General features: G+C 60.5%; 79 protein-coding genes, 1 tRNA gene and 1 pseudogene (1 of these 81 cut by a window edge). 54 read left to right on the top strand and 27 right to left on the bottom strand.

Features of this window, described 5'->3' with window-relative positions; translation table 11 throughout:
* The first annotated feature begins 66 nt into the window (after positions 1–66).
* From FB009_RS17700 to FB009_RS17670, 7 genes are all read left to right on the top strand, one after another.
* Positions 67–504: a DUF6163 family protein gene (locus FB009_RS17700; RefSeq protein ID WP_024311674.1), complete on the top strand. Its 438-nt coding sequence runs from the start codon at positions 67–69 to the stop codon at positions 502–504.
* Positions 505–634: 130 nt separating this feature from the next.
* Positions 635–1,147 (top strand): transcriptional regulator LdtR, encoded by a 513-nt coding sequence (gene ldtR / locus FB009_RS17695; protein ID WP_011975011.1) that lies wholly within the window; start codon positions 635–637, stop codon positions 1,145–1,147.
* 427 nt (positions 1,148–1,574) lie between these two features.
* Positions 1,575–2,906: a L,D-transpeptidase family protein gene (locus FB009_RS17690; protein ID WP_011975012.1), complete on the top strand. Its 1,332-nt coding sequence runs from the start codon at positions 1,575–1,577 to the stop codon at positions 2,904–2,906.
* Between the two features lie 181 nt (positions 2,907–3,087).
* Positions 3,088–4,383: a serine hydroxymethyltransferase gene (glyA, locus tag FB009_RS17685; protein ID WP_011975013.1), complete on the top strand. Its 1,296-nt coding sequence runs from the start codon at positions 3,088–3,090 to the stop codon at positions 4,381–4,383.
* A gap of 12 nt (positions 4,384–4,395) precedes the next feature.
* Positions 4,396–4,869 (top strand): transcriptional regulator NrdR, encoded by a 474-nt coding sequence (gene nrdR / locus FB009_RS17680; protein ID WP_003529310.1) that lies wholly within the window; start codon positions 4,396–4,398, stop codon positions 4,867–4,869.
* A gap of 16 nt (positions 4,870–4,885) precedes the next feature.
* Positions 4,886–6,082: a bifunctional diaminohydroxyphosphoribosylaminopyrimidine deaminase/5-amino-6-(5-phosphoribosylamino)uracil reductase RibD gene (gene ribD, locus FB009_RS17675; protein WP_011975014.1), complete on the top strand. Its 1,197-nt coding sequence runs from the start codon at positions 4,886–4,888 to the stop codon at positions 6,080–6,082.
* Positions 6,082–6,702 carry a riboflavin synthase gene (locus FB009_RS17670; protein ID WP_011975015.1) on the top strand — a complete coding sequence of 207 codons (621 nt, stop codon included), beginning with the start codon at positions 6,082–6,084 and terminating at the stop codon, positions 6,700–6,702. The genes ribD and FB009_RS17670 overlap by 1 nt, the downstream gene beginning before the upstream one ends.
* 122 nt (positions 6,703–6,824) lie before the next feature.
* On the opposite strand, the gene FB009_RS17665 is transcribed toward FB009_RS17670, so the two are convergent.
* Positions 6,825–7,367, bottom strand: coding sequence for a GNAT family N-acetyltransferase (locus FB009_RS17665; RefSeq protein WP_011975016.1), 543 nt, complete (start codon positions 7,365–7,367; stop codon positions 6,825–6,827).
* 227 nt (positions 7,368–7,594) lie between these two features.
* Here FB009_RS17665 and ribH point away from each other — a divergent pair, with 227 nt between their 5' ends.
* From ribH to FB009_RS17645, 4 genes are all read left to right on the top strand, one after another.
* Positions 7,595–8,056 carry a 6,7-dimethyl-8-ribityllumazine synthase gene (ribH, locus tag FB009_RS17660; protein WP_011975017.1) on the top strand — a complete coding sequence of 154 codons (462 nt, stop codon included), beginning with the start codon at positions 7,595–7,597 and terminating at the stop codon, positions 8,054–8,056.
* Positions 8,053–8,535, top strand: a complete 483-nt coding sequence (nusB, locus tag FB009_RS17655; RefSeq protein ID WP_011975018.1) for a transcription antitermination factor NusB — start codon at positions 8,053–8,055, stop codon at positions 8,533–8,535. Before ribH ends, nusB begins: the two co-directional genes overlap by 4 nt.
* 6 nt (positions 8,536–8,541) lie before the next feature.
* Positions 8,542–9,768, top strand: a complete 1,227-nt coding sequence (locus FB009_RS17650; RefSeq protein WP_011975019.1) for an MFS transporter — start codon at positions 8,542–8,544, stop codon at positions 9,766–9,768.
* A 198-nt stretch (positions 9,769–9,966) separates the two neighbouring features.
* Complete coding sequence (locus tag FB009_RS17645) at positions 9,967–12,102, top strand: sodium-translocating pyrophosphatase (RefSeq protein ID WP_011975020.1); 2,136 nt, start codon at positions 9,967–9,969, stop codon at positions 12,100–12,102.
* Positions 12,103–12,226: 124 nt separating this feature from the next.
* Here the strand turns inward: FB009_RS17645 and FB009_RS17640 are convergent, their stop codons facing one another.
* On the bottom strand, positions 12,227–12,733 hold the full coding sequence (locus FB009_RS17640; RefSeq protein ID WP_011975021.1) for an outer membrane protein assembly factor BamE: 507 nt from the start codon (positions 12,731–12,733) through the stop codon (positions 12,227–12,229).
* Between the two features lie 157 nt (positions 12,734–12,890).
* On the opposite strand from FB009_RS17640, the gene FB009_RS17635 reads away from it, so the two are divergent.
* From FB009_RS17635 to FB009_RS17610, 6 genes are all read left to right on the top strand, one after another.
* A complete protein-coding gene (locus FB009_RS17635) occupies positions 12,891–13,427 on the top strand; it encodes a ubiquinol-cytochrome C chaperone family protein (protein ID WP_011975022.1) in 537 nt (178 codons plus the stop codon).
* Positions 13,428–13,510: 83 nt separating this feature from the next.
* Positions 13,511–14,062 carry a YceD family protein gene (locus FB009_RS17630; RefSeq protein WP_011975023.1) on the top strand — a complete coding sequence of 184 codons (552 nt, stop codon included), beginning with the start codon at positions 13,511–13,513 and terminating at the stop codon, positions 14,060–14,062.
* 195 nt (positions 14,063–14,257) lie between these two features.
* Positions 14,258–15,301, top strand: coding sequence for a phosphate acyltransferase PlsX (plsX, locus tag FB009_RS17625; protein WP_011975024.1), 1,044 nt, complete (start codon positions 14,258–14,260; stop codon positions 15,299–15,301).
* A gap of 18 nt (positions 15,302–15,319) precedes the next feature.
* A complete protein-coding gene (locus FB009_RS17620) occupies positions 15,320–16,291 on the top strand; it encodes a beta-ketoacyl-ACP synthase III (protein WP_011975025.1) in 972 nt (323 codons plus the stop codon).
* A 93-nt stretch (positions 16,292–16,384) separates the two neighbouring features.
* On the top strand, positions 16,385–16,723 hold the full coding sequence (locus FB009_RS17615; RefSeq protein WP_003529278.1) for an integration host factor subunit alpha: 339 nt from the start codon (positions 16,385–16,387) through the stop codon (positions 16,721–16,723).
* A 129-nt stretch (positions 16,724–16,852) separates the two neighbouring features.
* A complete protein-coding gene (locus FB009_RS17610; RefSeq protein ID WP_011975026.1) occupies positions 16,853–17,386 on the top strand; it encodes a MerR family transcriptional regulator in 534 nt (177 codons plus the stop codon).
* A gap of 67 nt (positions 17,387–17,453) precedes the next feature.
* On the opposite strand, the gene FB009_RS32770 is transcribed toward FB009_RS17610, so the two are convergent.
* The gene (locus FB009_RS32770; protein ID WP_018010623.1) at positions 17,454–17,669 is read right to left on the bottom strand and encodes a hypothetical protein; all 216 of its coding nucleotides are present in this window, start codon (positions 17,667–17,669) and stop codon (positions 17,454–17,456) included.
* Between the two features lie 192 nt (positions 17,670–17,861).
* Here FB009_RS32770 and FB009_RS17600 point away from each other — a divergent pair.
* A tRNA-Pro gene (locus FB009_RS17600) sits at positions 17,862–17,938 on the top strand.
* A 129-nt stretch (positions 17,939–18,067) separates the two neighbouring features.
* Here FB009_RS17600 and FB009_RS17595 read toward each other — a convergent pair.
* From FB009_RS17595 to FB009_RS17515, 17 genes and pseudogenes are all read right to left on the bottom strand, one after another.
* Complete coding sequence (locus FB009_RS17595; protein ID WP_145161854.1) at positions 18,068–19,210, bottom strand: tyrosine-type recombinase/integrase; 1,143 nt, start codon at positions 19,208–19,210, stop codon at positions 18,068–18,070.
* Positions 19,211–19,233: 23 nt separating this feature from the next.
* Positions 19,234–19,407, bottom strand: a pseudogene (locus FB009_RS33925) (helix-turn-helix domain-containing protein); the annotation flags it as partial.
* A complete protein-coding gene (locus tag FB009_RS17585; protein ID WP_145161847.1) occupies positions 19,404–19,604 on the bottom strand; it encodes a hypothetical protein in 201 nt (66 codons plus the stop codon). The pseudogene FB009_RS33925 and the gene FB009_RS17585, both read right to left, overlap by 4 nt.
* Positions 19,601–19,834: a hypothetical protein gene (locus FB009_RS17580; RefSeq protein ID WP_234888282.1), complete on the bottom strand. Its 234-nt coding sequence runs from the start codon at positions 19,832–19,834 to the stop codon at positions 19,601–19,603. Before FB009_RS17580 ends, FB009_RS17585 begins: the two co-directional genes overlap by 4 nt.
* Positions 19,831–20,094, bottom strand: coding sequence for a hypothetical protein (locus FB009_RS17575; protein WP_145161844.1), 264 nt, complete (start codon positions 20,092–20,094; stop codon positions 19,831–19,833). The genes FB009_RS17580 and FB009_RS17575 overlap by 4 nt, the downstream gene beginning before the upstream one ends.
* Entirely contained in the window at positions 20,091–20,510 is a 420-nt protein-coding gene (locus FB009_RS17570) for a DUF968 domain-containing protein (RefSeq protein WP_145161841.1), read from the bottom strand. The genes FB009_RS17575 and FB009_RS17570 overlap by 4 nt, the downstream gene beginning before the upstream one ends.
* Positions 20,510–20,719, bottom strand: coding sequence for a hypothetical protein (locus tag FB009_RS17565; protein ID WP_145161866.1), 210 nt, complete (start codon positions 20,717–20,719; stop codon positions 20,510–20,512). The genes FB009_RS17570 and FB009_RS17565 overlap by 1 nt, the downstream gene beginning before the upstream one ends.
* Positions 20,719–21,462 carry a hypothetical protein gene (locus FB009_RS17560; RefSeq protein ID WP_145161838.1) on the bottom strand — a complete coding sequence of 248 codons (744 nt, stop codon included), beginning with the start codon at positions 21,460–21,462 and terminating at the stop codon, positions 20,719–20,721. Before FB009_RS17560 ends, FB009_RS17565 begins: the two co-directional genes overlap by 1 nt.
* A complete protein-coding gene (locus tag FB009_RS17555; protein WP_145161835.1) occupies positions 21,459–21,665 on the bottom strand; it encodes a hypothetical protein in 207 nt (68 codons plus the stop codon). The genes FB009_RS17560 and FB009_RS17555 overlap by 4 nt, the downstream gene beginning before the upstream one ends.
* Positions 21,662–22,015, bottom strand: a complete 354-nt coding sequence (locus FB009_RS17550; protein ID WP_145161832.1) for a hypothetical protein — start codon at positions 22,013–22,015, stop codon at positions 21,662–21,664. Before FB009_RS17550 ends, FB009_RS17555 begins: the two co-directional genes overlap by 4 nt.
* Positions 22,012–22,191 (bottom strand): hypothetical protein, encoded by a 180-nt coding sequence (locus FB009_RS17545; protein ID WP_145161829.1) that lies wholly within the window; start codon positions 22,189–22,191, stop codon positions 22,012–22,014. Before FB009_RS17545 ends, FB009_RS17550 begins: the two co-directional genes overlap by 4 nt.
* Positions 22,188–22,709, bottom strand: coding sequence for a hypothetical protein (locus FB009_RS17540; protein ID WP_145161826.1), 522 nt, complete (start codon positions 22,707–22,709; stop codon positions 22,188–22,190). Before FB009_RS17540 ends, FB009_RS17545 begins: the two co-directional genes overlap by 4 nt.
* 1 nt (position 22,710) lies before the next feature.
* Positions 22,711–23,718 (bottom strand): phage recombination protein Bet, encoded by a 1,008-nt coding sequence (gene bet / locus FB009_RS17535; RefSeq protein WP_145161822.1) that lies wholly within the window; start codon positions 23,716–23,718, stop codon positions 22,711–22,713.
* 3 nt (positions 23,719–23,721) lie between these two features.
* Positions 23,722–24,249 (bottom strand): siphovirus Gp157 family protein, encoded by a 528-nt coding sequence (locus FB009_RS17530; protein WP_011976057.1) that lies wholly within the window; start codon positions 24,247–24,249, stop codon positions 23,722–23,724.
* A complete protein-coding gene (locus FB009_RS17525; RefSeq protein WP_145161819.1) occupies positions 24,249–24,485 on the bottom strand; it encodes a hypothetical protein in 237 nt (78 codons plus the stop codon). The genes FB009_RS17530 and FB009_RS17525 overlap by 1 nt, the downstream gene beginning before the upstream one ends.
* Entirely contained in the window at positions 24,482–24,850 is a 369-nt protein-coding gene (locus tag FB009_RS17520) for a VVA0879 family protein (RefSeq protein ID WP_145161816.1), read from the bottom strand. The genes FB009_RS17525 and FB009_RS17520 overlap by 4 nt, the downstream gene beginning before the upstream one ends.
* Entirely contained in the window at positions 24,850–25,194 is a 345-nt protein-coding gene (locus tag FB009_RS17515) for a hypothetical protein (protein WP_234888281.1), read from the bottom strand. Before FB009_RS17515 ends, FB009_RS17520 begins: the two co-directional genes overlap by 1 nt.
* A 514-nt stretch (positions 25,195–25,708) precedes the next feature.
* On the opposite strand from FB009_RS17515, the gene FB009_RS17510 reads away from it, so the two are divergent.
* Positions 25,709–26,068: a hypothetical protein gene (locus tag FB009_RS17510; RefSeq protein ID WP_101799115.1), complete on the top strand. Its 360-nt coding sequence runs from the start codon at positions 25,709–25,711 to the stop codon at positions 26,066–26,068.
* A 7-nt stretch (positions 26,069–26,075) separates the two neighbouring features.
* On the opposite strand, the gene FB009_RS17505 is transcribed toward FB009_RS17510, so the two are convergent.
* Entirely contained in the window at positions 26,076–26,759 is a 684-nt protein-coding gene (locus FB009_RS17505) for a S24 family peptidase (RefSeq protein ID WP_145161810.1), read from the bottom strand.
* Positions 26,760–26,845: 86 nt separating this feature from the next.
* Between FB009_RS17505 and FB009_RS17500 the strand changes: the two genes are divergently transcribed.
* Positions 26,846–27,043, top strand: a complete 198-nt coding sequence (locus tag FB009_RS17500; protein WP_134953032.1) for a hypothetical protein — start codon at positions 26,846–26,848, stop codon at positions 27,041–27,043.
* A gap of 5 nt (positions 27,044–27,048) precedes the next feature.
* Here FB009_RS17500 and FB009_RS17495 read toward each other — a convergent pair whose 3' ends face one another.
* Entirely contained in the window at positions 27,049–27,297 is a 249-nt protein-coding gene (locus tag FB009_RS17495; RefSeq protein ID WP_145161807.1) for a hypothetical protein, read from the bottom strand.
* Positions 27,298–27,371: 74 nt separating this feature from the next.
* Between FB009_RS17495 and FB009_RS17490 the strand changes: the two genes are divergently transcribed.
* From FB009_RS17490 to FB009_RS33680, 3 genes are all read left to right on the top strand, one after another.
* The gene (locus FB009_RS17490) at positions 27,372–27,692 is read left to right on the top strand and encodes a hypothetical protein (protein ID WP_145161804.1); all 321 of its coding nucleotides are present in this window, start codon (positions 27,372–27,374) and stop codon (positions 27,690–27,692) included.
* 9 nt (positions 27,693–27,701) lie between these two features.
* Positions 27,702–28,565, top strand: coding sequence for a DUF2312 domain-containing protein (locus FB009_RS17485; RefSeq protein ID WP_145161801.1), 864 nt, complete (start codon positions 27,702–27,704; stop codon positions 28,563–28,565).
* Positions 28,566–28,749: 184 nt separating this feature from the next.
* Complete coding sequence (locus tag FB009_RS33680; RefSeq protein ID WP_269150160.1) at positions 28,750–28,878, top strand: hypothetical protein; 129 nt, start codon at positions 28,750–28,752, stop codon at positions 28,876–28,878.
* Between the two features lie 16 nt (positions 28,879–28,894).
* On the opposite strand, the gene FB009_RS33195 is transcribed toward FB009_RS33680, so the two are convergent.
* Positions 28,895–29,146 carry a hypothetical protein gene (locus FB009_RS33195; RefSeq protein WP_145161798.1) on the bottom strand — a complete coding sequence of 84 codons (252 nt, stop codon included), beginning with the start codon at positions 29,144–29,146 and terminating at the stop codon, positions 28,895–28,897.
* Positions 29,147–29,191: 45 nt separating this feature from the next.
* Between FB009_RS33195 and FB009_RS17475 the strand changes: the two genes are divergently transcribed.
* The 3 genes from FB009_RS17475 to FB009_RS17465 are packed head-to-tail and all read left to right on the top strand — an operon-like array spanning position 29,192 to position 30,887.
* A complete protein-coding gene (locus FB009_RS17475; RefSeq protein WP_145161795.1) occupies positions 29,192–29,569 on the top strand; it encodes a hypothetical protein in 378 nt (125 codons plus the stop codon).
* Positions 29,566–29,769 carry a hypothetical protein gene (locus FB009_RS17470; RefSeq protein ID WP_015007770.1) on the top strand — a complete coding sequence of 68 codons (204 nt, stop codon included), beginning with the start codon at positions 29,566–29,568 and terminating at the stop codon, positions 29,767–29,769. The genes FB009_RS17475 and FB009_RS17470 overlap by 4 nt, the downstream gene beginning before the upstream one ends.
* Entirely contained in the window at positions 29,766–30,887 is a 1,122-nt protein-coding gene (locus FB009_RS17465; protein ID WP_145161792.1) for a DNA-methyltransferase, read from the top strand. The genes FB009_RS17470 and FB009_RS17465 overlap by 4 nt, the downstream gene beginning before the upstream one ends.
* Positions 30,888–30,892: 5 nt before the next feature.
* Here the strand turns inward: FB009_RS17465 and FB009_RS32765 are convergent, their stop codons facing one another.
* On the bottom strand, positions 30,893–31,057 hold the full coding sequence (locus FB009_RS32765) for a hypothetical protein (protein ID WP_186447669.1): 165 nt from the start codon (positions 31,055–31,057) through the stop codon (positions 30,893–30,895).
* Between the two features lie 68 nt (positions 31,058–31,125).
* On the opposite strand from FB009_RS32765, the gene FB009_RS17460 reads away from it, so the two are divergent.
* Genes FB009_RS17460 through FB009_RS17435 form a run of 6 tightly spaced genes read left to right on the top strand, consistent with a single transcriptional unit; the run spans position 31,126 to position 34,083 of the window.
* Positions 31,126–31,326, top strand: a complete 201-nt coding sequence (locus FB009_RS17460; RefSeq protein WP_145161790.1) for a hypothetical protein — start codon at positions 31,126–31,128, stop codon at positions 31,324–31,326.
* Positions 31,323–31,703 (top strand): DUF1064 domain-containing protein, encoded by a 381-nt coding sequence (locus tag FB009_RS17455; protein WP_145161787.1) that lies wholly within the window; start codon positions 31,323–31,325, stop codon positions 31,701–31,703. The genes FB009_RS17460 and FB009_RS17455 overlap by 4 nt, the downstream gene beginning before the upstream one ends.
* Entirely contained in the window at positions 31,703–32,473 is a 771-nt protein-coding gene (locus FB009_RS17450; RefSeq protein ID WP_145161784.1) for a DNA replication protein, read from the top strand. Before FB009_RS17455 ends, FB009_RS17450 begins: the two co-directional genes overlap by 1 nt.
* On the top strand, positions 32,391–33,035 hold the full coding sequence (locus tag FB009_RS17445) for a hypothetical protein (protein ID WP_234820833.1): 645 nt from the start codon (positions 32,391–32,393) through the stop codon (positions 33,033–33,035). The genes FB009_RS17450 and FB009_RS17445 overlap by 83 nt, the downstream gene beginning before the upstream one ends.
* Positions 33,032–33,466: a GcrA family cell cycle regulator gene (locus tag FB009_RS17440; RefSeq protein ID WP_145161781.1), complete on the top strand. Its 435-nt coding sequence runs from the start codon at positions 33,032–33,034 to the stop codon at positions 33,464–33,466. The genes FB009_RS17445 and FB009_RS17440 overlap by 4 nt, the downstream gene beginning before the upstream one ends.
* The gene (locus FB009_RS17435) at positions 33,463–34,083 is read left to right on the top strand and encodes a transcription termination/antitermination NusG family protein (RefSeq protein ID WP_145161778.1); all 621 of its coding nucleotides are present in this window, start codon (positions 33,463–33,465) and stop codon (positions 34,081–34,083) included. Before FB009_RS17440 ends, FB009_RS17435 begins: the two co-directional genes overlap by 4 nt.
* 139 nt (positions 34,084–34,222) lie before the next feature.
* Here the strand turns inward: FB009_RS17435 and FB009_RS17430 are convergent, their stop codons facing one another.
* Positions 34,223–34,474: an acyl carrier protein gene (locus FB009_RS17430; RefSeq protein WP_145161775.1), complete on the bottom strand. Its 252-nt coding sequence runs from the start codon at positions 34,472–34,474 to the stop codon at positions 34,223–34,225.
* 308 nt (positions 34,475–34,782) lie between these two features.
* Here FB009_RS17430 and FB009_RS32760 point away from each other — a divergent pair, with 308 nt between their 5' ends.
* A complete protein-coding gene (locus FB009_RS32760) occupies positions 34,783–35,169 on the top strand; it encodes a hypothetical protein (protein WP_186447668.1) in 387 nt (128 codons plus the stop codon).
* Positions 35,166–35,465 (top strand): hypothetical protein, encoded by a 300-nt coding sequence (locus FB009_RS32755; RefSeq protein WP_186447671.1) that lies wholly within the window; start codon positions 35,166–35,168, stop codon positions 35,463–35,465. Before FB009_RS32760 ends, FB009_RS32755 begins: the two co-directional genes overlap by 4 nt.
* Before the next feature lie 92 nt (positions 35,466–35,557).
* Here FB009_RS32755 and FB009_RS17420 read toward each other — a convergent pair whose 3' ends face one another.
* The gene (locus tag FB009_RS17420) at positions 35,558–35,839 is read right to left on the bottom strand and encodes a CRISPR-associated protein Cas2 (RefSeq protein WP_145161772.1); all 282 of its coding nucleotides are present in this window, start codon (positions 35,837–35,839) and stop codon (positions 35,558–35,560) included.
* Between the two features lie 113 nt (positions 35,840–35,952).
* Between FB009_RS17420 and FB009_RS33190 the strand changes: the two genes are divergently transcribed.
* Complete coding sequence (locus FB009_RS33190) at positions 35,953–36,249, top strand: putative metallopeptidase (protein ID WP_145161863.1); 297 nt, start codon at positions 35,953–35,955, stop codon at positions 36,247–36,249.
* Positions 36,215–36,568 carry a putative metallopeptidase gene (locus tag FB009_RS33185; RefSeq protein WP_145161769.1) on the top strand — a complete coding sequence of 118 codons (354 nt, stop codon included), beginning with the start codon at positions 36,215–36,217 and terminating at the stop codon, positions 36,566–36,568. Before FB009_RS33190 ends, FB009_RS33185 begins: the two co-directional genes overlap by 35 nt.
* Here FB009_RS33185 and FB009_RS17405 read toward each other — a convergent pair.
* Complete coding sequence (locus FB009_RS17405; protein WP_145161766.1) at positions 36,561–37,031, bottom strand: hypothetical protein; 471 nt, start codon at positions 37,029–37,031, stop codon at positions 36,561–36,563. The two genes, FB009_RS33185 and FB009_RS17405, sit on opposite strands and share 8 nt — an antisense overlap.
* 270 nt (positions 37,032–37,301) lie before the next feature.
* On the opposite strand from FB009_RS17405, the gene FB009_RS17400 reads away from it, so the two are divergent.
* The 18 genes from FB009_RS17400 to FB009_RS17320 form a co-directional block, all read left to right on the top strand.
* Positions 37,302–37,766: a DUF2280 domain-containing protein gene (locus FB009_RS17400; protein ID WP_145161764.1), complete on the top strand. Its 465-nt coding sequence runs from the start codon at positions 37,302–37,304 to the stop codon at positions 37,764–37,766.
* The gene (gene terL, locus FB009_RS17395; RefSeq protein WP_145161762.1) at positions 37,753–39,165 is read left to right on the top strand and encodes a phage terminase large subunit; all 1,413 of its coding nucleotides are present in this window, start codon (positions 37,753–37,755) and stop codon (positions 39,163–39,165) included. Before FB009_RS17400 ends, terL begins: the two co-directional genes overlap by 14 nt.
* Positions 39,162–40,532 carry an anti-CBASS protein Acb1 family protein gene (locus tag FB009_RS17390; protein ID WP_145161760.1) on the top strand — a complete coding sequence of 457 codons (1,371 nt, stop codon included), beginning with the start codon at positions 39,162–39,164 and terminating at the stop codon, positions 40,530–40,532. The genes terL and FB009_RS17390 overlap by 4 nt, the downstream gene beginning before the upstream one ends.
* A complete protein-coding gene (locus tag FB009_RS17385) occupies positions 40,529–41,647 on the top strand; it encodes a hypothetical protein (protein WP_145161757.1) in 1,119 nt (372 codons plus the stop codon). The genes FB009_RS17390 and FB009_RS17385 overlap by 4 nt, the downstream gene beginning before the upstream one ends.
* A 3-nt stretch (positions 41,648–41,650) precedes the next feature.
* Entirely contained in the window at positions 41,651–42,100 is a 450-nt protein-coding gene (locus FB009_RS32745; protein ID WP_186447670.1) for a hypothetical protein, read from the top strand.
* Between the two features lie 13 nt (positions 42,101–42,113).
* Positions 42,114–43,157, top strand: coding sequence for a major capsid protein (locus FB009_RS17380; RefSeq protein WP_145161754.1), 1,044 nt, complete (start codon positions 42,114–42,116; stop codon positions 43,155–43,157).
* Positions 43,158–43,219: 62 nt separating this feature from the next.
* Positions 43,220–43,567: a hypothetical protein gene (locus FB009_RS17375; protein WP_145161751.1), complete on the top strand. Its 348-nt coding sequence runs from the start codon at positions 43,220–43,222 to the stop codon at positions 43,565–43,567.
* Between the two features lie 9 nt (positions 43,568–43,576).
* Positions 43,577–44,071 carry a DnaT-like ssDNA-binding protein gene (locus FB009_RS17370; protein ID WP_145161749.1) on the top strand — a complete coding sequence of 165 codons (495 nt, stop codon included), beginning with the start codon at positions 43,577–43,579 and terminating at the stop codon, positions 44,069–44,071.
* Entirely contained in the window at positions 44,071–44,436 is a 366-nt protein-coding gene (locus FB009_RS17365) for a hypothetical protein (protein ID WP_145161746.1), read from the top strand. Before FB009_RS17370 ends, FB009_RS17365 begins: the two co-directional genes overlap by 1 nt.
* A 380-nt stretch (positions 44,437–44,816) precedes the next feature.
* Positions 44,817–44,978 (top strand): hypothetical protein, encoded by a 162-nt coding sequence (locus FB009_RS32740; RefSeq protein ID WP_186447667.1) that lies wholly within the window; start codon positions 44,817–44,819, stop codon positions 44,976–44,978.
* The gene (locus FB009_RS17360; RefSeq protein WP_145161743.1) at positions 44,975–45,235 is read left to right on the top strand and encodes a hypothetical protein; all 261 of its coding nucleotides are present in this window, start codon (positions 44,975–44,977) and stop codon (positions 45,233–45,235) included. Before FB009_RS32740 ends, FB009_RS17360 begins: the two co-directional genes overlap by 4 nt.
* A 57-nt stretch (positions 45,236–45,292) precedes the next feature.
* Entirely contained in the window at positions 45,293–46,291 is a 999-nt protein-coding gene (locus tag FB009_RS17355; protein WP_145161860.1) for a phage minor head protein, read from the top strand.
* Positions 46,291–46,770 (top strand): hypothetical protein, encoded by a 480-nt coding sequence (locus FB009_RS17350; protein ID WP_145161740.1) that lies wholly within the window; start codon positions 46,291–46,293, stop codon positions 46,768–46,770. The genes FB009_RS17355 and FB009_RS17350 overlap by 1 nt, the downstream gene beginning before the upstream one ends.
* Before the next feature lie 171 nt (positions 46,771–46,941).
* Positions 46,942–47,373 carry a phage tail terminator-like protein gene (locus FB009_RS17340; protein ID WP_145161734.1) on the top strand — a complete coding sequence of 144 codons (432 nt, stop codon included), beginning with the start codon at positions 46,942–46,944 and terminating at the stop codon, positions 47,371–47,373.
* 56 nt (positions 47,374–47,429) lie between these two features.
* Positions 47,430–48,167, top strand: a complete 738-nt coding sequence (locus FB009_RS17335) for a hypothetical protein (RefSeq protein WP_145161731.1) — start codon at positions 47,430–47,432, stop codon at positions 48,165–48,167.
* Positions 48,167–48,574 carry a hypothetical protein gene (locus FB009_RS17330; RefSeq protein WP_145161728.1) on the top strand — a complete coding sequence of 136 codons (408 nt, stop codon included), beginning with the start codon at positions 48,167–48,169 and terminating at the stop codon, positions 48,572–48,574. Before FB009_RS17335 ends, FB009_RS17330 begins: the two co-directional genes overlap by 1 nt.
* Positions 48,571–48,915, top strand: coding sequence for a phage tail assembly chaperone (locus tag FB009_RS34070; protein WP_420376770.1), 345 nt, complete (start codon positions 48,571–48,573; stop codon positions 48,913–48,915). The genes FB009_RS17330 and FB009_RS34070 overlap by 4 nt, the downstream gene beginning before the upstream one ends.
* Positions 48,916–48,921: 6 nt before the next feature.
* On the top strand, positions 48,922–49,897 hold the 5' end (the start) of the coding sequence (locus FB009_RS17320) for a phage tail length tape measure family protein (protein WP_145161725.1). Its footprint extends 1,910 nt past the window's final position; 976 of the gene's 2,886 nt are visible here — the first part of the coding sequence; it begins with the start codon at positions 48,922–48,924; its stop codon lies off the right edge, out of view.

Raw genomic sequence — 49,897 nt, 5'->3', positions numbered from 1 at the left:
GTGCATCGCAGCGCTTTCCCGTCCTTGGCGCTGGTGGATCGGCGGCGGCCGGCCTATCTTGCCGCCATGCTTCATGATTCTGTTCATGTGCCGAAGCCGTCGCTGACCGAGGTGCTCTTCGCCTGGTTCCTGCGTCTGGTTGCCGTGTCCTGCTTCTGGTTCGCATTGAACTATTGGGCCATGCTCATCGGCTTTTCCCATGGCGGCGCCGGCCGTTTCGATCTTCTGTCGCCGCAGTGGCGCGCGGCCGCCACCACCCTTGCGGTCGTCTATCCGGTTGCCGCCATAGGGCTCTGGCTTCTGGTCTCCTGGGGTCCGGTGGTCTGGGTGGTTGCAGCCGCGGCGGAGATCGCCATGGATAAGTTCTATCCAGGCTTATTTGGCCATCGCCCGCTGCTGATCGTTCTCCACGCATCCGTCGCCATCACCTTCATCCTTTTCCGTGCCGCGCTGCTCTATCAGCGGATGCGCCAGGCGAGGAAGGTAAGGGTTGATTCACCCTGAGACAGGCTCGGCCCGCGGTAAGTACATGTTAAGCCTGCGGTTTAAGTAGAATTTTATACGTATTCGATAGGGTCTCACTCAAGGCGGGAAGACAAACAGACACCGCCAAGCGAAACAGTGAGGCACGAAAATGAACACCAAGATGAAGCCGCAGTTTGTTGCCCCCAGAGACCCGCAGGAAGACACGATCCGTGGTCTCTACATGGAATCCCTCCACCTCGTCGAGCGTCTGCATCGCCGCCTGCTCGACGTCATCAAGGATGAGTTCGACCGTCAGGGTCGCAGCGACGTCAATGCCGTTCAGGCACTCCTGCTGTTCAATATCGGGAATTCCGAACTGACCGCCGGCGAACTTCGCTCCCGCGGCTACTATCTCGGCTCCAACGTTTCCTACAACGTCAAGAAACTGGTCGATCTCGGCCTGATCAACCACCAGCGCTCCCGCGTCGACCGCCGTTCGGTTCGCATCAGCCTTACGGAAGATGGGCAGGAGATCGCGGAAACGGTCGCCAAACTCTATGAGCGCCATATCGGCTCGATCCAGAAGGTTGGCGGCATCGGCAGCGATGAGTTCACCCAGATGAACAAGCTCCTGCAGCGTCTCGACCGCTTCTGGAACGACCAGATTCTGTATCGCCTCTAAGCACAGTTAATGACCTCCAGCCTCGAGGGTCGGGCGCAATCCCTGCGTGTCCGACCCTTGCTGCATTTGCGCGACCTGGTTGCTCCGGCAATGGGTAGGACCGGGGCGACGAGACACGAATTGGCCATATTGCTGTGACAGCGACGCTTGTGTGCGGCAGGTGCGCGATTGTGTCCGGGTGGCGGAAGTCCGCTTCGGGGCTTGCCTGCCGGGGCGGCTCTCGTTGCGGCAACGTGATGCGATCTGAAGGCCGGGGTGGTGCGCAGGTTTGCCTTTGTTAACTATGACCGTGCTAAGGCATGTCGCCCGGAAGCGCACATCGGCTTTCGGGATGCGACTTGCAATGAATGCGAAGACGTAAGGCGCATCACATGATGCGCTTTAGGGCTAGGGCAGCGCGCTTCTGGCGCAATGATACGGTGGGACTATGTCGAAAAAAAACGGAATTGATGCTTTCTCGCGCCGCGCATTTCTGCGTTCGGCCGCAACCTTCGGTGCCGCCGCATGGGCGGGCGCCGCCAGCGCCCAGGATGCGCTGAACGAAATCATCAATTCGCCGCGCCGCGGCTCCTGGGACGACCAGTTCGACGCAAAGGCTTCGCGTACGGCTACGGCGGTACTGTCGAACACGCCAGTCTTCGGCCCCGAAACGATTGCGCTTCTGCAGCAGGCGATCCTGGATTACCAGCAGATCGCAGCCGCCGGAGGCTGGCCTATGGTCAATCCCGCGAGCACCCAAAGGCTCGAACTCGGCGTTAACGATCCTGCCGTTCAGCAATTGCGCCAGCGTCTGATGATCTCGGGCGATCTGCCGCAATCGGCGGGTATTTCCCCTTCCTTCGATTCCTATGTCGATGGTGCTGTCAAGCGCTTCCAGGCACGTCATGGCCTGCCGGCGGACGGCGTCATCGGCGAATACAGCCTGAAGGCTCTGAACGTCGACGCCTCGACCCGGCTTGCCCAGCTCGAGACCAACCTGGTGCGGCTTCAGTCGATGTCGGGCGATCTCGGCCGGCGCTACGTCATGGTCAACATTCCGGCAGCCTATATCGAGGCGGTGGAGAACGGCCGGGTGGCGCTGCGCCATACGGCTATCGTCGGCAAGATCGATCGCCAGTCGCCGATTCTCAATTCAAAGATTTACGAGGTCATCCTCAACCCCTATTGGACGGCGCCGCGCTCGATCATCCAGAAAGATATCATGCCGCTGATGCGTAAGGATCCGACTTATCTCGAGCGCAATGCGATCCGTCTCCTCGACGGCAATGGCAACGAAGTGTCGCCGGAAACCATCGACTGGCAGGCCGAGAAGGCGCCGAACCTTATGTTCCGCCAGGATCCCGGCAAGATCAACGCGATGTCTTCGACGAAGATCAATTTCCATAACGAGCATGCCGTCTATATGCACGACACCCCGCAGCAGGGCCTGTTCAACAAGCTGATGCGCTTCGAATCCTCCGGTTGCGTCCGTGTGCAGAACGTTCGCGATCTATCCACCTGGCTGCTCAAGGAAACGCCCGGCTGGTCGCGCCAGCAGATCGAGGGTACGATCAAGTCCGGCGTCAACACGCCGATCAAGCTTGCCGAAGAGGTCCCGGTCTATTTCACCTATATAACCGCCTGGTCGGCGAAGGACCGCGTCGTCCAGTTCCGCGACGATATCTACCAGCGCGACGGCGCGGCGGAGCTTGCGCTGCAGACGACGACGGGCATCGAGCAATCGGCTGGTCCGATCGACGCGGACGCCTTGCCGCAATAAGCAAAACTTGCATTCTGCCATCGAAAACCGCGCCTTCGTCGAAGGCGCGGTTTTCGTTTTCATGGGGCTGCACCAACCCGGCGCGGCGGATGGCGGAAATGACGCAATCCGCACAGCGGATATTGCTCTCGGCGTGCGAGGAAGCTAAAGAACAGCCACCCTTCAGAGGAGCCTCGAGCCGATGCCTTCACAGCCAAACGACGCTTTCTTCGCCCGCTCTCTCGCTGACAGCGACCCGGACATCTTCGGTGCGATCGAGAAGGAGCTGGGTCGCCAGCGCCATGAGATCGAGCTGATTGCCTCCGAGAACATCGTCTCACGGGCCGTGCTCGAGGCGCAAGGCTCCATCATGACCAACAAATACGCCGAAGGTTACCCGGGAAAGCGCTATTACGGCGGCTGCCAATATGTCGACATCGCCGAGGAACTGGCGATCGAGCGCGCCAAGAAGCTCTTCGGCGTCGGCTTTGCCAACGTCCAGCCGAATTCGGGCTCGCAGATGAACCAGGCGGTTTTCCTGGCGCTCCTGCAGCCGGGCGATACCTTCATGGGCCTCGACCTCAATTCCGGCGGCCACCTCACGCACGGATCCCCGGTGAACATGTCGGGCAAATGGTTCAACGTCGTTTCCTACGGCGTGCGCGAAGACGATCACCTCCTCGACATGGATGACGTTGCCAAGAAGGCGCGCGAGCATAAGCCGAAGCTGATCATCGCGGGCGGAACGGCCTATTCCCGGATCTGGGACTGGAAGCGCTTCCGCGAGATCGCCGACGAGGTTGGCGCCTGGCTGATGGTCGACATGGCTCATATTGCCGGGCTCGTCGCCGGTGATCAGCACCCGTCGCCGTTTCCTCATTGCCACGTCGCGACGACGACCACCCACAAGTCTTTGCGCGGGCCCCGCGGCGGCATGATCCTCACCAATGACGAGGAAATTGCAAAGAAGATCAATTCCGCGGTTTTCCCCGGCCTTCAGGGCGGACCGCTGATGCACGTGATCGCAGCCAAGGCCGTCGCGTTCGGCGAAGCGCTGCAGCCTTCCTTCAAGGACTACGCGGCTCAGGTTGTGAAGAATGCGCGCACGCTTGCCGACACGCTCAAGGCCAATGGGCTGGACATCGTCTCGGGCGGCACCGACAACCATCTGATGCTGGTGGATCTGCGCAAGAAGAACGCCACCGGCAAGCGTGCCGAAGCTGCGCTTGGCCGCGCCTATGTCACCTGCAACAAGAACGGCATTCCCTTTGACCCGGAAAAACCCTTCGTCACATCAGGCGTTCGCCTGGGCACACCGGCCGGGACGACGCGCGGTTTCAAGGAAGCGGAATTCAAGGAGATCGGCGAATTGATCGTCGAGGTCCTCGACGGCCTCAAGGCTGCCAATTCCGATGAAGGCAATGCTGCCGTCGAGGCCGGCGTGCGCGAGAAGGTGATGAAGCTCACCGGCCGTTTCCCAATGTATGGCTATATGTGATCGGACGGCTGCATGCGCTGCCCCTATTGCGGTTCCGAAGACAGTCAGGTGAAGGATTCCCGTCCGGCGGAGGACGGGAACGCCATTCGCCGCCGCCGCATCTGCCCGGATTGCGGCGGCCGCTTCACGACCTTCGAGCGGGTGCAACTGCGGGAGCTGATGATCATCAAGAAAACCGGCCGGAAGGTTCCTTTCGACCGGGACAAACTGTTGCGCTCCTTTGAGATCGCGCTTCGAAAGCGCCCGGTCGATCGTGACCGGATCGAGCGGGCGGTCTCAGGCATCGTCCGCCGGCTGGAAAGCTCCGGCGAAACCGAAATTCCGTCGGAAGAAATAGGCCTTCAGGTTCTCGAGGCGCTGAAGAGCCTCGACGACGTCGCCTTCGTACGCTACGCGTCGGTCTATCGCGATTTCTCCCACGCGGAGGATTTCGAGAAGGTCATCGCGGAAATCAGCGCAAAGATCGCACGCGATCCTGGCGAGTAGGCCGGAGGCGAAAGGCATGGTTAAGCCGGCGCACGAAGACGAGCGGTTCATGGCGGCGGCGCTGCGCCTTTCGAGGCGCAATCTTGGTCGGACTGGCACCAATCCCTCTGTCGGCTGCGTGATCGTAAACGAGGGAATGATTGTTGGCCGCGCGGTGACGGCGTCCGGCGGGCGACCGCATGCCGAGACGCAGGCGCTTGCCGAGGCGGGCGAGAAGGCGAGGGGAGCGACGGCATATGTCACGCTCGAACCCTGTTCGCATCACGGCAAGACCCCGCCCTGCACGGATGCGCTGATTGCTTCCGGAGTCGCTCGTGTCGTGGTCGCCATCCTCGACCCCGACGAACGCGTTGCCGGTCGCGGCATTGTGCTGCTTCGCGAAGCGGGAATAGCGGTCGATATCGGCGTCCTCCGCGAGGAGGGCGAGCGTGCGCTCCAGGCATACCTTATGCGGCAGTGCAAGAAGCGCCCGCATGTGACTCTGAAGCTTGCGGTTTCCAACGATGGCATGATCGGTCGAAGGGGCGAAGGGCAGGTAAGGATTACCGGCGCGGTTTCCCGCGCTCAGGTACAGATATTGCGTGCCGAAACCGACGCGATCCTCGTCGGCATCGGCACGGCGAGCGCTGACGATCCGGAACTTACGGTGCGCATGCAGGGGCTTGAAGACCGATCGCCCGTGCGGATCGTGCTTGACCGCCGGCTTGAGTTGCCGATCGAGTCGAAACTGGTGCGGTCGGCTGGCGAAGTTTCGTTGATCGTCGTTGCGGGTGATGCAGGCTCACCTTCTCCGCGCATGCGGGTAGAAGGTGAGCGAAGGGCGGATGAGGGGCAGGTAAGCGGCGTGTCATTGCCCCTCACCCCGACCCTCTCTCCGGTTGCCGGGAGAGGGGGCGACTACGAAGCCCGCCGGGATGTGCTCGTATCGGCCGGTGTGGAAATCCTGAACGCTGACAACATCCCGGATCTGCTGGCTGCGCTTGCCTCGCGCGGCATCTCCTCTCTTCTCGTCGAAGGTGGGAGCAGCGCGGCGCGCGCCTTTCTCGATGTGGAGCTGGTCGATCGTATCTTGCTCTTCACCGGCCCGTCTCCCATTGGCAAAGGTGGCATACCATCCCCATTTCAGCGAAGGTCCGTACCGGCGGGCTTCACGCTCCAGCGTACCGCACGTTACGGCGACGATATTTTTGAAGAGTATGAGAGAGATATCTGATGTTCACAGGCATTATTACCGACATCGGCACCGTCGAGAAGGTCACGCCGCTCAGGGAGGGCGCGAAGCTCCGCGTTGCCACGAATTACGATCCGAAGACCATTGATATGGGCGCCTCGATCGCACATGCCGGCGTGTGCCTGACCGTCACGGCTTTGCCGGAGGCCGGCAGCAACGAGCGTTGGTTCGAGGTCGAGGCATGGGAGGAGGCGCTGAGGCTGACGACTATCGCCGCGTGGCGTGAGGGGACGCGCATCAATCTCGAGCGCTCGCTGAAGATCGGGGACGAACTGGGAGGCCACATCGTCTCCGGCCATGTTGACGGCAAGGCGGAAATCCTCGCCGTCGAACCGGAGGGAGACGCGGTGCGCTTCCGCCTGCGGGCGCCGGAACACCTCGCGAAATTCGTTGCACCGAAAGGATCGGTGGCCCTCGACGGCACGTCGCTTACAGTGAACAAAGTGGATGGAGTCGAGTTCGACGTGCTGCTGATCCGGCACTCGCTCGACGTGACGACCTGGGGCGAACGCAAGGCCGGCGATCTGGTGAATTTCGAAGTCGACACGATGGCGCGCTACGCGGCGCGGCTGGCCGAATTTCCGGCTGCCGGATCACAATGAATTCAGGTCGGGTCAACTTGGGATCATGATCTGATCGAGTCCAATGAGTTGAGACGCGGGATGCGGGCGGAGAACCGCGTCCACTTTTTCTCAATCCCGCTTAAGCGGGCGTGCAAGGCTCCTTATAGGCCTGCCGGCGCCTTCGAGCGCCTCTCGAACATCAACATCGACCGGCCGTTATAAGTCGTGCGCCAGAACTCCTTGAAGCCGTGCTTGAGCGCGACGTTGATGGAAGCCTGGTTGCCCGGTTCGATGATGCAGGTCTTCCTCAGCGTGGGGAATTCGCGGTCGGCCCAGGCGAGGGCCGCGGTCACGGCTTCGGTCGCGAGGCCGCGGCCATGGTTCTTCGGGGAAATCGCCCAGCCGGTCTCCATCGTTCCCTCGAGCGAGGGTGTAATCTGGCGATGTGCCTCGTGGAAGCCTGCCTCGCCGATGAATGCACCGCTTTGCTTGTCCTGGATGGCGAAGAAGCCGAAGCCGAAATAGTGCCACATGCCGACCTGACGCAGGAAACGTGTCCAGGCTTGCTCGCGCGTGTAGGGCATGCCGCCGGCGTAGCGGGTTACGTCCTCGTTTCCGAAGAGTGCGCAATAGGAGGAGAAATCATCGCGCCGGTAGGGGCGCAGAAGGAGCCGCTCTGTCTCGATAGTAGGCACGCTGTGCATTGTCGCTCGCTTGTTGAAATCATCGTGTTCGATTCTGGTAGGTCAGAGCGGATGTTAGATACAGTTCGCACCGTTACAAGCGAGTTTACTACTCGCTGACGTGGACGACGTTCGCACGGCAAATGCCGTTTCGTTAACCGAATTTACTTGCCATTCCGTGCCGGGCATGGTTTGACCGCCGCCTGCACCGGCCAAGTCCGGGCCGAATTTTTCAAGACAGGTGATCCATGGCGAAGATCAAGCCCGTCCACATCCTGATTGTGGAAGCGCGTTTCTATGACGATATGGCCGACGCGATGCTCGACGGAGCGAAACATGCACTCGATGCAGCCGGCGCCACTTATGATATTGTGACGGTGCCGGGGGCGCTGGAAATTCCCGCGGCGATCGCCATGGCGCTCGACGGCGTAGACGAAGGCGGGACGGAATATGACGGCTTCGTTGCACTCGGCATGGTGATCCGCGGCGAAACCTACCATTTCGACATCGTCGCCAACGAGTCCGCACGCGCGCTGATGGATTTGGCGGTCAGCGAGAGCCTGGCGCTGGGCAATGGCATCCTGACGGTCGAGAACGACGATCAGGCCTGGGCAAGGGCCCGCCGGTCGGAGGGCGACAAGGGTGGGTTCGCCGCCCGCGCGGCCCTTACCATGATCGAACTGAAGCAAAGATTGGGCGCAGACAAGTGACGAACACCCCTTCGGATCAGCCACTGAAACAGGTCAATCAGCGTGGGGCCGCCCGCCTCGCAGCCGTTCAGGCACTTTATCAGATGGATGTCGGCGGGACCGGCGTCCTGGAGATCGTCGCCGAATATGAGGAACATCGTCTCGGCAAGGAACTGGATGGCGACACCTATCTCAGGGCGGACGCCTCCTGGTTCCGATCGATCGTTGCTGGCGTTGTGCGCGACCAGCGCAAGCTCGATCCGTTGATCGGCTCGGCGCTTCAGGACGATTGGGCGCTTTCCCGTCTCGACTCGACCGTGCGTGCGATCCTGCGCGCCGGTACCTTCGAGATTCTCGAACGAAAAGACGTGCCGGTCCCGGTGATCGTGACCGAATATGTCGAGATCGCCAAGGCCTTCTTCCAGGATGAGGAGCCGAAGCTCGTCAACGCCGTCCTCGACCGGATCGCCAAGCAGGTTCGCGGCGAACAGAGAAAGTAAACGCGGATGGTCGCCGAGACGGCAGGCACGGGGACGGTTCTGGGCGAGGCGCGCCGCAACGTCCAGTTGCTCACGGTGGCTCAGGCGCTGCTCGGGGTTGTCGGACCAATCAGTTTTGCCGTCGGCGGCGTTGCCGGGCACCAGTTGCTCGGCGAAGACAAGTCGCTCGCGACGGCGCCGCTCACCGCCTACAATCTCGGGATGGCCCTCGGCGTCGTGCTCGTTGCCGTTTTGTCGCGACTGATTGGACGGCGCTTCGCCTTCATGGCGGGAGCGTCGATCGCCGCGCTTGGCGGCTTGCTCGCAACGGCCGCGCTTTTCCGCGAGAGTTTCTGGTTCTTCGCCTGCGGTCTCGCGGTTCTCGGAGCTTCCAACGGCTTCACCCAGAAACTTCGCTTTGCCGCTGCCGACGCCTCGCCTCCCTTCTATAAGGCAAAGGCGATTTCCTGGATTCTGGGCGGCGGCATCGTCTCGGCTGTCCTAGGTCCGCAGATCGTGATTTTCGCGGGCGACTACTTCGCGCCCGTATGGTTTGCCGGTGCTTTCGTCGCTCTCGTGCCGGTCTGCATCGTCGCCCTCTTCTTCTTCATGCCGCTCCGGTTGCCGGACCACACAAAGGCGTCCGCCCCGCGTGACCTGCCGCCAGCGCGCCCGCTGCGCGAGATTGCCGGCAGCCAACGTTTCCTGACGGGAATGATCTGCGGGATCTCCAGCTATGTCCTGATGACTTTCATGATGACGGGTGCGCCTGTCGCCATGGTCGTCGGTTGCGGCTTCTCGAGCGACCTCGCCACTCTCGGAATCCAGTGGCACGTGCTCGCGATGTTCGCTCCGAGTTTCGTGACGGGCTGGCTGATCAGCCGCTTCGGTGCCGAACGCATCGTCGCCTGTGGTCTCCTTCTGCTGATGGCCTGTGCTGCCGTGGCACACCTCGGTGTGGCACTCTGGAATTTCTGGGGTGCACTGTCGTTGCTCGGCCTCGGCTGGAATTTCGGCTTCATCGGTTCGACGGCGATCGTCGCGCAGAGCTACCGGTCACATGAGGCCGACAAGGTCCAGGCCTTTCACGACATCGTTCTCTTCTCGGCCGTCGCCGGTTCCTCCTTCGCCTCCGGTAAGGTTCTCTCCGCCTATGGTTGGGACATGCTGAGCGCGGCTGTGTGGCCGGTTGCAGGCTTTTGCCTGCTTCTCCTTCTACCGTTGATGCGCACGCGCAAGCGAGCCGCTGCCTGAAGGCTGTTTTCTCCAAAGTTTCTCGAACCCTGAAAAGGCCGGCATGCGGGCAATTTCAGGGGCTTGACGAATCCACGTCGGCAACAGCACTCTGGCCGCGCCGCGAAAATGCGCCGCTCGAGGAGGCGGCGCGTGATTCGTGGAGAGGGGCCGGCGGGAGGGAGTGAACCCGCGGGTTGTAACGGAGGAAAGTGCGAAATGACCATACTATTGGGCGTGATCGCATGCGGGTTGCTTTCGGTGGTCTATGCCATCTGGGCGACACGGTCGGTGCTTGCCGCCGACCAGGGGAATGCCCGCATGCAGGAAATCGCAGGCTTTATCAGAGAGGGGGCGCAAGCCTACCTCGCGCGTCAGTACACAACCATCGCCTTCGTCGGTGTCGTCGTTTTCATAGCCGCATGGGTTCTGCTCTCGGGTGCGGCCGCCATCGGCTTCCTGATCGGTGCGGTGCTCTCGGGTGCCGCGGGCTTCATCGGCATGCATGTTTCGGTCAGAGCCAACGTCCGCACGGCCCAGGCCGCTTCGGTCAGTCTTGCCTCCGGTCTGGACATCGCTTTCAAATCCGGCGCCATCACCGGCATGCTGGTTGCGGGCCTCGCTCTCCTGGGCGTCTCGGTCTATTACCTCATCCTCACGGCAGGGCTTGGGCATGAGCCGGCCTCGCGCGAAGTCATCGATGCGCTTGTCGCGCTGGGTTTCGGGGCGTCGTTGATCTCGATCTTCGCCCGTCTGGGCGGCGGCATCTTCACGAAAGGCGCCGATGTCGGCGGCGACCTCGTCGGCAAGGTCGAAGCAGGGATCCCCGAGGATGATCCGCGCAACCCGGCGACGATCGCCGACAATGTCGGCGACAATGTCGGCGACTGCGCAGGCATGGCAGCGGACCTCTTCGAGACCTATGCGGTCTCTGTCGTGGCGACCATGGTACTTGCGTCGATCTTCTTCGCAGGTGCCCCTGTGCTGGCAACCGTCATGACCTATCCGCTGGCGATTTGCGCGGCCTGCATCATCACCTCGATCATCGGCACCTTCTTCGTCAAGCTCGGCACCAATGGTTCCATCATGGGGGCGCTCTATCGCGGGCTGATCGTGACGGGCGCGCTTTCGATCCTTGGTCTTGGCGCAGCGACGTCGCTGACGATCGGATGGGGCTCGATCGGAACGGTCGCGGGCATGGATATCACCGGCTGGAACCTGTTTCTCTGCGGTATCATCGGTCTGATCGTCACGGCACTGATCGTCGTGATCACCGAATATTATACGGGAACGAACAAGCGACCGGTGAACTCGATCGCGCAAGCCTCGGTCACCGGCCACGGCACCAATGTGATCCAGGGTCTTGCCGTATCGCTCGAGTCGACCGCCTTGCCGGCCATCGTCATCGTGGCCGGCATCATCTCGACATACCAGTTTGCCGGCCTCTTCGGGACGGCCATCGCGGTGACCGCGATGCTCGGCCTTGCCGGCATGATCGTAGCGCTCGACGCCTTCGGGCCCGTGACGGACAATGCCGGCGGTATCGCCGAGATGTCGCATCTGCCACCAGAGGTGCGCAAGGCGACCGACGCATTGGACGCCGTCGGCAACACCACCAAGGCCGTGACGAAAGGTTATGCGATCGGCTCCGCGGGTCTCGGCGCCCTGGTGCTCTTCGCCGCCTATTCCAACGATCTTGCCTATTTTGCCGCCAATGGTGACAAGCATCCCTATTTCGCCGACGTCGGGACGATTTCCTTCGACCTGTCGAATCCTTACGTTGTCGCCGGGCTGATCTTCGGCGGCCTCATCCCCTATCTGTTCGGCGGTATAGCCATGACCGCCGTCGGAAGGGCAGGGAGCGCCGTCGTCGAGGAGGTTCGTCGTCAGTTCAAGGAGAAGCCGGGCATCATGGAAGGCAAGGACCGGCCGGATTATGGCCGCGCCGTCGACATGCTGACCAAGGCGGCGATCCGTGAAATGATCATTCCGTCGCTGCTCCCGGTGCTTGCGCCTATCGTCGTTTACTTCGGCGTGCTGCTGATCTCCGGCTCGAAGGCTTCTGCCTTCGCGGCGCTTGGTGCCTCGCTCCTCGGCGTTATCGTCAACGGCCTTTTCGTAGCCATATCGATGACATCGGGTGGCGGTGCCTGGGACAATGCGAAGAAGAGCTTCGAGGATGGCTTTGTCGATCGCAACGGTACCCGCCACATGAAGGGGTCTGACGCGCACATGGCCTCGGTGACGGGCGACACCGTTGGCGATCCCTACAAGGACACGGCCGGTCCAGCCGTCAATCCCGCGATCAAGATCACCAACATTGTCGCGCTCCTGCTGCTCGCCGTGCTCGCTTGACGGAAGCTTCGGAGCGGGATGAGGAAACTGTGCCGGGTTTTCTGCCCTCATTCCAGCGCAAATAGAAGAAAGCCCGCGAGATCCGGTCTCGCGGGCTTTCTTCGTTCGTTCCGGTTCGGTGCGGCTACTTGCCGAAATCCTTGAACAGGTTGCGCGCAGCAGCCTGTCCGGCGCCGGGCCCGCTCAGGAGCTGGCCGAGGAAGCTGGTTTCCTTGCCGCCGGTCGGGGTCGTGCGCGACAGCATGTCGAAGACCTTTCCGTCCTTCATCGTATAATGCGCGAGCTGGCTGACAGTGCCTTCCTTGTCGAAATAGACCGCCAGAATGGACTGGTCGACGATCTTTGGCTTCATGAAGGCGACCGGACGCTTGCGCGTCTGGGAGATGTAATAGAACACCTCATTGTCGAATGTCGCAGTCGTCGAGGGCGTGCCGAGCGAGAGCAGAACCTGCTCTCGGCTGGATCCGACCGGGACGAGGGCCAGCGTTTCCTGGTCGACGACATAGCCCTGATGCAGGACTTCACCCACATTCGCGGACATGCAGGCGGAAAGCGCAGTCGTGCAAAGAGAAGCCACGAGCACGGCCCGGCCGAGAACTTTAAGGTTTGTCGTCAAATACCGCTTCGTCAAGGACTGCTCCCCTGGAGTAACGATTGGCAGATCGGCCATTGCAATTCGTGCCTGCTTCGGTAAACCAGCTTCGGCTATCATGCAACATGGTCATGGGCGCTTGCCCCTGATTTCGAGAAAGCCCCCCTGATTTCGAGAAACCTGGCCGGCCTCAGTGATGATTTTTGGACTGTTCAAGAAAAAAAGCGGCAATATTGCGATTGTGAAGCGCCAATATGAGGCACTGACCGCAGCGGCGCGCCAACCGTTTCTCTATACCGACCTCGATGTGCCCGACACGGTCATGGGTCGCTTCGAGATGTTGTCGGCGGTTCTGATCCTCTATTTCCGCCGCACGCGCAGCTCGGCGCGTGCCGGTCAGGAGATTGCGCAGGAGATCGTTGATGCCTTCTTCGAGGATGTGGACCATTCCATCCGTGAGCTCGGCGTGGGTGATGTGAGCGTACCGAAGAAGATGAAGAAACTCGCCGGCATGTTCTATGGCCGCCTCGAATCCTATGCGGCGGCGCTCGAAGGACGGGATGCCGGCGCGCTGGCGGCTGCACTGCGGCGCAATTTTCATGCCGATGTGGAAGACGCCCCGTCGATGCGGGGGTTGGCATCCTACCTTCTTGCGGTCGAATCCGTGCTCTCGGACACCGCCGAAGAGGACGTGGAAACGGGCCGTTTGCGAATCCCCACGGCCGGAACGTAAAAGCGCCGGGATCGTTCGTCGATTGGAATGTCAGCGTGCTGGCGCCTTCTTGCCCTGGCGCCGGCGCGAGGAAGGATCTGAATATGAAGCAAGAGAGCGATTCGGCATTTTCCTACCCGGTGAAGGTGGGGCACATTTCTGCAAATCCTGTAACCGTGCATTTATCGGCGAACGCGGCAGAGCTGAGGGCACTTGCGACGCTCTGGCGCGTCGACGGCGTCACGTCGTTTGCCGCCGATCTGCAGATCGGACGCTGGAAAAAGGATGGTGTGAAGATCAAGGGCGAGGTCCGCGCGCACATCGTGCAGACTTGCGTCGTGACGCTGGAGCCGGTCGAGTCCGATATTCAGGAGCTGGTGGAGGCGATCTTCGTTCCCGAGGGCTCGCGCCTGGCCCGGCAGGCCGATATCGATGGCGGTGAGATGATCGTCGATCCGGACGGGCCCGACCTGCCCGACACCTTCACCGGTGATATGATCGATGCCGGTGCGGTCGTCAGCGAGCACGCGGCGCTTGCGATTGATCCCTATCCGCGAAAGCCGGGTGCCGCTTTCGGCGACCGCATCGAGAGCTCCGCAGCGCAAGACGAACGACCGAACCCGTTCGCGGTGCTGAAGGACTGGAAAAAGGATTGAAACGGCTGAGGCCCAGCTTACAATTCGGTTGTCACGCCGACGAAAAGCAGTATTTTGGCCCGACTCCAGCCAAGGGGGCCGCTGCGCCGGACATTCGCGTGCGGGGCCCACTATCAGAAGGAACATGGATCGCTGCCGCTTTGAAGCTTGAGGGGCGAGATATGTTGCGTGGCGGGAAAAAAGGATAAGACACGCGTGGTCAGAATTTCACTTGACGTGATGGGAGGCGACTATGGTCCCGAGGTCGTCATCCCGGGCGCAGCGAGAGCGCTCGAACGTCACCCGGACATAAAGTTCGTTCTTTTTGGCCAGGAAGCGCGATGCACCGAATTGCTCGCGAAACACCCGAAGCTCCAGGCGAGCAGCACCTTCCACGATTGTGAGATCGCCGTCGGCATGGACGAGAAGCCGAGTCAGGCGCTTCGGCGCGGCCGCGGCAAATCGAGCATGTGGAAGGCGATCGACGCGATCAATGCCCACGAAGCAGACGTGGTCGTCTCGGCCGGAAATACAGGCGCCCTGATGGCGATGTCGGTGTTCTGTTTGAGGACCATGCAAGGCATCCAGCGGCCGGCGATCGCGGCGATCTGGCCGACGCTGAAGGGCGAGAGCATCGTGCTCGACGTCGGCGCGACGATCGGCGCGGACGCGCAGCAACTGATGGATTTCGCTCTGATGGGCGGCGCGATGGCCCGGGCGCTCTTCGAGGTGGAGCGTCCTTCTGTGGGCCTTCTGAACGTCGGCGTCGAGGAGATCAAAGGCCAGGAAGAGGTGAAGGAGGCCGGACGCCTCATTCGCGAGGCCGACATCGAGGGGATAGAATATTACGGTTTCGTCGAGGGCGACGATATCGGCCGTGGCACCGTCGACGTCGTGGTCACCGAGGGATTCTCCGGAAATATCGCGCTGAAGGCTGCCGAAGGTACGGCGCGCCAGATCGCGGAATATCTGCGTGCCGCAATGTCGCGCACGCTTCTTGCAAAAATAGGCTACATCTTCGCCAAGAGCGCCTTCGACCGCCTGCGCGAGAAGATGGACCCGCGAAAGGTCAATGGCGGCGTCTTTCTTGGTCTCAACGGCATCGTTATCAAGAGCCATGGAGGAGCGGACGCCGAGGGTTTCGCTGCGGCGATCGACGTCGGGTACGATATGGTGAAGAACGGCCTCAAGGCCAAGATCGAGGCCGATCTTGCGCGCTATCACGGCGCCCAGGCGTCCGAAGCCCTTCCGCGGGCGTGAATGATGAGGTTTGATTAGATGATCCGTTCTGTCGTGCGCGGCTTCGGGGCAGCACTGCCGAAGCGAGTGATGACCAATAAGGAAATGGAATCCAAGGTCGACACGTCCGACGAATGGATTGTGCAGCGGACCGGCATCCGGCAGCGCTATATCGCAGGCGACGGCGAGACGACTGCCTCCCTCGGGGAGGCGGCGGCACGCGCGGCGCTCGAGAGAGCCGGACTGACGCCTGATGACATCGATCTGATCATCGTCGCGACGTCGACTCCGGACAACACCTTTCCTGCAACGGCGGTCAACATTCAGAATCGCCTCGGCATGCGTCACGGTGCGGCATTCGATATGCAGGCCGTCTGTTCCGGCTTCGTCTATGCCGTCACGACTGGCGACGCCTATATTCGCGGCGGCCTCGCCACACGCGTGCTGGTCATCGGCGCCGAGACTTTTTCGCGTATTCTCGACTGGACGGACCGGACCACCTGCGTTCTCTTCGGCGACGGCGCCGGCGCCATCGTCCTCGAAGCGCAGGAGGGTGCCGGGACGAAAGCCGACCGCGGCGTTCTGACGGCGCAACTGCGCTCCGACGGCGCCCATGGCGACAAGCTTTATGTCGATGGCGGGCCGTCCACGACCGGTACAGTCGGCCATCTCCGGATGGAAGGGCGCGAGGTCTTCAAGCACGCGGTGGGCATGATCACCGACGTAATCGAAGCGGCTTTCGAAGCCACAGGCACCACGGCGGACGACATCGACTGGCTCGTTCCGCACCAGGCGAACCGCCGCATCATCGAGGGATCGGCCAAAAAACTCGGGATCCCTCTCGAAAAGGTTGTGGTTACCGTCGACCTTCATGGAAATACCTCTGCGGCGTCGATTCCGCTCGCGCTTGACGCCGCCGCTACCGACGGCCGTATCAAGAGGGGCGACCTTGTAATGCTCGAAGCCATGGGCGGAGGCTTCACCTGGGGCTCCGTTTTACTGCGCTGGTAAGAAAATAATGAAGTACGGCAGGCGCTTGACCGGAATAGACAAGGGCAATAGTCTTCAATCGCTGATCGGCAGGCCAGACATCGGTGGGGGAAGATGAGCGGGAAAACAGTAACGCGAGCAGACTTGGCTGAATCGGTTTTTCGCAAAGTGGGTCTGTCCCGGACAGAGTCCGCCGAGCTTGTGGAAACGGTTATCGACGAGATCTGCAACGCAATCGTGCGTGGCGAGAGCGTGAAGCTATCTTCGTTCGCGACGTTCCAGGTGCGCGACAAGAACGAGCGCATCGGCCGAAATCCGAAAACTGGCGAGGAAGTGCCGATCTCTCCGCGCCGCGTGATGACCTTCAAGGCTTCCAATGTCCTGAAACAGAGGGTTCTGAAGGCGCATCTGAGCCGTAAGTCCAAGCTGAAGCCGTCCAACCCGGCTGGCTGAGTTACTGCCGGCAACCACAAATGTGGTTGAAAACCCTTGCATAAGCCATTGAAGCGGGCCTGACTCGTGTAATCATGAGATGACGGAATCGGTTCAGATTCCGACGCGGCTATGGAGATGGGGGATCACATGGAAAAAAGTCCGGATGCTTTCCGCACCATCAGTGAGGTCGCGGACGAACTCGATCTCCCCCAGCACGTGCTTCGTTTCTGGGAAACCAGGTTTCAGCAGATCAAGCCGATGAAGCGCGGTGGCGGGCGGCGGTACTATCGCCCCGAAGACGTAGACCTGCTCAAAGGCATCCGCCATCTCCTTTACGATCATGGCTATACAATCAAAGGCGTACAAAAGCTTTTGAAGGCCAATGGGAACAAGTTCGTCGCCGCGATCGCCAGCGGCGATCTTGCAACCGTCGAGGCGCTTGCCGCCTCCAGCAACGAAGAACCGCTTCCGCCCAAAGCGGGCGTCGTGGAGGAGGATCAGATCGTCGGTCGCCCCAAGGCACCGGCGAGCCGGCGCTTCTTTTCTTTTACTGGCGGTGGCGACGATTCCGAGATTTCGATCGGCGGCAAGACATCGGTAGGCAAGGAGGACAGGGCGCTGCTACAGGAGGCGCTTTACGACCTCCTTGAATGCAAGCGCCTGCTCGATCAGGTGCGGTGATCGCAGCCGGAATGCAAGGAAGGCGGGCCTCGAAAGCGCCGTTCCGAGGCCCCACCCACCCGTAAGGTCATTCGGCCGCTTCTTCAGTCGACCGCTGCTCTTTCTGCTGCTGCAGAAGGAGCTTGCTCGACGTCGACTGTTCGGTGTTCTTCACGCTCGCGGTCGTGAACTCCTTGTCCACCGCGTCCGTCGATGCCGTCGTGTTGGAATGCCCAACGCAGTCGGCAAATGCTGCGGTCGCCGACAAGGCGAAGGCGGCTGCAAGTACGAGGATGCTCTTCATCGGGCTTCTCCTGTTGTTGCGGGCGCAGTGTACCCAGCGCGAGGCATTGCTCCAAATCACAAAACTGTTCTCATGCCGCCCCGGCCCCGCAGCGGCCCACAATCCGTGGGGAGGCGGACGGAATGTCTCCATTTTCCCCTTGCGCAGTGCGTGTGTTCCGACTAATGAGAGCGGGCTTGTAACCAAGCAGGTCGGAGCGTAGCGCAGCCCGGTAGCGCACTTGACTGGGGGTCAAGGGGTCGTGGGTTCGAATCCCGCCGCTCCGACCATTTTCCCCTTTATTTTCAACGTACTATCCCCAGTGCTTTTGTAAGCCATACCGGATGAATGGGAACAAAACGCACTCAGATTCACTCTTCGGGAACGAATAGTCCCGAAAAAGTCCCGGACGACTCCCGTCATTTGTTCTTCCTTTGTGCTCGCTTGGAGCGGGAAAGCGATTCGAGCGCTTCCGCGACCTCTTCATCGAGGACGTGCGCATAGCGCGTCGTCGTTTTGATATCGGCGTGGCTCAATGCCTTCTGGACGGTTTTCAGGTTCCCGGTCTTTCGAAGGAGCTTGGTCGCCAGATCATGGCGGAAGTCGTGGAAACGGAAATCTTCGACCTTGGCCTTTGCTCTGATTCGCTTCCACTGCGTCTTGAGGCCGCTATAGGTGATCGGGTACCGGTCGCCCTTCTTTCTTCCTTCCCCATCTCCTTTGTATGACGCTTTCCCGGTTCGGGTCCGCGCCGCCTGGTATGTGAAGACAAATTCCGGGTGGTGCCCGCGGAGCGGAAGCAGGATATCGCGCACGGTGCTGGTGATGGCGGTCTTCACCATGCGCCCGCCTTTACCGGTCTTGGTGATCCATCCCGTCTGCCAATCAACCTCCGACCAGCGCAGAATGCATTCTTCGAGGCGGAGCCCCGTCGCGCGCACGAAATCGAAGATCGGCTGATAATCGGACCTGGTCGCAAGCTCGATGGCTGCGCCCTCCGTCGCCTTCAACTCGCGGACACGTTCTTTCGGCTCCTGAAGCCAATGGTCGCGCCAGCTGGGCTCGATCGGAAATTCGTATTTCCACGTGCGCTTTGCCCGGGTGAAAATCTTCTTCAAGACGAGAGTCGTGGAGCGGTTGACCGTCGCGGCCGACACAAGCCACATCGGCTGGTCGTCCTTCGTCTTCTCTCGGCCCCAGGCATTCTGAGACCGGCGCCACTGGACGAGCTTGGCAACATCATCGTCTGAGATGTCGGAGAGCAGCTTTGTCGGGCCGAAATAATCGACGAGACGGTTGATATCGGTCCAGGTCGTCTCGCTGTTCGCGTGCCGCTCGCCGACCTCGGACCAGTAGCGGCCGGTCGCCACGGCAATCGTGAGCGGTCCGCCCGAGGCATTTTTCGAGGCCTTGGCCGCAGCCTTGGCCTTGTCGCGCTCTATCTTTTCCCGGGCTTCTGCTTCTCGGCGGTTCGCTGTCTCCGCAGAGCCATGATATCGTACACCGGCGACTTGGAAGTCGAAGTGGTAATACGGGCTGTTCTTTGGCTTGTAGACGGACACGCGCGCGTTCTCCGGCTCTTTATGAAGTCGTTGATGTCGTCGATGTGGAAGCCGAGGCGGGGCTTTGCCTGCCCTTTTCCCAGCCGGATATAGGCTATATCGCCAGCCCTGACGAATTCGCGCAAGGTCTTGATGGAGACGTTGAGCATTTCAGCGGTCTGCTCGCTGGTGAGGAGGAGGTAGGCGCTATCGCTCATTCTTCATCGTCTCCTGGTAATTCGGCGCAGGGCTGGCGCTCTCCGGCAATCGCCTGCCCGATAGCCAGCATGATCTCCATCGTGCTCATCGGCCTAGGAGGGTTTCCTACGATGGCAGATACGGTGGAACGAATGTCCTCCGGGAGGGCGTAGTATTCGCGCGTAGCATCGCTGGCGTAGGTCAGGTCGGGGATCATCGCTTGTCCTCGGCGCGCTGGCGGATGGCGGCATCGGCAAGGTCTTGGACCGTGCGATAGAATGCAGATTGGGCTTCCGACATCGCGGCATATTCGGGATCGACATTGAGCCAGTTGCCACGCTCCCGTTCCGCGCGAACGAATTCAAGGCGAGCGTTGTAAGCAGCTACCGCATCAACGTAGGCTTTGCGGGCGGCAACGATCGTGTCGAATGCCTCGGATTCGCTCATTGCTGCATGCCTTTCTTCGCGCGAAGGACGGACGGGCTGAGGACATCGCCGCCCATGGAACGATATGTGAGGCAGCCGTTTTCGGCGTTGAAAGTGCCGTCCAGGAAGAGTTCGGCGCCTTCACTCATGAAGCGCTCGATGTGCTCGGGATTCGCGGCGAGGACAGAAACGATCTGGCCGGCGAGTTCCATGGCCGGCTCACCGGCTTGCCAGCCGACGGCGTTGGCTACCTGGGCGATCTTCTCGACTAGTTCCCTCATACCTCGTCCCTCGACCGGAGCGCGCCAGCGTCGGCCAGCGTCTGATTGATGATGGCTGTTGCGAATGGCGCCGCATCCTCGCCCATGTCCGACCAGAGGCCGTGAAGGGTGAGTGCCAGGACGTGCGGGTTGATCCGGGCGGCGCGCCAGAAGCGATCCTCGTTCATGGTGTGCTGGCGGCGGTGCTCGTCGGGATGCAGCGGAAGAACCCAGCGGTCCGAAACCTTGCTGCCCTTGCCACGGCCGTAATGACCATAGCGCGGCGCCGCGCAAGACAGGTGCGCAGCCTCGACGCCGTACCGGCCCGAAACGCAGCAGGGCAGTTCATGGATGAATGCCAGGTAGTTCTTGCTCTTCGCCGGCTTGCGCTTGGGCGTCGGATACGGGCGGATGGAATTGGCGATACGGTAGGCCATCAGTGCTTGCTCTCCATGCGTGCTTCCAGCTTGTCGAGCCGCTGACAAAGAATGTCGATCTTGCTTTCCAGCCGCTCGGCGGCCGTTTCTGTGCCGTGGACGCAATGGCATTCGGCGTTGTCGCCATAGATGGTTCGGTTCCAGCAGCCCGGGACAAGGAACTTTCCGCCAGGCACTTCTGGATCGCGTACCCATTTGCAGCGCGAGATCATGCCGCCCTCGCGATCTGGTCGATATTCTGCCTGATGACCGAGAAGGTGTAGGCGGCAACCCACGGGTTCGCTTCCCATGAGCCGGGGCCGTTGATGGCGTTCCAAAGCTCGGCGTAGCCTTGCCGGTAAATGCCCTTCCAATCAGGATTGAACGCCCGCGATAGTTTCGTGGAGCTGGAATACTGCTTGGCACCTTCAGCGATGGCCTCGGCCTCGCTGATGTCCTGCAGCCGTTCTACGTGAACATCGGTGACGATCAGAGTGACGCGAGAGGCCCAGCGCGGCATGTGGATGGAAGGAACCCGCTTGCCGCCATCGATATCGGGATTGTCGGTTCGGTAAGCGTTAAGCAGCCACCACTTCTCGCCTACATCCTCTGATACAGAGTGACGGTCACCAAGCGAGACTTTAAGCTCGTCTGCCTCATAGATGAGCGCTAAGGAGTCTGCCTCTACGTCATCGTAAGCGCTGACGTTCTCGCGAACCCAAAGCCGGTCGCCCGCATTTATGCGAGGCTCGAATACTTCCTCGAGGATGGCGCCGCCTCCGACTGCATTGGCGTTAAAGCGGAACGCTTTCGGGTACTGGTCATTCGCTGGAATGACGTTGATCTCGATTTCCCCGTCATAGTATCCGCTCGCGAAAGGCTGCGGCTTGATGATCCGCCGCGTCTGCGTCTTGCGCCCGTCGAGCAGCGCGCGGACCATCGGGCCGGAGAAGAGGATAGGGCGATCGGTCATGCTGCGCCGCCTTTCGATGGCCAAATAGTTACGGTCTCGCCATGCTCAAGCGCTTCGCGCACCAGCCAGACTATGTCCTCGTCGGTCTCCAACGGCGCATGAGTTCGGCAAAGGTGGCCGTCAGCATCGCGGGTTTCCGCCTGCCATCCAGCCTTTCGCACATTTTCTGACGTCTGAAGGTTGATTGGGTTCGGGTTCTTCATGCTGCGATCCTCCGACGATCAACGAGGGCGTCGATCCACTTCAGAAAGCCGGTGATGATCGGCACGACGTTCTTGTCGTCAGCCCAGCCGCCGAAGCCAATGAAGCCGTCAGGGCCGAAGGTCACGGCCTCACGTTTCTCGAAATAGTAGGTGCTGCAAGTGATCGCGGCCCAACCCGTGGGCCATTTGACCATCCGGATTGCCAGGTCGGAGCGGTAGCCCTCGATGAGGCCAGAGGCCTTCAATTCCTTGTCGATCGAATTGCGGAGTGCTCTCAGGTCATCCCGCGTCAGATCGGCGTAAGCCAGGCCGGTCGCTGCGAACGCGGCGCGTGCGTCGTTCCGGGTCATGCCGCACCGCCTTTCGCCGGATCGTCCTTGCGATGGCGGAAGTAATCGAGCGTCGCCTCCTCGATCGAGCATTCGGCAAGTTCTTCGACGAGCCGTCCTGTCTCGGCGGAGATCCGGGCAAGGCGCTTGGCAGCCTCTTCGCTGATGTAAACGCTGATTGAACGGCTGATGGTCATGCTGCGGCTCCCACGTTTCGTTGTGTGGTGCCGCGCTCGACGCCAATCAGGTCGTCGAGGTAGTCGAGGACGGCCGTTTTGCTTTCCTGAAATTCCTGCTTGTCCATCGCCTTCATTGACTGGCTTTTGGCCACGTAGCGGGTAACGGTCGCTTCCTTCACGTCGACAACGGAGAAAGCGTCAATCGGGCGGATGAAGGCTGCGAGCCTCTTTGCCTCCGCTTTGCTAGAGCAGACGATAGTATGCGTGTCGCAATAGCCCTTCTTGATCAGGGCATAGGCCCTCAGGTGCTCAGCGGATTCGGCGAAAGGCAGGCCGGAATATTGCTCGGGCAGGTTCCGCCAGGCATCGGCGACCGCGGCGAAATAGTGCCGGTGCGAATTCATGCTGCGGTCGTTGTGCTCGGCGAGCGTATAGAACTCGCCGACCACGAAGCGTTTGTCGCATTCGCGGGCCCAGTGCCGGTTCGCCGGCTGGAAGGCCTCGCCATTCCATTGCAAGAGGACCGGGCCGCTCATGTCAGCCCGCCGCCAAAACGTGGCTGCGAAGCTCGGCGTCGGTCACGGCACTCTTTGCCGGGGCACGCGCGATTGCGGCTTCGAGCCTCTTTTTCAGTTCCAGAGCGTCGCCGGGATGCTTTGACCAAAAGAGTTTAAGCGGTTCCCGATTTGCGTCGCGCCACTTCGCTACCTTTGCCGGCGGTTCGTTTTTGATGAACTCGCAGGCGCGGTCGAAGAACTCACCGACAGGCACATTCTCAAGCGCCCAATTGTCTCCCCAGGTAATGGTGATCGAATTCGAGGCGCCGACGGCCTTGAGGCGGTTTTCCTCGCGCTCGTGCTCGACGATCTCGGACGCGGTCAGATCGATGATCTTGGCGCGGTCCATTTCGGCTTCGTCATAGAGACCGGTGAACTGCTCGGGCCAGCCGGCGCGCAATGCCTGCATCTCGGCGCACTTGGCGATCATGAGGCGGGGCATCCGGCACCAGTTACCGGAATCGTCGAGTGAAGGAACGGCGCCGTCCTTCAACTTCTTCATCTTCTTGGGCTTCCCGTCTGGCCAGGTATCGCCGGTTTCAACGTAGTTGTACTGATCGGGAGAGTGAGAGATTGGCGCGAATTCCTCCCAATAGGCCTGACCGGCAACCTCGTACCATTCGCCCGATTTCGGATCCTGCTTCCAGAGATAGACGGTGGCGGACACGATGCCCTGAGGGTTGAGCGGGCTCTTGAGGGAGGCGTCGATCTCATACGTCGCTGGCTTGCTGGCCGGCCGATAGTCGCCACAGCGTTGCGCAATCACGCGCTGACCGTCGCGGCTGATGATGATCGTCATCTTCCGCTTCTTGGCATTGTCCTTCGAGAAGACCATTGGAATGATCTGTCCAAGGAAGGGATCGAGGCCCTTCGCCCGGGCGACTTCCATGAACAGGTTGAACTCGTCGGCGTTGCAGTCTTTGGCCACGGTCTGCTGGACCAGCGCAATCTGGCGTGGCGACAGGTCAAATTTCGTGATTGCGTGCATGGGTTACTTCCTCCGGACGGAAAGAGAGATGCTGCCGTTGTCGAGGTTGGCGCCGGGCACTTGCTCGCCGGCTTTGATCGCGGCGGCCAAAGCCTTCTTGTCCAGCTTCGGCGCGGGGCGCTCTTGCTCGACGAAGAAGCGGGAAGGGATGTCCGCTTCGCTGTTGACGATCAGGCCTGGCGCGCGCTTCGTGAGCGACAGGGTGGCTGTCGGCAGCTTTAGCGACGTTTGATCGGTAGCTAACATCGCCTGTTCGATCAGGGCTCGGACGCGCTCGGCTCGGCGCTCAATCGACTTGCGGCGGGTCTCGAATTCCTCTTCCTTGGCTTTCAAACCGGTGATGAGGACGTCGCATTCGTCGATCTGCGCAAGGGCGGCTTCGATAGCCTCGAGGAGGTTGGTTTCGCCCTCGATCGCGTCGGCGACCAGATCGGCGTCATCGTCAACGCCTTGGTCGCGAAGGCTGGACAGAAGCGACTTTGCCGCTTCGGTCTGGCGATGAAGGTTGTAGTCAAGGTCGGGCATGGCCATTAGACATTCCTTTCGGCGACGATTGCTTTGTGCACCTGCTCCGTCCGCCAAAGGCCTACGGCGAAAACGCTGAGGACGAGGGCGATCAGGATCAGGCACATGGCGGTTGCGGTGGTGGCGCGGTTCAGCTTGGCGACCGCGTCCAGATCGATGTTGGGCGCTGGCGGGAGGGCGCAGCGGCCGCATTCGCAGTAGCGCTGCGCCGGGTCGCATGCGTAGGAGACGGGGCGGTTCATGGGGCCGCCCCCAGCGCTTTTGCCTCTTCCGGCGTTGCGACCTCGAAGTGAGGATGACCCTCTCCATCGGGGGTCTGGACTTCCAGCTTGTGAAGTCGGAGCAGACCGCCGAGCGTCCAATTGCACGGCTTGCCGTCTGGCTTCTTGCGCGGTCCTTCCGCGCCATTGAAACGGCCGACGCAAGAGAAACCGATGTACTTCTCGACGCTCTCCTCGTCCGGCCCGGCGCCAGCGTCAATGAGAGACTGCATGGATTGAACGGTCGCACACATCGGGCACTTGAAAGCGAGATGACGGCGTGACACGCCCTGCGCGTCAAGTCGGGCGCGAAACTCGTCGAGGCTGATCTTTTCTACCGCTCTCATCAGGCGACCCACGCCATTGCAGCATGATCCCGGCGCTCGTCGTAAGCACTGTCCGGATCAGGCGAGGAGCCTTCCTCAAGAGCGTTCTGGAAGAAGTCCTGCGCATGGCTGTCGTTCTCGATCAGGGTGGCAATGGCCTCGAAGAGAGCCTTGTTGACGAGGCTCGGGAAGCCCCAGGCACCGGTGCCCTTCCGGTCCAACCGCTTGCCGCCGATCAGAACGATCTCATCGACATAGAACTCACCGTCCCCGTCGTGGACCAGCGTTGCGGTACCGTTGGCCATCAGGCCCTCGTCGCAGAGCTGAAGCTCTTCGAATTCATAGTCTACTGAAAAGCTGATCATCATCGTTTTTCGTCTCCGGCAAGACCGTGTGTTGATGTCTTGATAGGGACTATAGGAAAATGCCTATTGCGGTGTCAATAGGGAAAATAGGAACTAGCCTATTAGGATTGGCGAATGTGATTTAGGGGGAGGCCTGAGGTGGCCGTCGTGAACGTTTCCGACCGCAACTGTGACTGGGCCGCCGGAATAACGAAGTATTATCCACGTGGGGAAAAAGTGACTGGGGCGCCCAGCGCCCAAAAGTGCGCCAAGTTGAACCAGGCGTCTTTGATGTCGGTAACTTTCGTAAACCACGCTTCGGGAGAACCCCAAAGAAGTGAGTGTATGATTGCTGTGGATTGTCAGAAAACTGTCTTAAAGGTTGAGCAACTTAGTGAATGGTTGCGAATAGTATGACAGTTTTCTGACAATCCCCATATATTTGCTCTTGCAAATATTGCTGTCGAAGTGTGCAACTGCCGCGCTAACGTGCACCGGTACTCCAATGTGGGAGACGGTTGCAGCGAGGCTTCAAATGCATGATCTCTTTAGTCCGAACCTTCCGCCCGAAGGGCTCCTTACAGGTCGTTTCCGCATCCATGCGGTTAAATCCGACACGATGGAGCCGGCGCTCCGCGGAGGGCGCGATTATGCGCTTCTTGCACCAGTAACTGCATATCAAGGCGAAGGTATTTACCTCCTCGACGATGGACTCGCCCTCGACCTTTACCGTGTCACCAACACACTGGAAAAAGGTGGTGCCCTTTCCCTGTCGCGAGAAAACCCGCGATACGGAACAAAGACGATCGACAGGGAGGAATTCAACGAAAGAGTTGTGGGCATTGTCGTGGCCGACATCCGGGTGCGGAGCGAGCGCTTTCTCGGAGGCCTATGATGGCCATTCAGACGGTAAATCTCCCGATGTAGCGGCCCACGATCTGTATCTCATCAAGAGTAAACTCGCGCTCTGAATGGCGCGGGTTATCTGAAATTATCTTCACAGTGATGGTTTCGGCGCCAGGACGTGACGTCACCTCGAGTCGCTTCACGACTACCCCGCCAAACTCATCAGCCAGTGCATAGATACCATCGGGTGATGGAACCCGATGACGGGTATCGATGAAAACCACGTCGCCGTCGCTAATGGTCGGCGACATGGAATCCCCCTGAGCGGGGAAGGCGGCTACGTGGGACGCCTTGACGCCCATCCTTGAAAGCATCCACTCTGGAAGGCGCCAATGATCGCGAACGACTTCCTTGGAGAAGGTTATGCCGTTCTTGGTCGTGTGCTCCAGCGCAACGAACCCCCCGGCGCCGAGGCCGGCGACAAGATCGATCTCCGGGATTTCGTCGCTCTTACTATCGCTGCTGGTAAGCGCCCTCGAAGGGGCCCCCAAATCCTCTTCCGGTAAGTCAAGGATCTCCGCCAGGCGAGAGCGCACATCCTCTTTCAGCTTGTTCGGCACATTCCTCTCCATGAACTGCTGGAGGTATGCCTGGTTCTTCCCGAGCTCTAGCGAGACCTCTTTGTAATTGAGGCCTCGTTCCTGCATCCGCTTCAGAATCGTTCGTCTTACCTGGTCCATGAAAAAATCACTGGCATAGGAATTGACAGGAAGCGAATAGGAATGTACCTATCTTAATAGTGATAGTCCTATTAGGAATGGTGAACGTGTCCGAGATCGACGCTTTCAAGACCACTGTGGAAACCTTCATGGTGGAGCGGAACATGACGCCGACGAACTTCGGCAAGCAGTTCGCCGGAGATCCGCTTTTTGTTTTCCAGCTGAGGGAAGGGCGCGAGCCGAGGATGCAGACGCGGCAGCGCATCCTGGAAGCGATGAACGCTGCAGAGGCGAGCGCAGCATGACGCACTCAGCCCTCCAGCTCTCTCAAGCCACGGCGGAATTGCCACGCAATGTTCTTCGGCATCCTGAGCCGAACAGAGATCACGGCTTTGATCTGCCCGTCGCCGTTCTTGGACATGGCTCCGAACGAGATACGGACGATGTCGTTCTCGTCGACTTCGAGCTCCGTGATCAGGTCGACGTAGAGGGCCGGTGCGCCCTCATCGAAGATGAAGACGGGCTCTTCCGGGGTTCCGAGCTTTCCGACGCTGGGCATGCGGGCTCCTACGGGTTTGGGGAATGGCGTGATCGTCGGTCCGTGATCGACGAGTGGAACAGGAGGGCAGGGCTATGAGCTCCGGCGCCCAGACCATCCCCCAAGACGTCATGAAGGCGGTCCAATCCGCTTGGGAACAGGCGTGGGGCAAGACCGGCAGCACGAACGCGGAAAGCATTCGCGACGCGATAGCCATCGGCATCCTCGCCGAGCGCGAGCGCTGCGCGTCCGTGGCGGACTATTTCAGTCAAGCCTGCGTCTGTTCCGAGTGGACAGAAGAAGCACGGGGCGCCGGCTACTACGCTTGCGCTGACGTGGCCTCCTCCATCCGCAACCCATCCCCGCCGAAACAGCCGTCGCCGCCGCCTACCAGCGATGACGACCTTCCGTTCTGAGGAGCCACCATGTCCAACGCACACGGCATTGCCCGCGACCAACTCCGCGCTTTCATAGAGCGCATAGAGCGCCTCGAGGAGGAAAAGAAGACGATCGCCGAGGACATCAAGGATGTCTATGGCGAGGCGAAATCGATGGGCTTCGACGCCAAGATCCTGCGCAAGGTGATTTCCATCCGCAAGCAGGATGCCGACGAGCGCGCGGAGCAAGAGGCAATCCTCGACACCTATCTGCAAGCCCTTGGCATGATCCAGTTCGACATGTTCGAAGAGCCCGAGGCGGAGACCAGCGCAAAGCTCGTCGCCCAGGTCGCTACCGGCTTGCAGACGCAAGCGGGCAGGGCGGCACTGCTCACCGTAGTAGACATCATGATCGAGCGCGAAGAGCGCTTCGACGCCGAGACCGGCGAGATCCTCGACGATCAAACTGAAATCGCCACTGCCTCTCATGGCGAGATCGAATCCCCCAGCGCTACGGCGGAAGCCAGCGGCGCCAAAGCAGGAGGCGAAGATGTAGACCGCAGCGCGGAGCGCGCAAACATAAACGCCGTCGCAAGCGCGTCTGGCCCGGACGAAAAGCGGGCAACCCATTCGCCTGAAGAGGCAACCGAGATGGACCGCGACGTGCTTCGAGGCGACGAGATCGCCCAAGCCGTGCCAGCGGAAAACGCCCGTAAGGCAGTCCCGGAAACGGAAGACGGTAGCGTGAGCCATGCTGGAGCCGGTGAAAGCCCGGCAACCAATTCCATTGCCAAGCCGAAATGGCCGCTCCGGCCGAACTGCCGGAACCCGGAAGCTTGCGGCGGCTACAGCGATAAGCATTGCCACGGATGCACCGTCGCCATGCGCGAGAAGGCGGAGGAATTGGCATGATCGGGATTGGGTCATCGTCTTCCATCGCTGCGGCCCGTCACCTTCAGAGCCGCGACTTTCAGAGGTTGCCGCATCACGCCTGCGATCGATGCGACCGCGTACTTTCCATCAATGAGACGATCGAGCGGTTTTGTGAGCGCTGCGATCATTCGACCAACCCCTCCTACAAGAAGGATGCAGCAGCATGACTTGGCCCGTTTTCCTTGGCTGTCTCGGCGTCGTTCTCTGGATGGCAGCGCTCACCCTGATCCTTCCTAGCTTCGTCGAGCGCGAATTTCGCCGAAACGGCTTCAAGGCAAGAATTAAGCGCTGACCTCCTCCCGAGGCGCTTAACGCGGCTGGTCCTGGTCCTCCTCCCTCGGGACCAGCCGCAAGACATGCACCCTGATCCGCTTGTTCGCCAAGTTCATCACCACGGCTCGAACAGCGTCACCCAGGGGAATAGGGGCCAGCGACGACGAGGTCACGTCGCCGGCAGTAGGGGCAGCTGCGGCGGAGCCCCTACGAAACGGAAAGACTTGGGAGGGACCGGCAGCCGTTGCAGCGGCGCCGTCCTCTCCATCGGTAATGCCTGTGCGCATCCGCGTCTCCTTCAACGGGACCAGAATTCGCACAAGGAAACCGTCATGCGTGACAAAATTTCTGACAAGGAAAGCAAGACGATGAGTACCGCATACATCAGTTCAGCGAAGGGCATGGCGCAGTTCCTACTTGCCCAAGAGCACCGCGGGCCTGGCGATACGATCGAAGCTGCTGCCGCGCGTCTGCAGCGCAAATTGAAGGTTCCATCGTCTATCCTCATGCGGCTTCGCCATCGCGAAGTTAAAGATATGCTGATGTCGAACTTCTTTGCGCTTGCGAATGCTTACAGCAAAGCATGCGAGAAAATAGACGATGCGTATGAGAAGGAGCGGAAGATTGCGGTTGATCCGAACATTCTTCGCCTGGCTGCTCTTGTGGCTGGCAAGGAAGAAGCGACGACGAAGAAAGGACGAGTGAAGTGATCGGCGGCGGAGCAACCATAACGCCCGCCGCCATCATCGATTGGGCTGATGGCCAGATCCTGCAGAAACGCGTCTGGCTCGACGACCACGGCCCGCGCTCCAAGCGCCCGCGTCCTGAGACCGAAACCGAAAACAAGCTTCGCGACATCGCCATGCTCGACGCCGTCATTGCTCTTTGCAAGGCGAGGGCGGCGGTATGATCGAAACCCGCTCCATCCTCGAGGGCCGCTGCACCATCCACGTTGGTGACTGCATCCAGGCCATGCGCCGCATGCCCTCCGGTTCGGTCGACTGTGTCGTCACCAGCCCGCCGTACTGGGGCCTACGCGATTACGGCGTCGAAGGGCAGATTGGCCTCGAGCGCACACTCGGCGAGCACCTGGACGTCATGGTGTGCGTCTTCCGCGAAATCCGCCGTGTCCTGAAAGCCCATGGCACTGTCTGGATGAATTACGGCGATTGCTATGCGGCCCAGCCAAATGGCAAGTCCGCTAAGGCCTACAAGGCAGATGGCAGCGATGATCGCACGTTCCGCGATAAGCCGTTCTCAACCATCGGCCCGATCTTGCAGCCAGACACACGCGGGCCACAGCGCGCAGGAGCGAAGGAAGGCTACCCCGCCGATAGCGGGTTCACCGTTCGACCAGGTGGGTACCTGAAGCCCAAGGATCTCTGCATGATCCCGAACCGTCTTGCGATCGCTCTGCAGGATGATGGTTGGTGGGTCCGGTCCGAGATCATCTGGAACAAGACGAACCCGAAGCCCGAATCCGTCGACGACCGACCCGCCGCCGTGCACGAGAAGGTCTGGCTCCTTACTAAGAGCGAGAAGTACTTCTTCGACCCGGAGGCGCTGAAAGAGCCGACGACAGGCAATGCGCACGCTCGCCGGAAGGATGGCCGGTACAAGCCCGCTAAGGGTAGTACGCCAGGCCAGAACCGCTCTGGCACTTGGGTCGAAACCTATACCCCCGATATGCGGAATGGCCGCAACGTCTGGACCTTCAACATTGAGGGCTGCCGCGATGCGCACTTTGCCACGTTCCCGCGCGAATTGGCGCGACGGTGCCTGTCTGCTGGATCTCCCAAGACCGTTTGCGGTTGCTGCGGGGCGGTGAGCGGCTGCGGCCCCGTCTGCGAGACCTTCGAACGGACCTCTGGTCTGGTCTTCGACCCGTTTGGAGGTTCCGGCACGGTCGCCCTCGTCGCCGAGCAGCTCGGCCTGCGCAGCGTCCTCGTCGAACTCAACCCCGAATATGCGGACATCGCCGTCCGGCGCATCGAGGGCGCTCAGAAACCGAAGGACGAGGCTGCATGACAAGCTTAGTTGCTCATTCTCTGCGGGATCTCCTCGCCAGGCACCTCGTCCGGGCCTACGTCGGGCTCTGGCTCTTCGATCGGTGGCTCCGGCAGATCTGGCGGCACATCCGGCGGCATGTCTGGCGGGAATTCAGGGTCATTGGGTCTCGGGATCGGCTTGGTAGGCATTCAGACCTCCTCTTTGATCGCGCAACCGATGCTGAGCTGTGTTTGTTCCACGAGCTGGGAGGTGTGGCATGACCTTCCTGGAAGCCTACGCCCGCTTCGGCCCTGACACCATTGCCATCAGCGAAGCTATGGGCATCCCAGAGCATGAGGCAGACCGTTTCATCAATGCGCGATTGAACTGTAGCTACGCAGAGCGCCTTCACGCGCGCCGGGTCAAGAAGATCGCCTACGCCGGCAAAGAACCTTTCGTGTCGGAGTGGGCGAGATGATTTCTGATCGTATGTCAGCCGTCGAGTTCCGCGCTATCCAGAAGGCAGATCAGTCTGAGACGCCATCGAAGTACCGCAACAAGAAGACGACCGTCGACGGCATCAAGTTCGACAGCAAACGCGAGGCGCAATTCTATTCCTCTCTGAAGCAGTTGGAGCGCGCTGGCCAGGTCTACGAGGTCGAGCTTCAGAAGCCCTATGCGCTCACGGTCAATGGGCAGCTGGTCTGCACCTACAAGGCGGATTTCGCCTTCTATGACGCCATCCAGAAGCGAAACCGTGTCGTCGACGTCAAGGGCGTTGCCACCAAGGACTTCAACATCAAGCGCAAGCTCATGCGGGCCATCTACGGAATCGACGTGGAGGTCATCCGCTGATGAGCATCAGTGCCGCCATCCGCCGCATGTTGGAGGCTGGTCTCACGATCGAACAAGCCCTTGTGGCTGCCGAGGCTTTCGAAGCCGAGGCTGAAACTGTTCCGGCCGTCGATCGTGCCGCTGAGAAGCGGCGGGAGTGGGATCGCGAACGGAAGCGTAAACAGCGGAATTCCGCCTTGTCCGGTGGAAGTCCGGTGGAAACACGTGGACAGCAGGTGGACGCCGAGTCCCTTTCCTCCCCGGAGGTTTCCCCCCACACCCCCCTTCCTAACCCCTCCAATCCTATACCCCCTTCGCCCCCTAAAGGGGGCTCTTCCCCCGCGGATCGGGCCATCCAGGTCTTTTCGGATCAGGCCTCCAAAGCCGGCCTTCCGGTGCCTCGCAAGGTCACCGCCGATCGTCGCCGCAAGGTCGAAGCCCGAATTCGTGAGCACGGCGAAGAGCTCTGGGCCGAAGCCTGCCGGCGGATGGCGAACAGCGCCTTTTGCCGCGGCGACAACGACCGTGGCTGGCGGGCCGATCTGGATTTCCTTTGCCAGCCGAAGAGCTTCAACGGGCTTATCGAAGGCAAATACGACGACAGACCGCACCGACAATCGCAAGCGCCGCCGCAGAAAACCGCCTTCCAGCTCCACCAGGAAGCATTCGCCAAAGAACTCGACAAGACCATCAACGGGAATGACCGATATGACGACCGCCCTGACAACGTTGTCGACCTTGCAGCAACAGATTACCGCTACAGCGGAACGCCTTCGCCCGTGCGGCGATGACGGCGTCGCCAAGGCGCTGAGGACCTTGCAGACGGCGGGGCTCGCCCTGTCCTCGACTATCGCTCCTGGCGACGCGCAGACGGTCTACAGCTATGCACTTGCTGGCCTGTCCCACGAAGCGCTGACAACAGCCTGCAAGAAGCTCATCCGGGGCGAATACAACATCGATCGCAAAGCCTTTATTCCGATCCCGTCGGAGCTGGCCGCGATGGTTAGGGCAGAGCAGCGGCTCGTCAGCGAAGAGCATGCGCGCCTTAGGGATACCATCGCCTCTATCGAACTGTCGCGGCCAGAGAACGGGACCACAGAGGACCCGGAAGCACGTGCTCGCGTTCGCAAGATGCTCGAGGGATTCCGATCCTGGCACCAAGGCGAAAAAGAGAAGGAGACGGGCGGCTACGTTCCTGAAATGCCGCCGTCGCCGGAAGAAATCGAGCGTTGGAAGAAGATCATGGATCTCCCCGACGCGCGATCGGTGAGCGCCGAGCAGATGGCTTACCGCCGGAAGATTGGGATGGACATCGACGCCGCGGAGCCAGTCGAAGAGGAGCGCGCGGCATGACCATCCAGCACCGTACCGTCGACATCGAGGCTGCTGCGAAGCTCTGGAGGGATGATCATTCGGCCTCCCAGATCGCCAAGCGCTTTGGCGTCAGCCGAAACGTCATTGTCGGGCTGGCCTTCCGCAACCGCGGTCTGTTCCCGTGGCGCGGTGACGCTGGGAAGAAGTCTCGCGCTCCCGGCCAAGCGAAGACGATGCGGCCTCGCAACCAGGCGCCGGAACTGAAGCGGGAACCGGAGATACCGGCGACCGCTTACGACGCTCAGCGGCTCCAATCCGCAAAGCTCCTCCACCACCTCACGGCCGGCGAATGCTGCTGGCCCCTGAACACCGGCGGCCCGTACCTGTTCTGTGCGGCGGAAACGACGGGCCGCTACTGCCGAAACCACCATGCTCGGTCATTGCCGAAGAAGAACGAGGGAAAAGCATGAACAGGTCACGCTGGTACGCAATCAGGACGGCACCGGGCTATCAGCGCATGGCAGCCGTCGACGAGCGCCTCCCGGAAAGTCGGCGGATGGAATCCATCATCGAGCGGAACTGCCGCAAGGACGGCTTCGACATCTTCATGCCGTCGTTCTACAAGGAGTTGAAGCACCACCGGACGAACGAAATTATCGAGAAGCGGTTTCCGTTCCTTGTCGGGTATGCCTTCGTCAATCTGCCCAGGCTGAACTTCGAGGATCTTCGCAGGGTTGACGGCGTGATCGGCCTGCTGCGGGGAAGCATCGGCTATGGACCGCTTGAGTTTCCGGACGGCATGATTGAGGATCTGTACTTCGCAGAGCACGAGCGTCGGCAAGCCTTCCTCTACGAACAGCATTGCCGGAGAGAGAACTGGCGGCAGGAGCGCGTCCAGCATCTGCGCGGACAGCTTCGCAAGATACTGCCGAAGGGCCGGAAAGCTCGCGTCTCGATGGTCGATCAAGCCGAGATGGCTATAGATTCACTGAGCCCTCAGATCAAAGAGCGGGTACAGAAAATTATCAGCGAATTGAACGGCCTCACGAGCGATGTAGAGGTTGAAAATCTCCGCCAAGCTGTATAGATTTTCTGCAGTGATTTGCGGTTGTCACAGTTGCGGACCTCACAGAGGGAATACTCGCCGGACCGCTGCCGAAAGTTCACACTCGGCGCATAGGAGAAATGCGGCCAAAATCTACTGGCCCATTTTACCTCTGCTGCGGCTAGCTCTCGGTTTTCGACATAACCACGTAAATTACATCTCCGACCGTGATAACGGCTTCGGCCACGTCATCTGAAATTTGGATGTTGAACTCGTCCTCAATCATCATGACGATTTGAGCGACTTCGAGATAGTCGGCGCCGAGGTCATCTACGATGGACGCTTCGTCCACAGCCCGGGCAGGGTCGATGCCCAACTGCTCGATGATTATTGCTCTTGCACGGCTAGCGGCGTCCGCGCTGGAGTTTTCCACCGATGCGCTCCCTCAAACGGCTCTCACTGGTTAGGCGACCGTCACGCAATCATAATCATCGCTTTTCCTTATTCCAATACTCTCGCACCGTCGCAGGCAGGGCAACTGGTAAACCGCGTGGCTAGCCACGAAAGACCGGGTTCAATTCCCGGCGAGCTACATTAAATAACTGTAATGGTTGAGAAAAGCCTTCAATCAAGGTGGCCAGCGCGAGTGGCGTATTGTACAAGGCGATTAGAGGTTAGCGCTCAGACAGCGCCCGCCGCCACCCCATCGGTGGCGGTTTTTTCGTCTTCAGGAGCGTCAAAATGAAGTCCCCTTCCCAAATCGCAGACAGCGAGAGCGACCAGCACACCGCCGAGGTCCCATACCGTATCCACTTCTATGAGAACTGCAGCCAATCACCAGCGTCGTGGCTGGTGCCGCAGGCAATGATTGAGATCGAAGTGATCGAAAAGAGAGGGCTCCACGGCCGGATGCGCACTCCGCCGATTTTCGCGGAGCCCTGCGTGGCAGCCATCGGTAAAGACGGCAAGGCAATCGCTATGATCAACTACCGCGGCGAGGAGATCTGGAATATCTTTCTCTCCTACGTGGTTCCCGAGCATCGACGGAAACATATCCACACCGATCTTTTCGAAGCTCTTCGCGACAAGGGCCTCCAGCAAGGGAATATGTTTCAATCAACTCCATGACGCACGTCAACAACCTGGCCGCCCAAGCAGCGTTCGAAGCGCAAGGTAGGACAAAAGAATACATCATGTATACCTATCCGCTGAAGGACAGGAGCGACGGCAAAGAGCCCACTGAGAGCGCAGTGAGGATGCCCGAATACCTCGTCGAGCCCTTCGATACCGGCCCAGGCGGCCTCAAGAGCATGCAGGCCTTCATCAACGAGAAGACAGCAGAAAAATATGAGCTCCAACAGGTAATCGAGCGCAGCACGTACCAGTGGGTGCTGATCTTCAAGCGCGAGGCCGATCGGGCCTGACAGCCGCGCATGCCTGAATAGGGAACCGGGCCAAAGGTCCGGCTTCCCGATGTCTCAATTTGTGCCCTCAGGATAGGGTAGAGGTTGGAACATCAGCGAGACGCTGGATTCTCTTTTATCCAGTTGTTCGTCCCGGCCTTTGCGCCAGAGTAATGCCGGTTCTTGACCATCTCACTGACCCAGAGCGAATCGTCCTTGTCCATGAGCTTTTTCAGATGGTCGTGCAGCTCTTCGGCAGTGTTGCTCACGTTGATGAGCCACGCTGAGAACTGGTACTTGTGACCACCGAGACGTTTGATCTCGTTGATCAGCGGCTTGTAAGCCGAAGAATCCTCGTCGCCGTTTAGGTCGTAAGTAACCACGTATGAAGTCATTACTGTTCCTTTCTGGTTGCATAAGAAGGAAACGATGAATGTGGGCGATTCGCAACCTCAAGGAGACATGCCAGGAACTTACACCCGAAAATCACAGGGGCTTGGGGATAACCATGAGACCGCAGCCTCCATCCTCGCTTTTCGACGACATCAGCTCCCCAGCCTTCGTCCCGGCCGAAGATATGCTGGAATGGATAGAGGCGACCTTCCTCGATCCGTCATCGCCGCTCCACAATCCGGAGCACGCGCACCTGGCGCACGCTGAGATCGGCTTCCTCTGGACCTTCGTCGAGAACAGCCGCAAAGGGCGCCGCATCATCGGTCAGTGCGAAGAGGGAAAGCCTCAGGGCGCCATGGGCCAGCGCTCGGGCAGAGATGCAGATCAAGCAATGGTTCGGCTTCGTCCCTGATTTCATCATCACGCTGGACGCCGAATACTGCCGGCACTGCGGTGATGCAGAATTCATGGCGCTCGTCGAGCACGAGCTCTATCACGCCGCCCAAGACACGGATGCGTTCGGCGCGCCGAAGTTCAGCCGATCGACAGGGCGCCCAGTCTTCACCATCCGCGGGCATGATGTGGAAGAGTTCGTCGGCGTCGTCCGACGCTATGGCGCAGATGCTGCTGGTGTCCGCGCACTCGTCGATGCAGCCAACGGGCCCCCAGAAATCGCGAAAGCGCAGATCTCGCACGCATGCGGCACCTGTCGACTGAGGATCGTCAGTTAGCTGTCTCAGTGGTGGGCGGAGCGAGGGCAAGAGAACTACGCAAAGTTCCGTAAACGCTGATCATCGCTGTCGCGGCCTCATTGGCAATCTTGACGACCTTTGAATAATTGTCAGGGTTGATCCCTGCCGGGCCGCCGCTGCAGCTGCCCGAGACCATGCCAGGAATTCCCTTCACTTTTCCGATGGCTAATTCTGTTTGTTGTGCTGCCTGGAAGAGTTCCGCTGCCTGAGCGGTCGTCATCGTTTTCTTTGAGCCATTCGCGTATTCGGAAACGAAGGCCAGAGCTGCTGCGATGCAGTAAACGAATAAGCCGACCCATATTATGAGCCGTAGCATCCGGTTGCGCCCCTCATTTGTGCGGCCGGCTAGAAGCGCAATAACGACGATCACGAATATCAGCGCTGAGAAGCCCAGCGGCCCGTAATTTAGAAACTTGCCGACGTTACCTACTACTTGGCCCATTTCCCCCTCCAGCGCTCTTGGGACTTTGACACAGCCATGGCGAGAGCAAAACGCTCCGATGAGGTGAAGACTTACATCCTGCGAGCTCTGGCGTGTTCCGAGAGCCCGATCGTCGCCCCAATCAAGGTTCGGGCAGGAGGTGGATCGACAGCTGCTTCGCCATGTTGCGCCCCTCTCGCTGCGAGCCTCTACACAGTATCACGTCTGGTTGAACATAATCAAAACTGAAATCAAAGTTGCGTACATACCTGACCGGAGCCTGACAGAGAAATGGCCAAGGGCAAACTCAAAGACGACGTGAAAACCTTCATCGTCCAGAGCCTCGCATGCTTCGACACACCTTCGATAGTCGTCGAGGCAGTCAGGAAGGAATTCGGCAAGACGATCACGCGCCAATCGGTGGAAGGCTACGACCCGACCAAGAAGGCCGGCACCAACCTCGCAGAGAAGTGGAAGCTGCTCTTCGAGGAGACCCGCAAGACCTTCCTAGAGGATACGGCGACCATCGCCATCAGCCATCGCGCCGTTCGCCTTCGCGCTCTCCAGCGCATGGCAGAGAAGGCAGAGACCCAAGGCAACATGGTGCTGGCGGCATCGTTGATGAAGCAGGCCGCCGAGGAAGTGGGCAACGCCTACACCAACCGGCGCGAGCTAACGGGAAAGGATGGGAAGGACCTGCCGGTACCCGTATCGCCGGTCACGATCTTCCAGTTACCCGACAATGGCAGGAGCTGAGCAAGGGCAGGGCGCCCAGACCATCATCCGGCCGCAGCCGGGCCCGCAGACAGCATTCCTCGCCTCGCCGGCAGATATCGCCATCTATGGAGGCTCGGCAGGCGGCGGCAAGACGTGGGCGCTCCTTATGGAGCCACTTCGCCATATCGCCAACCCGCAGTTCGGCGCCGTCTTCTTCCGCCGGTCCACCGTCCAGGTCCGAAACGAGGGCGGCCTCTGGGACGAGAGCGAGAAGCTCTATCCGGCAATCGGCGCCACGCCCAAGGAACATGTACTGCAATGGAGCTTCCCGTCCGGGGCTTCGGTTTCATTCGCTCACCTCGAGCATGACAAGACCGTCCTGAACTGGCAGGGCTCGCAGATCCCGCTCATCTGCTTCGACGAGCTGACGCATTTCAGCGCCAAGCAGTTCTGGTACATGGTTTCGCGTAACCGTTCCATGAGCGGCGTGCGGCCTTACATCCGAGCAACCTGCAACCCTGATGCAGATAGCTGGGTAGCAGAGTTCATCAGCTGGTGGATTGACCAGGACACCGGATTGCCGATCCCAGAGCGGGCAGGCGTCCTTCGGTGGTTTGTCCGCATTGGCGATGCGATCATCTGGGGCGATAGCCCGCAAGACCTGGCGCACTACACGGCGCCGAACGAAGACGGCATTGATTCGCCGATCCCGCCCAAGTCGGTGACGTTCGTTCCGGCGAAGCTCAGTGACAACCGCGCGCTAATGGCAGCGGATCCGAGCTATCTGGCCAGCCTCATGGCCTTGCCGACGGTCGAGCGCGAGCGCCTCCTCGGCGGTAACTGGAAGATCCGGCCGGCCGCTGGGCTCATGTTTCGGCGTGATTGGTGCGAGGTCGTCTCTACTGTGCCGGCCGGCGTTGTCCGATGGATGCGCGGCTGGGATATCGCTGCCACGCCAAAGACGGAAAGCAACGATCCAGATGCCACGGCAGGCACGAAGATCGGAAAGCTATCGGACGGGCGATACATCGTCGCGCATCACACGTCGGACTTCTTGTCCCCTTCAGGCGTGGAAAGGCTGATCAAGAACACGGCATCCAGCGACGGCGAGGATGTTCATATCTCGCTGCCCCAAGACCCCGGGCAGGCTGGCAAGTCTCAGGTAGCGAGCATGACCAAAATGCTCGCAGGTTATCCAGTTAGGGCAACGCCAGAATCTGGCGACAAAGTTACACGCTTTAGCCCGTTCTCTGCGCAGGCCGAGGCGGGCAATGTCTTGGTCCTCAAGGGACCGTGGAACGAAGCATGGTTCTCCTCTCTGGAGGGCTTCCCCGAAGCAACCCACGATGACGACGCGGATAGCACCAGCAGAGCCTTCAACGCACTGCTGAACGAGCCTGTCCAAGCGGCAATGTTCCTATCGAAGAGGCACCGATGAACCGTATGCGATTGGTGGTGAACAATGCCACGCGTCGGCTCGGAGCCATGTTCCCGGGCTTTTTCCCGGACGCCAAGCACGATCACTACAAGGATTTCGGCTATCCGGCCGCGCTGACGTTCTCCCAGCTCTACGGGATGTACTCCCGCAACGGTATTGCCCAGGCTGGTGTGAACAAGACCGTCCTAAAGACCTGGCAGGACAACCCGTTCCTGCTCGAAGAAGAGCGTGACGGTTCAGAAGTCGGCGAGGCAGACGAAACCACGCTTGAAAAGCAGATCCGCCAGCGCTTCGACGACCTGCGTCTCTGGCAGAAGCTGGCAGAAGCCGACAGCATGTCGATGGTCGGCGCCTATGCGGGCGTCATCCTTCGTTTTGCCGACAGCAAGCGGCTCGATCAGCCTGTCGATCGAGTGACCGGCGGACTCAATGGCCTCGTCGAGATCATTCCGGCATGGGAAGGCCAGCTTACCGTCTCCCAGTGGGACACAGACGAAACTTCAGATGGTTACGGCCATCCGAAGATGTACCAGTTCAACGAGGCCGCAGTCGACGACAAGCAGCAACCGCGGAATTTTATCGTCCATCCCGATCGTGTCGTCATCTGGTCGAAGAATGGCACGGTGCACGGCAAGTCGATCCTCGAGGCGGGTTTCAACGACCTGCTAACGATGGAGAAGGTCAGCGGCGCCGGCGGGGAGGGGTTCTGGAAGAACGCCAAGTCCGCACCGGTGCTCGAAGTCGACCCCGAAGCGAAGCTGACCGAGATGGCCCGCATGATGGGCGTGCCGGTCGAAGAGCTCGTCGACAAGATGAACGACCAGGTCGAGGACTGGCAGAAGGGCTTCGACAAGCTGCTGATGGTCCAGGGCATGGAAGCCAAGACCCTCGGCATCACGTTGCCGTCGCCTGAGCACTTCTTCGCAATCGCCCTGCAGGCTTTTGCCGCCTCGATCAACATGCCCGTGAAGATCCTCGTCGGCATGCAGACCGGCGAACGGGCCAGCAAAGAAGACGCTGACGAATGGGCGCTGACGAACATGTCGCGTCGGACGAACTACGTCATCCCGAATATCCGAGCACTCGTGCAGCGCCTGGTGCGCGTCGGCATCCTGCCCGAGCGTGACTGGTTCGTCGATTGGACCGATCTGACCGAAAGCTCGATGTCGGAGAAGATCGATCGCGCCAGCAAGATGGCCGAGACCAACCAGAAAATGGGCACCGGCGTCATCGTCTTCACCGACGAGGAGATCCGCGCCGTCGTTGGTTACGAGCCGTTGTCGGATGCGGAAAAGTTCGCAAACGAGCCGACGGACGATGAAACCCGCGATGCTCTCGGCACCAAACCAAAGGACACCGTAGAATGAAGCACGTCCGCGTCAACGTTCGCAGCGTTGCGAACACGAAGGCTGTCCGGAAGGAAAAGCGTAACGGTCGCGATGTCGTTATCGTCCCCAGCGCCACGCTGCCCGACGACATCATTATGAATGGTATTCGCTACCCGGCCGACGAGATTGGGAAGAGCTTCGCCGGCCTCAATCGTACGCCGGCGCCGCTCGGTCACCCGATGATCAACGGCAAGTTCGTCTCGGCCCGCGATCCAGAGGGGATCAACGTCGGCTACATCGGCGCATGGAATGAGAACGTCCGTCGCGAGAACGGCCGCGTCTTCCTCGACAAGGTCATCGACATCGAGGTCGCCAACCGGTCGCCAGGCGGCAAGGAAGTCCTTGCCGCGATCGAGAAGGGCGAGCCGGTCCACACCTCCACCGGCCTGCTTGCCAACCTTGAGGCCGTTGCCAACGCCTCAGACCACAAACACATCGCTCGCAATATCGAGTTCGACCATGACGCCATCCTCCTCGGTGAGGTTGGCGCGGCCACGCCTGACCAGGGCGTCGGCATGCTGGTGAACGCCCAAGGCGAGCAAACGGAAATCGAGGTCATCAACTCCGCCATTCAAGAGGCAGAGCGTGACATCGATTGGGCGATGGATTCACTCGCCCGAGCCCTTGAGAAGCGCCAGAGGGCGGGTCTCTTGGACAAACTGAAAGCCGCGATCCTGGAAGCCCTTGGCATTTCCGAGCGGGAACCCACCACGAACACGAAGGACACTGAGATGCCTGTCACTGACGAGCAGTTCACTGCGCTTTCCGCGAAGGTCGATGCCCTCTCGGAAGGCTTCAACAAGATCGGGGAGACCGTCACTAACGCCGTCATGGCTGCGGTGAAGCCGATCACCGACTCCCATGCGGAGATGGTCGCCAACCAGAAGGCCAAGGACGACGCCGAACACGCCGACCTGGTCACCAAGATCGTCAAAGCCAACGTCCTCGATGAGGAAACGGCCAAGGCAACCCCGCTCAACACGCTGCGCGCTCTCGCCAAGACGGCGGAGCCGGGCAAGGCAGCTCCGCTGAACCCTGCATTCAAGGGTAACGCCAGCGAAAAGCCGGCCTTCAAGCTGCCGAAGGGAGACTAACCCATGGCTCGCTATAACAAGATTTACGCCGGTCCCGTTTCCGAGGTCCTGCCGCAGGTGCAGGAGCGTCTTTGCGCTGCCGCCATCCTGCCCGGTACCGCGCTCATCGAATCTGGTTCCAGCTTCGCTCAGGCGGGCGCTGCATCCAACGCCAAGATCTACATAGCGCAGGACAACTACCTCGCGATGAAGGGTGTTGACGATGCATGGGCAGCCAACGACCGCATCATCGGCATGGAGATGCTCGATGAGCAGTTCTTCAACGTTCGTGTGCCCACCGGCACCAACGTCGCCCGCGGCGCTGCGCTGACAACCAACGCCTCTGGAAAGTTCGTCCTCGCCGCCACCGGCAACCGCATCATCGCGTTCGCCGAGGAGGCTTACAACAACACAACGGGGGCTGATCAGCTCGTTCGCGTCCGCGCGGCGAAGAGCGCCCTGGCATCGGCCTAAGGAGCGAAACCAGATGCGCTATTTTGACGAACAACTCGTCGCCAATTCCCGTCCGCATGCGGAATGGTGGGCCGACGTTTCGATTAACCGCGAGCATTTCCATCAGGTCGAAGATCACATGGCCTCGCTCGCCAACTCTGCCGCTGTCCTGCCGCGTGATGCGTGGATGGATATCGACAGCATCACCCGCCGCGTCCTGCGTGACGACGAGGGTGAAGTCTACATGCGCGACCTGATGGCGCTCGCTCGCCCGATCAACATCGGCAAGCTCGTCAGCATGACCCGCGTTGCGTCGGACTCTGCGAACCCGGTTATCCGGTCCATGTCGGGCCAGACGCCGGTCCCGATGGATAAGGTCGTCTACACTTACCGCGGCACGCCGGTTCCGATCTTCCAGGACGGCTATGGTCGCGAGTGGCGCGAGTGGAACACGCTGCAGTCCGAGAACTTCGACGCTCTGGCTGACGACGAGGAGGCTGCAAACGCCAAGATCCGCAAGGATCAGGCTGACTACGTCCTGAACGGCGACACCTCGATTGTCTTCCAGGGCTACTCTGGCACTGGCATCCGCAGCAACCCGCTGGCGAAGACGATCAACATCGGTGCTTCCGGTGCGAATATCGATCTCACGTCCCCCTCGACGACCTCGGACGCGATCGACACGTTCTTCACCCAGACGTTCGGCGCGATGCTCGATGCCAACCTGATCACTGGCAAGGTGAACATCTACATCTCGCCCGAGATCGGCCGCAACCTAGACCGCTCTTACTCCGGGGCGAATGGGTTCAAGGGCGGCACTCTGCTGCAGTACCTGCTGACTAACCGCCGCATCGGCAAGATCGAAGTGACCTTCAAGCTCTCGGGCAATGAGTTCTTCGGCTTTGTCCCGTCGGCTGAGTTCATCCGTCCCCTGATCGGGATGGCCGTGAACACGACGGCAATGCCGCGTCTCTACCCGACAGCGAACTATCAGTTCCTGAAGATGGGTGCGATGGGCCTCGAAATCCGGGCAGACTACAACGGCAAGTCCGGCGTCTTCTACTCCACCAACACCTGATGATTTGATGCCTCGTTCCTAATCGAGCGGGGTGTCTTCCACCGCAACAGGAGACAGATCCTATGAAGATCCGTTTGAAAGCGCCGGCTGGTCTGGATTCCACCGGCATCTATGGCAAGGACGGCAAGGAAATGCCGGTGGGCCATGAAATGGATGTTGCCGATGAGCCCAAGGGATGGGCTGGCCGTTATGATATTCTTTCGGGCGGTGACAGTAGGGGCAAGGTAGCTGTGACCGGCGATGGTGGCGGCGAAGCCAAGACGGCGGCCGAAGTACTCGCAATGGCCAACGACACCAGCGTCCCGTTCATGACCTTCAAGTCGGCAGCGACGAAGCTGCTCGGCGAGAAGACGCCGGCCAGCAAGGCGGACATCGTCGCCGCGCTCGAAGACCTGGCAACCCAGCCGTAAGGAACGATCATGGCAGGCTATGGTGAAGACAGCACGTTTCAGGCGTGGCTGACAGAGAACGGCTACATGCTGCCATCTGGCGCGCCGTCGCCTGCCGTGCTCCGCAATCGTGGGAGCCAGTACATCGACGCGGTGTACGGCTCTCGCTTCGTGGGCAGTGTCGTTGATCCGGTTCAAGAGCGGCAGTGGCCGCGCGAGGGCGCGATTGTCAACGGCAAGTTGATCCCGTCCGACGTCGTCCCGACCGCGGTCATTCATGCATCGTTCTATGCTGCCTACCAGGAAGCGACGAAACCCGGCAGCCTTTCGGTTGTTGGATCCGGCGCTACCCGCGTGAAGCGGAAGAAGGTAGGACAGCTCGAGGTCGAGTATCAGAGCACGTCCAGTGAGAGCGAGACCGGCGCCGATCTCACACCCATCATCTCAGTCGTGGACGGCATGTTGGCGCCTTTCCTGCGCGACGACAGCCTTGTCTGCCTCGGCATTCTCTCGGTTGGCTGCTGATGGCTACGTTCGACTATGCAGACATGCAGGCGACCGCGCACGATCTCATCGAGGAGTTCGGGCAGGCCGGCGTCGTCACGCGCCTTGAGCCACCGGACCCGATCTATGGTGGCGATCCTGTGCCGACGCCTTACCCGGCAACGCTCGTGCCAATGGCCTACGAGGCCCGCTACGTTGACGGCACGGTCATCCAGACCGGAGACATGCAGATTTACATCTCCGCTGTCGGCCTACCGATCGAGCCGACCCTGGGGGACGTCGTCACCGCCAATGGCAAAGATTACGCCATCGTTGCCGGCGACCCGAACAAATACGACGGCATCACGCCGGTGGTTTTCATCGTGCATGGGAGACTGGCACAGTGAGTATGCGTTTTGCCAGCGCCTGGTCCTTCTCGAAGGACCACCCCGCGATGCACAACCTGATCTCACGGCTGGTAGGCAACAAACATGTAGACGTAGACGCAGACCAGGATGAGTAACGCGGTACCGACGATGATCGGAGCCGAGTACTTCTTCATTGAGCCAGCCTCAGTGTATTAGCGGAGCCTTCTATAGCATGGCTGGCACGTCTCCCTGAGCGATTTCGGGAGGCAAGAAGCGGCCATTACTCCGCCTGCGAAGATATTCGCCGTCCTGGTCGACCTCTACGGACGTGAGATCGCGCCGACAAGGTCGCCAAGGAAGTGATTAAACCCGGTGTCGGCCCGAAGGTCGACTGGCCTAACTTGGTGAAAGGAAACGCCATGAAAATCCGCTTTGTGAAGGACTATCAAGGTTATGCCGTCGGCGATGTCGTCGATGCCTCCGAACTCTCTGGCGGCCTCGCCCAAGGGCTGATCAATCTCGGCATCGCCGAGAAGATGCCCGAAGAGAAGGTTGCGGCGAAGAAGGGCGACAAGGAATGAACCGGCGCTCATTTCTCGGCTTTGCCGTCGGCGGCGCCGTAGCCGCTCCTGCCGCCATTCTCGTCGGTGAGCGCGTGGAGGGCTTTCCGAAGCCCTCAGCCATGCCCGCAACAGACGTCGCTCGCAGTCAAGCCCAACAGGTCAGCGTCATGGTCACGGGCGCTGATGGTGACGCGCGTATTCGTCGGCTTGTGCAGGAAGGTGTCCAGAAGGCGCTTTCCGAGCAGCGGACCTTTGCCCATCGTAAGGGGCGATAAGCCTTGGCCTCTCTTCGGCAGCAGCTCGACGCGCTCATCGAGGAGCTTTCCCCAGCAATGGAGAAGGCCTTCCGCGAAGCGATCGAGGACATCAAATCCGAGATCGTGTTGAAAGAGGTTGTCGAGCGGCTGGAACGCCGAGACGTTGAGGGTGCCATTGCGGCACTTCACGTCGACCCGGCAGCCTTCCGGCCGCTCTCCGAGGCGATCCGGACCGCCTTCAATTCAGGTGGCCTCCTGGTCGTCAAGAACATGCCCCGCCTGTCGGATCCGGCGGGCGGCCGTGTCGTCTTCAGGTGGGACGTCCAGAACCAGCGTGCCGAGCAGATCATCCGCGAAGCCTCGTCGACGCTGATCACGCACGTCACCGAAGACACGAAGCAGATGGCCCGGGAGCGTATCGAAGCAGGCTATGCCAAGGGGCAGGGGCCGAACACGATTGCACTCGACATCGCCGGCCGCTTCAACCGGGTCACCGGGCGCCGTGAAGGTGGCTTGCTCGGCATGACGTCGCAGCTTGCCCGCGCCGTCGAGAACGCGCGCACGGCGCTCCTCTCGGGCGACGTAGAGGGCATGAAGCACTACCTGACGCTGACGCGCCGGGATAAGCGCTTCGACCGGCAGGTCGCCAAGGCCATTCGCGAGGGCAGGTCGCTTCCGGCCGACGCCGTCCAGAAGATCACCGGCCGTCTGGCGGACCGCTATGTGCAGCTCCGGGCCCAGACGATCGCGCGCACGGAAACGCAGTCATCCGCCCACGCTGCGAAGCATGAAGCCTATCAGCAGGGACTGGACCGCGCCGGCCGCGACGCCAGTATTGTCACTCGCCGTTGGCGCTCGGTCGGTGACGGCCGTGTTCGCCACACGCATCTGGTCCTGAATGCCGAAGAGGTGACAGGCATGGATTTGCCGTTCCAGTCGCCATCGGGCGCTATGATGCGCTTCCCAGGCGATACCAGTCTCGGCGCTGGTGCAGCAGAGATCATCGGTTGCCGCTGCCACGTCGAATATAACTTCGACTTTCCCGAGGAATACGCGAGATCGCGAGGCCGATAATGGCTGAGAACAATCTGAGCTTTGCCGCCCAGGTGTCGGAATGGGTACAGGCGGAGAAGGAACGGGAGGCGGCCGTCTTGCGCACCGCGGCGCAGATGGTCGCGAACAACGTTCGGACATCGGTTGCGGAGGGTGGGCGCATCCCGGTCGATACCGGCAACCTCAAGAACTCGCTAATGGCATCGACTTCCACAATGCCGCGCGTTGAGGGCGAGAGGGAATATCCGAATCAGAGTGGGGAGATCGAGCTCATCATCTCCAACCTCGATATCGGCGAGACGCTCTATCTTGGATTTCAGGCCGCCTATGGCCCGCGCATGAATTACGGCTTCGTCGGGCAGGACAGCCTCGGGCGTGTCTACAATCAGCAGGGGTTCGGCTTTGTTGATGCCGAGGCTCAGACCTGGCCGCAAACGGTCAAGGAAGCTGAGGCGAAGGTTCGCGGTTGCTTTGAAGCGGGTCCGAGCCCTCGGACATAATGAGCAGCGCGCGCTGAAGGATGTCTAAATCGCGGATCGCAGCGGAAAGCACCTGCCGGCCGTTCTCGGTCTCAACCGTCTTATTGAGAAGCAGCGACAACGCTTCGTGCAAGAGGTCATACACCTCGGTATCGCTGAGTGCTTTGTCGGCCATGGGCCTAGAGGTAACAGATGGCTGATACGGTGGAAATGAAAATCTATCAGGCGCTGCTGCTTCGAGCGCAGGCCTTTGTCCCGCCGGCCGGTGTAACCATCGTCCTTCCAGGAGTGCCTTTCGCGCCGACTGCACAGAGCAAGTTCGTTTCTGTCGAGGTCCACTTCAACCGCTCGATCGAAACAGACCTTTCGCTTGTCATGGACCCGATCCGACAAGGCTTTGTGCGCACCAACGTCATGTGGCCGAAAGGCTCCGCGATCGTCGACGGATACAATCTCGCCGGCCAGCTTCGCGCGCATTTTCGCCGCGGAACAAAGCTGTTCCGGACCGACACGCAAGTCCGCATCGACGTTGATCCGGAAATCGGCGTCCTCGTGACAGGGGATACCCACCACAACATACCCGTCACCACCCGGTGGCGTTGCTACCCGCAAGTTCCGGCCTGATTGGCCTGCCGTTCCTGCGCCTTCGGCAAGCGCAATCAGACAGAAAGGAATGAGCTATGGCTCAGCTTTACCCGGTCGCCGGTGCGAAAATCTATATCGGCGCGGCCGTCAATGACGTCCCGGACGATGCCGACATCGTCGAATCCCTCTTCACCTCGGTCACCTTCACCGAAATCAAGGGGTGGCAGACGATGGGCGCCATCGGCGACGCCGCCGCGCTGATCACCGAATCCATCATCTCTTCTGGGCGCGATCTGAAGGCAAAGGGCACCCGCAACGCCGGCTCGATGCAGAACAACTTCATCATCCTGCCGAACGACGCCGGCCAGATTGCGCTGATCGCGGCGGAGGCGACCGACTACAACTATCCCTTCAAGCTCGCCTTCGATGATGCCCCGCCTGCGGAAACGTCGACTGTGACGATCACCGTAGCCACTCCAGGCGTCATATCCTGGAACGCGCACGGTCTTGTCGCCGGTGGGGCTGTGAAATTCTCGACGACAGGCGCGCTGCCGACGGGCCTCACTGCCGGAACGACCTATTATGTCGTCAACCCCACCGCGAATGATTTCAGTGTCGCGGCGACTCCGGGTGGCTCGGCTATTGCCACCAGCGGCACGCAGTCGGGCACTCACACCGCCACGACCGTACCGACGGGCACGATCAAGTATTTCTACGGGATCGTTATGACCGCCCAGGAAAACGGCGGGGGCGCCAACACCGCTCGCCTGCTTCAGGGCAATGTCGAAATCAACAGCGCCGTTCTGACGGTCGCTCCTGTCGGTGGTGCGTAATGGCTGAAGAGTTTGTCGACCTTTCCGGTCTCGAAGCCCTCGTCCAATCACAGGAGGAGGGTATCGAGATCGATCTCCTGAATGAACAGGCCAAGCCGATCGGTCTCAAGATCCGAGTCGTCGGCCCAGACAGCGACCGCATGCAGAAAGCGGTCCGCGATGTTGCCGCGGAGTTCGCCAAGGCTGCGGCCGAGCGCGAAAGCCTTGGCCGGGATGATGACAGCGACGCCCGCATGGTCGCCATCCTCGCAAAGGCAACCATGAGCTGGTCGCCAAATCCGAAGATTGGGGGCAGTGTTGTGCCCTTCTCTGAGGAGAATGTTCGCAACCTCTACACCAAGTTCCGGATCATCCGTGAACAGGTCGAGGTCCGCGCGGTTCGCCGCGGCTCTTTTACCAAAGGCTGATCGACCGGCTCTGTAAGCTTATTGTCGATCAGCACGAAGGTAAGAAGCTCGCTATCCCCGCTGCCGGCCAGCAGGTCTGGTGGTGGTTCCGAGAGCTGGACAGCCAGCGCACCGGGAACGGCTACGGGCCCAACGCTCTCGGGTTTCAGGCAATTGGAGAATGGGCGAGGCTTCGCGGCCTCGTTCTCAAGCAGTGGCAGCTCGATGCCATTCTGGCAATGGACCTGAAGCGCCGCGAGATCATGGCGCCGAAGGACGAGCCGGAGCCAGAGAAGCCGAAAGTCTCAGAGCGTCCGCTCTCCGCGCGTCTCTTCGATGCGCTTTTCCCAAGCAAGAAGTGATAGCCGATGTCTGAAGCTACCCTTGGTTTCAAGATCGACAGTTCGCCGGCCGTCAAAGGCGCCGCTGACCTCGATCACCTGACGGCAGCCGCTGGCCGCACTCAACAGGCTGTTGGGAAGCTCGAGAACGAGGTCGATCAGCTTGGCGGCGCGCTTGGGAAGGCAGGACAGGGCGCCGGCAGGCTCAAGCCTCCGATCGACGATCTCGGCCGCTCGTTCGGAGCGCAGGATGAGCATGTGCGCGCCTTCCGAATGGAAGTCGAGCGGCTCACGCTGAAGTATCAGCCGTTGGCGAAAGCCACGCGCGATTACGAGGCGTCCATTGGCGAAATCCAGCGGGCGCACAAGCTCGGCGCCATCACGGCGCAGGAAATGACGCAGGCTCTCGATCGTGAGCGCCAGGCATATGAGAGGCTGAAGACGTCGGCGACGGCCGCCGGCGCTGCGGTAAAGGCTGCGAACACGAACCGGCCGGGCGCGCAGGGCTTCAACTCTGGCAATGCTGCGTTCCAGTTTCAGGATATCGCCGTCACGGCCGCCATGGGCATGAACCCGCTCATGATCGGTCTGCAGCAGGGCACGCAGCTTGCGTCCGTTCTCGGTTCGATGGAGCGGCCGGTCTCCGGTCTGGCATCGGCCTTCGCGTCGCTGATCAGCCCTGTTTCGCTGGTCACTATCGGCTTGACCGCCGGTACCGCCGCGCTCGTCCAGTATTTCATGACGGCCGAAAGCGGCACGGACAAGACGAGCAAGCTCTTCGAAGAGCAGAACGATCTGATCCGGCGCGCGGCCGCCCTGTGGGGCGACGCTGCGCCGCAGCTGAAAGCTTACGTCGACGAGCTCGACCGCGCCGATAAGATCACCCAGGGTCGGGAAGCAGGAGAAATTCTGGCCGGCCGAGAGCTAGAGGGTCTCGGCGAGGAGTTGCAGGGTGTCAACCGGCAGTTCTCCGAGGCGGTTCGCGGCCTCCGCAGCATCGATG

It is taken from the genome of Sinorhizobium medicae, from assembly GCF_007827695.1.
GTDB lineage: Bacteria > Pseudomonadota > Alphaproteobacteria > Rhizobiales > Rhizobiaceae > Sinorhizobium > Sinorhizobium medicae.
Note: the sequence above shows the minus strand (reverse complement) of the source record. Positions and strands in the feature narration are given on the sequence as shown.

Excerpts from the sequence above, each read along its gene's own strand:
- FB009_RS17700 (WP_024311674.1), top strand. The coding sequence starts at position 67 with ATGCTTCATGATTCTGTTCATGTGCCGAAGCCGTCGCTGACCGAGGTG.
- ldtR (WP_011975011.1), top strand. The coding sequence starts at position 635 with ATGAACACCAAGATGAAGCCGCAGTTTGTTGCCCCCAGAGACCCGCAG.
- FB009_RS17690 (WP_011975012.1), top strand. The coding sequence starts at position 1,575 with ATGTCGAAAAAAAACGGAATTGATGCTTTCTCGCGCCGCGCATTTCTG.
- glyA (WP_011975013.1), top strand. The coding sequence starts at position 3,088 with ATGCCTTCACAGCCAAACGACGCTTTCTTCGCCCGCTCTCTCGCTGAC.
- nrdR (WP_003529310.1), top strand. The coding sequence starts at position 4,396 with ATGCGCTGCCCCTATTGCGGTTCCGAAGACAGTCAGGTGAAGGATTCC.
- ribD (WP_011975014.1), top strand. The coding sequence starts at position 4,886 with ATGGTTAAGCCGGCGCACGAAGACGAGCGGTTCATGGCGGCGGCGCTG.
- FB009_RS17670 (WP_011975015.1), top strand. The coding sequence starts at position 6,082 with ATGTTCACAGGCATTATTACCGACATCGGCACCGTCGAGAAGGTCACG.
- FB009_RS17665 (WP_011975016.1), bottom strand. The coding sequence starts at position 7,367 with ATGCACAGCGTGCCTACTATCGAGACAGAGCGGCTCCTTCTGCGCCCC.
- ribH (WP_011975017.1), top strand. The coding sequence starts at position 7,595 with ATGGCGAAGATCAAGCCCGTCCACATCCTGATTGTGGAAGCGCGTTTC.
- FB009_RS17650 (WP_011975019.1), top strand. The coding sequence starts at position 8,542 with ATGGTCGCCGAGACGGCAGGCACGGGGACGGTTCTGGGCGAGGCGCGC.
- FB009_RS17645 (WP_011975020.1), top strand. The coding sequence starts at position 9,967 with ATGACCATACTATTGGGCGTGATCGCATGCGGGTTGCTTTCGGTGGTC.
- FB009_RS17635 (WP_011975022.1), top strand. The coding sequence starts at position 12,891 with ATGATTTTTGGACTGTTCAAGAAAAAAAGCGGCAATATTGCGATTGTG.
- FB009_RS17630 (WP_011975023.1), top strand. The coding sequence starts at position 13,511 with ATGAAGCAAGAGAGCGATTCGGCATTTTCCTACCCGGTGAAGGTGGGG.
- FB009_RS17620 (WP_011975025.1), top strand. The coding sequence starts at position 15,320 with ATGATCCGTTCTGTCGTGCGCGGCTTCGGGGCAGCACTGCCGAAGCGA.
- FB009_RS17615 (WP_003529278.1), top strand. The coding sequence starts at position 16,385 with ATGAGCGGGAAAACAGTAACGCGAGCAGACTTGGCTGAATCGGTTTTT.
- FB009_RS17610 (WP_011975026.1), top strand. The coding sequence starts at position 16,853 with ATGGAAAAAAGTCCGGATGCTTTCCGCACCATCAGTGAGGTCGCGGAC.
- FB009_RS32770 (WP_018010623.1), bottom strand. The coding sequence starts at position 17,669 with ATGAAGAGCATCCTCGTACTTGCAGCCGCCTTCGCCTTGTCGGCGACC.
- FB009_RS17585 (WP_145161847.1), bottom strand. The coding sequence starts at position 19,604 with ATGATCCCCGACCTGACCTACGCCAGCGATGCTACGCGCGAATACTAC.
- FB009_RS17580 (WP_234888282.1), bottom strand. The coding sequence starts at position 19,834 with ATGAGCGAATCCGAGGCATTCGACACGATCGTTGCCGCCCGCAAAGCC.
- FB009_RS17575 (WP_145161844.1), bottom strand. The coding sequence starts at position 20,094 with ATGAGGGAACTAGTCGAGAAGATCGCCCAGGTAGCCAACGCCGTCGGC.
- FB009_RS17570 (WP_145161841.1), bottom strand. The coding sequence starts at position 20,510 with ATGGCCTACCGTATCGCCAATTCCATCCGCCCGTATCCGACGCCCAAG.
- FB009_RS17560 (WP_145161838.1), bottom strand. The coding sequence starts at position 21,462 with ATGACCGATCGCCCTATCCTCTTCTCCGGCCCGATGGTCCGCGCGCTG.
- FB009_RS17555 (WP_145161835.1), bottom strand. The coding sequence starts at position 21,665 with ATGAAGAACCCGAACCCAATCAACCTTCAGACGTCAGAAAATGTGCGA.
- FB009_RS17550 (WP_145161832.1), bottom strand. The coding sequence starts at position 22,015 with ATGACCCGGAACGACGCACGCGCCGCGTTCGCAGCGACCGGCCTGGCT.
- FB009_RS17545 (WP_145161829.1), bottom strand. The coding sequence starts at position 22,191 with ATGACCATCAGCCGTTCAATCAGCGTTTACATCAGCGAAGAGGCTGCC.
- FB009_RS17540 (WP_145161826.1), bottom strand. The coding sequence starts at position 22,709 with ATGAGCGGCCCGGTCCTCTTGCAATGGAATGGCGAGGCCTTCCAGCCG.
- bet (WP_145161822.1), bottom strand. The coding sequence starts at position 23,718 with ATGCACGCAATCACGAAATTTGACCTGTCGCCACGCCAGATTGCGCTG.
- FB009_RS17530 (WP_011976057.1), bottom strand. The coding sequence starts at position 24,249 with ATGGCCATGCCCGACCTTGACTACAACCTTCATCGCCAGACCGAAGCG.
- FB009_RS17525 (WP_145161819.1), bottom strand. The coding sequence starts at position 24,485 with ATGAACCGCCCCGTCTCCTACGCATGCGACCCGGCGCAGCGCTACTGC.
- FB009_RS17520 (WP_145161816.1), bottom strand. The coding sequence starts at position 24,850 with ATGAGAGCGGTAGAAAAGATCAGCCTCGACGAGTTTCGCGCCCGACTT.
- FB009_RS17515 (WP_234888281.1), bottom strand. The coding sequence starts at position 25,194 with ATGATCAGCTTTTCAGTAGACTATGAATTCGAAGAGCTTCAGCTCTGC.
- FB009_RS17510 (WP_101799115.1), top strand. The coding sequence starts at position 25,709 with ATGCATGATCTCTTTAGTCCGAACCTTCCGCCCGAAGGGCTCCTTACA.
- FB009_RS17505 (WP_145161810.1), bottom strand. The coding sequence starts at position 26,759 with ATGGACCAGGTAAGACGAACGATTCTGAAGCGGATGCAGGAACGAGGC.
- FB009_RS17495 (WP_145161807.1), bottom strand. The coding sequence starts at position 27,297 with ATGCCCAGCGTCGGAAAGCTCGGAACCCCGGAAGAGCCCGTCTTCATC.
- FB009_RS17490 (WP_145161804.1), top strand. The coding sequence starts at position 27,372 with ATGAGCTCCGGCGCCCAGACCATCCCCCAAGACGTCATGAAGGCGGTC.
- FB009_RS17485 (WP_145161801.1), top strand. The coding sequence starts at position 27,702 with ATGTCCAACGCACACGGCATTGCCCGCGACCAACTCCGCGCTTTCATA.
- FB009_RS33680 (WP_269150160.1), top strand. The coding sequence starts at position 28,750 with ATGACTTGGCCCGTTTTCCTTGGCTGTCTCGGCGTCGTTCTCTGGATG.
- FB009_RS33195 (WP_145161798.1), bottom strand. The coding sequence starts at position 29,146 with ATGCGCACAGGCATTACCGATGGAGAGGACGGCGCCGCTGCAACGGCT.
- FB009_RS17475 (WP_145161795.1), top strand. The coding sequence starts at position 29,192 with ATGCGTGACAAAATTTCTGACAAGGAAAGCAAGACGATGAGTACCGCA.
- FB009_RS17465 (WP_145161792.1), top strand. The coding sequence starts at position 29,766 with ATGATCGAAACCCGCTCCATCCTCGAGGGCCGCTGCACCATCCACGTT.
- FB009_RS32765 (WP_186447669.1), bottom strand. The coding sequence starts at position 31,057 with ATGCCTACCAAGCCGATCCCGAGACCCAATGACCCTGAATTCCCGCCA.
- FB009_RS17460 (WP_145161790.1), top strand. The coding sequence starts at position 31,126 with ATGACCTTCCTGGAAGCCTACGCCCGCTTCGGCCCTGACACCATTGCC.
- FB009_RS17455 (WP_145161787.1), top strand. The coding sequence starts at position 31,323 with ATGATTTCTGATCGTATGTCAGCCGTCGAGTTCCGCGCTATCCAGAAG.
- FB009_RS17450 (WP_145161784.1), top strand. The coding sequence starts at position 31,703 with ATGAGCATCAGTGCCGCCATCCGCCGCATGTTGGAGGCTGGTCTCACG.
- FB009_RS17445 (WP_234820833.1), top strand. The coding sequence starts at position 32,391 with ATGACGACCGCCCTGACAACGTTGTCGACCTTGCAGCAACAGATTACC.
- FB009_RS17440 (WP_145161781.1), top strand. The coding sequence starts at position 33,032 with ATGACCATCCAGCACCGTACCGTCGACATCGAGGCTGCTGCGAAGCTC.
- FB009_RS17435 (WP_145161778.1), top strand. The coding sequence starts at position 33,463 with ATGAACAGGTCACGCTGGTACGCAATCAGGACGGCACCGGGCTATCAG.
- FB009_RS32760 (WP_186447668.1), top strand. The coding sequence starts at position 34,783 with ATGAAGTCCCCTTCCCAAATCGCAGACAGCGAGAGCGACCAGCACACC.
- FB009_RS32755 (WP_186447671.1), top strand. The coding sequence starts at position 35,166 with ATGACGCACGTCAACAACCTGGCCGCCCAAGCAGCGTTCGAAGCGCAA.
- FB009_RS17420 (WP_145161772.1), bottom strand. The coding sequence starts at position 35,839 with ATGACTTCATACGTGGTTACTTACGACCTAAACGGCGACGAGGATTCT.
- FB009_RS33190 (WP_145161863.1), top strand. The coding sequence starts at position 35,953 with ATGAGACCGCAGCCTCCATCCTCGCTTTTCGACGACATCAGCTCCCCA.
- FB009_RS33185 (WP_145161769.1), top strand. The coding sequence starts at position 36,215 with ATGCAGATCAAGCAATGGTTCGGCTTCGTCCCTGATTTCATCATCACG.
- FB009_RS17405 (WP_145161766.1), bottom strand. The coding sequence starts at position 37,031 with ATGGGCCAAGTAGTAGGTAACGTCGGCAAGTTTCTAAATTACGGGCCG.
- FB009_RS17400 (WP_145161764.1), top strand. The coding sequence starts at position 37,302 with ATGGCCAAGGGCAAACTCAAAGACGACGTGAAAACCTTCATCGTCCAG.
- terL (WP_145161762.1), top strand. The coding sequence starts at position 37,753 with ATGGCAGGAGCTGAGCAAGGGCAGGGCGCCCAGACCATCATCCGGCCG.
- FB009_RS17390 (WP_145161760.1), top strand. The coding sequence starts at position 39,162 with ATGAACCGTATGCGATTGGTGGTGAACAATGCCACGCGTCGGCTCGGA.
- FB009_RS17385 (WP_145161757.1), top strand. The coding sequence starts at position 40,529 with ATGAAGCACGTCCGCGTCAACGTTCGCAGCGTTGCGAACACGAAGGCT.
- FB009_RS32745 (WP_186447670.1), top strand. The coding sequence starts at position 41,651 with ATGGCTCGCTATAACAAGATTTACGCCGGTCCCGTTTCCGAGGTCCTG.
- FB009_RS17380 (WP_145161754.1), top strand. The coding sequence starts at position 42,114 with ATGCGCTATTTTGACGAACAACTCGTCGCCAATTCCCGTCCGCATGCG.
- FB009_RS17375 (WP_145161751.1), top strand. The coding sequence starts at position 43,220 with ATGAAGATCCGTTTGAAAGCGCCGGCTGGTCTGGATTCCACCGGCATC.
- FB009_RS17370 (WP_145161749.1), top strand. The coding sequence starts at position 43,577 with ATGGCAGGCTATGGTGAAGACAGCACGTTTCAGGCGTGGCTGACAGAG.
- FB009_RS17365 (WP_145161746.1), top strand. The coding sequence starts at position 44,071 with ATGGCTACGTTCGACTATGCAGACATGCAGGCGACCGCGCACGATCTC.
- FB009_RS32740 (WP_186447667.1), top strand. The coding sequence starts at position 44,817 with ATGAAAATCCGCTTTGTGAAGGACTATCAAGGTTATGCCGTCGGCGAT.
- FB009_RS17360 (WP_145161743.1), top strand. The coding sequence starts at position 44,975 with ATGAACCGGCGCTCATTTCTCGGCTTTGCCGTCGGCGGCGCCGTAGCC.
- FB009_RS17355 (WP_145161860.1), top strand. The coding sequence starts at position 45,293 with ATGGAGAAGGCCTTCCGCGAAGCGATCGAGGACATCAAATCCGAGATC.
- FB009_RS17350 (WP_145161740.1), top strand. The coding sequence starts at position 46,291 with ATGGCTGAGAACAATCTGAGCTTTGCCGCCCAGGTGTCGGAATGGGTA.
- FB009_RS17340 (WP_145161734.1), top strand. The coding sequence starts at position 46,942 with ATGGCTGATACGGTGGAAATGAAAATCTATCAGGCGCTGCTGCTTCGA.
- FB009_RS17335 (WP_145161731.1), top strand. The coding sequence starts at position 47,430 with ATGGCTCAGCTTTACCCGGTCGCCGGTGCGAAAATCTATATCGGCGCG.
- FB009_RS17330 (WP_145161728.1), top strand. The coding sequence starts at position 48,167 with ATGGCTGAAGAGTTTGTCGACCTTTCCGGTCTCGAAGCCCTCGTCCAA.